Genomic DNA, 54041 nt, shown 5'->3' with positions numbered 1-54041 from the left:
CGCCGATCGGCAAGGTGTGCTCGGCGAGCGGCGACTTCCAGATCAGCGGCGGCGTGGCCGGGCCGGTCGCAATGGGCCTGCGCAAGAAGCTGGTCGACATCCAGTACGGTCGCACCAACGACCCGCATAACTGGATCAGGAACGTGGCGTAAGGTCGGCACCCCCTTTCGCTCCCTCGCCCCGCTCTTGCGGGGAGAGGGGCCGGGCCGCTTGCCGCCCGCGGCGTTGACTGGTAACTCGGCGTCACCTTTGTAAGCTGTCACAGCCTACAAACCTTGCAGCGCATGACATGGCCGAGAAACCCAAAAAACCCCAGAAGCTGAAGGCGCGCCTGCCGCGCGGGCTGGAAGATCGCGGCCCGGCCGCGATCAATGCCACGCGGGCGATGGTCGAGAAGATCCGCGCCGTCTACGAGCTCTACGGCTTCGAGCCGGTGGAGACGCCGGCGATGGAATATACCGACGCGCTCGGCAAATTCCTGCCCGACCAGGACCGTCCCAACGAAGGCGTGTTCTCGTTCCAGGACGATGACGAGCAGTGGATCTCGCTGCGCTACGACCTGACCGCGCCGCTGGCGCGCTATGTCGCGGAAAACTTGGACGCGCTGCCGAAACCCTATCGGTCGTATCGTTTCGGCTACGTCTTCCGCAACGAGAAGCCCGGTCCCGGCCGCTTCCGCCAGTTCATGCAGTTCGATGCCGACACGGTCGGCTCGGCGACGCCGGCGGCCGACGCCGAGATCTGCATGATGGCGGCCGACACGATGGAAGCGCTCGGGATTCCGCGCGGATCCTATGTCGTGAAGGTAAACAACCGCAAGGTGCTCGACGGCGTGCTCGAGGCGATCGGTCTCGGCGGCGATGACAATGCAGGCCGCAGGCTCACGGTGCTGCGCGCGATCGACAAGCTCGACAAGTTTCCCGCCGACGAGGTCCGCAAGCTGCTCGGTCCCGGGCGATGGGATGGCGGCGAGGAAGGCAAGGGCGACTTTACCAAGGGCGCCGAGCTGAGCCCGGCGGATGCCGATATCGTGCTCGCCGTCACGCAGCAGCGCGCGGATTGGCGGGAGGCGATTGCTGCGGCCGAGACCTATCTCGCGAAGAGCGAAGTCGGTCAGGCCGGCGTGAGCGAGCTGGAGGAGATCGCCAAGCTGGTTGCCGCGTCCGGCTACGGCGCGGATCGCATCCGCATCGACCCCACCGTCGTGCGCGGCCTCGAATATTACACCGGCCCGGTCTACGAGGTTGAGTTGCTGCTCGACACCAAGGACGAGAAGGGCCGCCCGGTTCGGTTCGGCTCGGTCGGCGGCGGCGGCCGCTACGACGGCCTCGTCTCGCGCTTCCGCGGTGAGCCGGTGCCGGCGACCGGCTTCTCGATCGGCGTGTCGCGGCTGCAGGCTGCGCTGACGATGCTCGGCCAGCTCGACACGCAGGCCACGTTCGGTCCTGTCGTCGTCACCGTGTTCGACCGCGACCGTGTCGCCGACTACCAGAAGATGGTCGCAGAGCTGCGCCAGGCCGGCATCCGCGCCGAACTCTATCTCGGCAATCCGAAGAACATGGGCAACCAGCTCAAATATGCCGATCGCCGCAGTTCGCCTTGCGTCATCATCCAGGGCTCGGACGAGAAGGCGCGCGGCGAGGTGCAGATCAAGGACCTGATCGAGGGCGCCAAGGCGGCGGCCGCGATCGCCTCCAACCAGGAATGGCGCGAAACGCGCCCCGCCCAGTTCTCCTGCGCGGAAGCCGATCTGGTCGCCAAGGTCCGCGAGGTCCTCGCGCGGCACGACGTGAACTGGGGATAGCTGGTTTGTCGTGCGCGGGCTTGACCCGCGCAGCCATCTTCAAAAAGATGACGCGCCAGCAAGAACCGGCAGACGGCGTGGTTTGCGCTTCAACAACAACCAGGGAGATATTCCGATGCCCGAGATCACCGTGAGCATGGCCGCCGGCCGCACCGACGAGCAGAAGGCCGGCATGATGCGCGACATCACCCAGGCGCTGGTGAAGAACCTCGGCGTCGATGCCGACGCCGTCGTGATCCAGATCAACGAAGCGCCGCTGCATCACAAAATGAAGGGCGGCAAGACCTTCGTCGAGCGTGCCGCCGCGGCTAAGAAATAAACTGCTTTCGTCATTCCGGGATGCGCCTCCTGGCGCAGGCCCGGAATCCATAACCACGAGCGGGAGTATGGATTCCGGGCTCGCGCTACGCGCGCCCCGGAATGACGGCGCTACTAAATGCATTGGCAGATCTCGAGCGCAGTCACATGGACGCACGCGACTTCATCAAGATCGGCATGAGCGCCGAGCGCATGCTGGTGGTGCCGCCGGAGCGCACGGTCGGGCATTTCGTGCCCGGCATGCCGATGGTCTATGCGACGCCGATGATGATCCTCGAGATGGAGATGGCCGCGGGCGATGCCATTCGGGCCGCGCTGCAGCCCGGCTGGGTCACTGTGGGGACCGAGGTCGATATCCGCCATCTCGCCGCCGCGCTCGTCGGCGCCACGGTGCGGACCACCGCAACGGTGATCGCGGTCGAGCGCCGCGTGATCCGCTTCGCGGTCGAGGCGTTTGAGGGCACGCGCAAGCTCGGCGAAGGCCGCCATGCGCGTGGCCTGATCAATGTCGAGAGTTTCAACAAGCGACTTGCCGGGATGTCGGGCCAGGCGCAGTAAACGTGACTACTTCGCCAATTCCTTCGAGCGCCTCGTCGCTGCGGCGATCGCGCGGGTCATCAGCGGCTGCATGCCGTCATTGGCCATCAGCACCTCGAGCGCAGCCGCGGTGGTGCCACCGGGCGAGGTGACGTTCTGCCGCAGCGTCGCCGACGGCAGATCCGAGCGATGCAGCAACTCGCCGGCGCCGGCAACGGTCGCGCGCGCCAGCGTGTTCGCGAGCTGCTCGGGCAGCCCGGCCGCGACGCCGGCGCGGGCGAGTTCCTCGGCGAGCAGGAAGACATAGGCCGGACCGGAGCCGGAGACGGCAGTCACCGCGTCCATCAGGCTCTCATCGTCGACCCATTCGACCAGCCCTGTCGCTTTCAGCAGCGCATCGGTCATGGCGCGCTGCGCGGCGGTGACGCGCGTTGATGGCACCGCGACCGTGATGCCGCGGCCGATCGCCGCCGGCGTGTTCGGCATCGCGCGCACCACCGCGCCGCCGACCACCTCTTCCAGCGCAGCGATAGTGGTCCCGGCCATGATCGAGACCACGAGTGTCGACGGACCGACGAGCGCCTTCAGCGCGGCGCCGGCGTCGCGGAACGATTGCGGCTTCACCGCGACGACCAGCGTATCGACCGTGCCGAGATCCTTCGCCTGCGGATTGAGCCGCACGCCCTTCGGGGCAAGCGCGGAGATTTCTGGCGAGAGATATGGATCGATCACCGCGACCCGCGTCGGCGCGAGGCCTTGTGCGAGCCAGCCGGTCAGCATGGCGCCGCCCATCTTGCCCGCGCCCGCGAGCGCGATCGTGCCGGTGACATCTTTCAAAGGGCTGTTTGTCGTGCTCACAGGTGGCTCCGCAAACTCTGTGTCGTCCCTGCGGAAGCAGGGACCCATAACCACAGGCGGTTCTAGTGGAGCGAGAGGCAGGCCACAAGCAGGTCGGGCAACCACTCCCGTCGCGGAGTATGGGTCCCTGCTTTCGCAGGGACGCACCGATGATGCGACGCGCCTACGCCTCGCCCTCGGTATCGAACATCGCGGCGGCCATCGCCTCGGCGGTTGACTTGCCGGCCCACACCACGAACTGGAACGCCGGATAGTAGCGCTCGCAGGCGTGGATCGCGTTGACCACCATGGCCTCGCATTGCGCGGTGGAGGCGGTGAGGCCGCCGGGTAGCACCAGCGCCTGACGATGCATCACCATGCCGGTGTGGGTCCACAGATCGAAATGGCCGACCCACAACTGCTCGTTGATCGCGGCGACCAGCCGCTGCACCTCGGCGCGACGCGCCTGAGGCATCTTCATGTCGAAGGCGCAGGCGAGATGCAGCGCCTCGATCTCGCCCATCCAGGTGAAGGAGAGCTGATAATCGATCCAGTCTCCCTTGGAGACGATCGTCACCTCGTCTTCGCCGGAACGCTCGAACGCCCAGTTGTTGTCGGTGGCGATATCCTCGACCACCGCAAGCGGGTTGTTCCGGGAATCGATAATGCTTTCGAGGAGGGACATGCCGTCTCGGACCTTGTTCTTATGATCGCTTGATACGCACACGGAAGCCGGCACTTGCGACATACTGCGTCGTGGCCGAGTACAGCTCCTTGACCGGGCTTCCGGATGCCCCTGGACCTGACGCCGATGAAGTGATGTGATTTGCGGAATCCGCGCAACCGCACGCCGAGTCCGTCCACAGCCAAAGCGCGCATCGTCCACAGCTGATCTCCGCCACACTTGTGATTTTGCGAACAAATCGGAATCTCCGCGTTGTCGTAACGATTTGTTAACCATTTGCCGGCGCTTTACCGCTCGCGTGAATCAACTTTTTGGCCCTCGGATCGCCCCCTGCGAGGGCCGCGGCGCGGTCATGGGGACATGCCGTTTGCCCATGCCAAAGGTGCTTGCCCCGCTGTCGCGGTTTGGTCATATTTCGGCTCAGGCACGTCCATCCCGGGCGTGCCGATGTTCTCAGGGCGGGGTGAAAATCCCCACCGGCGGTAAAGGGCGATGAGCCCAAGCCCGCGAGCGCCTTCTTCCGCGAAGCGGGAGAAGGGTCAGCAGATTCGGTGCAATTCCGAAGCCGACGGTTACAGTCCGGATGAAAGAGAACGGTTGCGGCAGCCAACGCGATTTTCGCGTGGGCTTGTGTCGTTGTCCGTGTGCCCTGATTCTGGTCCTGAAAGAGGAAAGCCATGAATCAGATGTTGCAAGACCAAGACGTTCAAGCTTCTCAAGTCCAAACCTCCGAAGCAGCAAGCGCTCCCGATACGCCGGCTAGTCCGCCGACGCCTGAGCATCCGCACTTCGCGAAGCCGCAGCGCGTTGCCTTCGTGCAATCGTCCTGGCATCGCGACGTGGTGGAAGAGTGCCGCATCTCCTTCCTGAAGGAGATCGAGGCGCGCCACATCACCAATGTCGATGTGTTCGAGGTGCCGGGCTCGTTCGAGATCCCGCTTCACGCGCAGTTGCTGGCGAAGACCCGCCGCTACACCGCGATCGTCGCGGCGGGGCTCGTCGTCGATGGCGGCATCTACCGCCATGAATTCGTCGCCGATACCGTGATCAAGGCGCTGATGGATGTGCAATTGCGCACCGAGGTGCCGGTGTTCTCGGCGGTGCTGACACCGCAGCAATTCCACGAGACCGAGGTGCATTACGACTTCTTCCGCAAGCACTTCGTGATCAAGGGGATCGAGGTCGCGGAGGCCTGCGCCAACACGTTGCTCAGCCTGGAGCGGCTGCGCGGTCAGGTCGCGGCGGGGATTCCTGGTTAGCTCAAGGTCCGACGTAAAAGCTGCTCCGGCATGCGTGCCGGGGTCGCTCTCGCAGCCAGCGCGTTCGGTTATGCTTGCCGCATAATCAGAACGCGCGGGAGGCGCCCATGACCGAACAACAATCTTCCGACTGGCTCGGCCTGTCGGGCCGCGTTGCCGTCGTCACCGGCGGAGGCGGCGGCATCGGCCGCGCCACCGCGATCAGCTTCGCGCGTGCCGGCGCAAGGGTCGCCGCGCTCGATCGTGACGAGCACTCCCTGGCGGAGACCGAGGCAAAGCTTCGCGAGTTCGGCGACGGTCATCTCGTTGCGAGCTGCGACACGACCAGCGAGGATGACGTCGCGGCTGCGGCCGATGCCGTCGCGCGCACGCTTGGTTCTTGCGACATCCTCGTCAACACCGCGGCGGTGCTGCGCCCCGGCGGACTCGACACGTTGCCGCTCGCCGAATGGAATGCGGTGCTGGCGGTCAACCTCACCGGCTATTTCATCTGCGCGCAGGCGTTCGGCCGCCAGATGCGCAAGGCCGGGCGCGGCAGCCTCATCCACGTTGCCTCGATTGCCGCCAGCAATGCGCAGGGGCAGAGCGGCGCCTACAGCGTCAGCAAGGCCGCCGTCGTGATGCTTTCGCAGCAACTCGCCGCCGAATGGGGTCCGCACGGCATCCGCAGCAATGTGGTCAGTCCCGGCCTCGTGGTCACGCCGATGAGCCAGGCGTTCTACGATACGCCCGGGGTCACCGAGCGGCGCACCGCCGTGGTGCCGATGCGCCGGATCGGCATGCCGCAGGACATGGCGGATGCGATCCTGTTCCTGGCGAGCGACAGGTCGTCATACGTCAATGGTGAGGAGATCATCGTCGATGGCGGCTATGCGCGGACGCTGATGAGCCACGTGCCGCGGCCGGGGTTTTGAGCAAGCGGCAACCGCATATCCGGTGTCGTCCCGGCTTTCGCCGAGACGACAGTGAGGCTTAATCGAACAGGCTGGAGACCGACTCTTCCGCCGCGGTGCGGCCGATCGCTTCGGCGATCAGGCCGGCGATCGAGATCTGGCGGATGTTCGGCGCCTTGTTGACGGCCTCCGTCGGCAGGATCGAGTCGGTGATGACCAGTTCCTTCAGCCGCGACGAGGCAATCCGCGCGGCGGCGCCGCCGGACAGCACGCCATGGGTGATGTAGGCCGAGACTTCCTTGGCGCCGTGCGCGATCAGTGCGTCGGCCGCGTTCACCAGGGTGCCGCCGGAATCGACGATGTCGTCGACCAGGATGCAGTTGTAGCCGGCGACGTCGCCGATCACGTTCATCACCTCGGACTCGCCGGGACGCTCGCGGCGCTTGTCGACGATCGCAAGCGGGGTGTTGATGCGCTTGGCGAGGCCGCGGGCACGCGCCACACCGCCGACGTCCGGCGACACCACCATCACCTTGGCGAGGTCGAACTTCTCGCGGATATCGCGCACCATCAGCGGCGCCGCGAACAAATTGTCGGTCGGGATGTCGAAGAAGCCCTGGATCTGGCCGGCATGCAGGTCGAGCGTCATGACGCGGTCGACGCCGGCATGGGCGATCAGATTGGCGACGAGCTTGGCCGAGATCGGCGTACGCGAGCCGGATCTGCGATCCTGCCTGGCGTAGCCGAAATAGGGCACCACCGCGGTGATGCGGCGCGCCGAGGAACGGCGCAGCGCGTCGGTGATGATCAACAGCTCCATCAAATTGTCGTTGGCTGGAAACGACGTCGATTGAATGATGAACATGTCCGAGCCGCGGACGTTCTCCTGGATCTCGACGAAGATCTCCATGTCGGCGAAGCGCCGGACCACGGCCTTGGTCAGTTCGATGCCAAGTCCCTTGGCGATGTCCTGCGCCAGCGCAGGATTGGAGTTGCCGGCGACGAGCTTGATTGATCCGTTCTTTGCCGACATCGATGCTTCCCCCCGCGCCTTGCTGGATACGACGTTCAGCATCTCAAGTCCTTACAGAACCGGCGGGTTTTCGGTGCGCGAGGGAATATCAGGCGGGCGGCTCGGATGGCAACCCATTAGGCGCTCCGGCATGCCTTTTCCTGGGCAAAAAACGTCTTTCCCCGGGAGATTCCGGGGGTTAGTTGGCGGAATAGCTGAGGGCCACGGTCTCTGGCGCGGCGGCAGGGGCGTTCACCATCGCCGGCCCACGGAGCTCCGGTGCCGCGGCGGGCGCGGGGCTGTCCGCCGGGCCGCCATTGATCATGCTGGACAGGCCGCTGAGGCCGGCCTGGGCGATCTTGCGCAGCACCAGATCATCGGCGGCGGCCCAGGCGTCGCGGCCGGCCTTGCCGGCGGGCTCTTCGCCGGACAACCGGAGCGCCCGTTGCTGGTTGCTGTCGTAGACGTCCCACACCCACGCGATCATGGTGCGGCCGCGCACCACCTGCGCCGAGAGATAGCTGCGCACGCGATACGCCGCCGTGCCTTGGCGCGACACGATCGCCAGGCTGCGCAGCTTGGATTCGCTGTCGAGCACGCCGACCATGCGGTCGAATACTTGGGGCGGCGGACCATCGATCGATTCGAACGCGATGGTTGTGCCGCCGCTCGCCGGCGTCGCCATTGCGTAGGAGTCGGCCACGTTGCCGCCGGCCGCGCAGCCGCCAAGTGCACACGCAATCGTCAGCCATGTGGCCGCGATCGCCGCACGCACGACTGTCCCAGTTTGAAACTGGTAGTTTGACGCTTCCCTCATTGCGTCCTGCGATATCGTTAAAACGGCTTAACGTCTAGGGCAGGACGGCCACAGCACTTAACCGATACAGCCGGCTGCGCACGGTGCGGGTCAGGATCAAATTCCTTGGCAGCCGCAGGCGTCAGCTTTGCAGCGCGATGGCGTGCACGAGCCGGCCGTAATCGGCTTCCTTGCGATGCACGGAGCGGCGGTAGCTGAAGCAGCGCTCGTCGGAATAGGTATCGATGCCGAGATCGTCGATCATCAGCACGCCGGCATTTTCCAGCCGCATCCGGATGAAGCCGGGCAGATCGAACATCGCGTGGCCGTCGCGTTCGGCGGGCATGAAGAACATGCCGTTCTCGGCATCGGCCTCGATGAAGCGCTCGACGAATTCGCCTCCGACCTCGTAGGATTCCTTGCGGATCAGTGGGCCGATGGCGGCGACGATGCCGCCGCGCTCGGCGCCGAGCTTTTCCATCGCATCGATGGTCGATTCCAGCACGCCGGTCAGCGCGCCCTTCCAGCCGGCATGCGCGGCGCCGATTACACGCGCATTGGGGTCGACGAACAGGATGGGACCGCAGTCGGCGGTCGTGACCGAGATCGCAAGCCCCTCGGTGCGTGTGACCAGCGCATCCGCCTTCGGGCGCGGCGCGCCGTTCCACGGGCCGTCCACGACGACGACGTCGGGCGAGTGCACCTGATGCACGCTGATCAGGTGGTCGGGCGGCACGCCGAGCTGCTCGGCCATCCGCCGCCGGTTCTCCGCGACCTTGGCCGGATCGTCCTTTGAGCCGAGCCCGCCATTGAGGCCGGCATAGACCCCCTCGGAGACGCCGCCCTCGCGCGAGAAGAAGGCATGGCGCAGGCTTGGTATGGCCGACAGCAGCGGTGATCCCAATGTCATTGTTCGGTCTCGTCAGTCTGATCGCTGAGGCCGGCGATCGAGGTGAGGCGCGGGTCGGAGATGGCCATGACCTTGAACATCGAGCCCATCCCGCCGCGTCCGGAATCGGTCAGGCGCTTCAGTGCGCCGGCAATGTCGGCGGAGACCTCGGGCGAGGCTTTCGCCATCAGCCCGGCGGCGCGGGCCTCGACGCCGAGGCGCTTGAGGAAGTCGCCCTGCGTTGCCGGCCCGTGGACGCGCGCGCCGACGTCCTCGGCAGCCCGCGCCAACGCCTGGAAATCGACGTGCGCCGTGATGTCGGCCTGTCCCGGGTTCTTCAGCGGGTCGGCGAAGCTGTGGCGCGCGATCGCCTGGAAGGTGTCGCCGGCGTCGCTGCGCAGATGACCGTAATCGATGATCAAAGCGGCGCCGTCCTGGTCGCGCACCCGGGTTGCGAGCTTCATGATCTCGCTGTCAGGCCGCCATTCGAACACCGCACCTAACGGGGCGGCGCGCACCAGCGGCGGCAGCAGCAGCTCGAAATGTGGCGTCGGCTCGGCGGCGGGCGCGAAATACAGGCTGCCATTGGCATCCATTCCGACCGTGCGCTCGTGCCAGCCAGTCTCGCGGCGGACCATCTGGTGGATCGGCAGCACGTCGAAATATTCGTTGGCGAGGATCACCGCCGGTCCGTCCGGCACGTCGTCGATGCTGTCGTGCCAGGTGATGTTGCGCACGCCGGTCAGCGTGGCGTACTGCTTCTCGCGCAGCACCGGGTTGACCTCGACGAGGTGGATGCTGAGCGACTGGTAGAGCGGCGGCAGCACGCGCAGCGCACGCAATGCATCCGACATCATGGTGCCGCGGCCGGGCCCAAGCTCGATCAGGCGCAGCGTGTCCGGCGAGCCGATCGCACGCCAGATCGATGCGCTCCAAAGCCCGAGCAGTTCGCCGAACATCTGGCTGACCTCGGGCGCCGTCGTGAAGTCGCCCTCGCGGCCGAGCGGGTCGCGCGACAGATAGTAGCCGTAGCGCGGATGCATCAGGCACAATTCCATGTAGCGCCAGACCGGCATCGGCCCGGACAGCTTGATCAGCTTCCTGATCTCATCCAGCAGTGGGGAGGGTTCGCTCACGGCCTTCCTTGGATTGCACTTGCTCTACGTTGAACTCGATGCCGGTCCGTTCGCCCTGCGGCGAACGGCGGCCGTGATGATGATAGCGCCCACAATGATCATTGGCACCGACAGCAGCATCCCCATTGTCAATCCGCCCCACAGGAATCCGAGTTGCGGATCGGGCTCCCTGAAATGCTCGCCGATGATCCGCGCGATGCCGTAGATCGCAATGAAGCTGCCGAGGATCAGGCCGGGCCGTTTGAGCGCGCCCATCCGGATCATGATCGCCAGCGCAGTGAACAGCACGATGCCCTCGAGGCCTGCCTCGTAGAGTTGGCTCGGATGCCGCGGCAGCGGTCCGCCATTGGGGAAGACCATCGCCCAGGGCAGGCTCGGATCGGCGTGCCGGCCCCACAATTCGCTGTTGATGAAATTGGCGAGCCGGCCGAGGAACAGCCCGATCGGCGCGACCGCGGTGGTGATGTCGCCGAGCGACAGGATCGGAATGTCGTTGCGGCGGGCAAACAGCATCACCGCTGCGACGCAGCCGAGGAAGCCGCCGTGGAACGACATGCCGCCCTTCCACAGTTCGAGGATCTCGGACGGATGCGCGATGAAGAAGGGCAGATTGTAGAACAGCACATAACCGGTGCGACCGCCGACGATGATGCCGATGGTGACCCAGAGGATGAAATCGTCGAGCTGCGGCAACGTGATCGGCACCTCGCCGCCCCACAGTCGCTCCTTCTTGATCAGCGAGCGGGCATAGATCCAGCCCAGCACGATGCCGACGATATAGGCCAGCGCGTACCAGCGGATCACGATCGGCCCGAGCGCGAGCGCGACGGGGTTGAATACCGGAAAGTCGATCAGCAGGAACGGCATCGGGATCAGAGCGCTTTCGTGTAGACGGCGTAGGGCACGCCATGAATGGGCGGAGCGTCATGCACCTTGCTGAAGCCCATCTTCAGATACATGGGCAAGGCGACCGTCATGATGGGGCTCGTGTGAAGCGCAATGGTCCGGCATCGGTCGCGCCGCGCCCTGGCGAGGCATTCCGACGTCAACGCATGCCCGAGTCCCTTGCCCCTGTCGACGGGGTCGACGACCAGCATGCGAATGACCGGCCATGCCTGATCGAAGAATGCGGCCTTTTTGACGCCGGGCCCGAAATAGCCAACCGCGCCGGCCAGCCGGTCGCCGAGCTCGGCGACGACGATCTCGCCGCCGGAGCTCAATTCGGAGGTTTTTGACAGACCGGCGCGCATCGCCGGCCAGTCGTTGAAAGCGTCACGGAATTGCTCGAAGGCCGTCACCGCAAGCCGGTTCACCGCGTCGGCGTCGGAACTTCGGTAGTCTCGAATGCGCGCGGCGCCCGCCATCCCCGTGCTTCGGGCCTCAGACCAGGTTGCGGCGGTAGAGCGCGAGCAGCCGCTCCCAGTGGCGTTCGGCGGCGTCGCGGTCGTAGACCGGGCGCTTGGGAAAGGCGAACCCGTGATGCGTACCGGGATAGATCTCGACCTCGTTGTTCGAGCCCTTCATGCCCGCCTTCACCTGTTCGATGATCTCCGCCGGCGCGTAAATGTCGGTCTCGGCGCAGGCGAAATAGAGCTCGGCCTTGGTCTTCTGCGCGGCAAGATGCGGGCTGTCGGGCTGGTCGGTCGCCAGATGCGTGCCGTAGACCGAGGCGGCGGCCTTGACGCGATCGCCGAAATGCGTCGCCGCGTTCACTGCATAGCGGCCGCTCATGCAATAGCCGACCGTGCCGATGATCTTGGTGTTGGCGGCCTTCTGCGTCTCGGCGTAGGTGAGCAGGCCCTTGGTGTCTTCCATGACCAGCGGGATGTTGAGCGAGTGCATCAGCTCGAACATCCGCTTGCGCTCGGGCGATTCCGGGTCGGGATTGATCGGGCCAAGCTCCATCACGCCGGCGCGGTAATACATGTTGGGCAGCATCACATAATAGCCTGAGGTGCCGAGCCGGCGCGCCATGTCGCGCAGCTCCTCGCGGATACCAGGCGCATCCATGTAGAAGATGACGACAGGAAACGGGCCGGCGCGCTCGGGATGGGTGATGAAGGTGGTGGTCCTGCCGTCCTTGGTCGGGATCTCGACGGTCGCTTCGATCATGGCGCTTCTGCTCGCGTTATGTGTGCGATTTCTGTTGTGAGTTCATACGATTGCAAGGAAACCGGAGCATGACAAGGCAAGCTCCCGGGAAGTCTGCCATTCGCGGCGGACTTGAACCCGGTGGCTGACATCGCCATTGTCTTATCGCGATTCAGTGAACGCGGAGAGTTTTGCCAGATGACCCAGACCAGCAACCGGTTTTTCGATGAGATCGGCCGTCTGATGAACGATGCCGCTGGCGCTGCCCAGGGCGTCAAGCGCGAGGTCGACACGGTCATGCGCAACCAGGCCGAACGCATCCTGCGCGACCTCGACGTCGTCAAGCGCGAGGAATTCGACGCGGTCAAGGACATGGCCCGCCTGGCGCGCGAGGAGAACGAGGCGCTGAAGGCGAGGATCGCCGCGCTGGAAGCCAAGCTCGGCGGTTCGGCGGGCTGATCTTTCACCCTCCCCTGGAGGAGGAGGGTGATGGAGGGTGAGAAAAATCCCTTCATTTCCTTGTCATTTCGGCCCTTTGGGGCTAAAAGCCCGCCACGTCCGCGGCCCCCGCACCCCTGGAGGCTTGCTGTGGACCTGAGCATGGGCCGCGCTGCGGCCTTTAACTTTTTAAATACAAGGACTTAACGCTATGGCGACCGTCAAGGAATTGAAGGCGACCGCGCGTCCGAAGAGCGGCAAGGGGGCCGCCCGGGCAGAGCGTCGCGCCGGGAGAGTTCCCGGAGTGATCTACGGAGACAACCAGCCCCCCGTCACCATCTCGGTCGACGATCGCGAACTGCGCCAGCGCATCCTGGCGGGCCGGTTCCTGACCACGATCTATGACATCGACCTCGAGGGGAAGAAGCACCGCGTGATTCCGCGCGACTTCCACCTCGACCCGGTGAAGGACTTCCCGATCCATGTCGACTTCATGCGGCTCGGCGAAGGCGCGACCATCCGCGTCAGCGTGCCGTTGCACGTCGTGAACGCGGAAACCGCCCCCGGCATCAAGCGCGGCGGCACCGTGAATATCGTCACCCACGCGCTCGACCTCGAGTGCGCGGCCGACAACATTCCGCAATACATCGAAGTCGACGTCGGCAGCCTCGAGATCAGCCACTCGCTGCATCTCTCCGAGGTCACGCTGCCCAAGGGCGTGAAGTCGCTGACCCGCGAGGACGCGACGCTGGTCACCATCGTGCCGCCGTCCGGCTACGCCGAAGAGCAGAAGGCCGCGGCTGCTGCGGCTGCTGGTGGCGCGGCTCCGGCCGCGGGTGCTGCAGCTCCGGCCGCAGCGGCGGCTCCGGCTGCGGGTGCTGCGGCTCCGGCCGCGGGTGCGAAGGCTCCCGCCGGCGGTGGCGACAAGAAGAAGTAACCGATCAGGTCGGCGCGCGATCCTCTGATGGCGCGCCGACACGGGATGCCGCGCCATGCGCCTTTTTGTCGGTCTCGGTAATCCCGGCGCGAAATACGCCAGCAACCGGCACAATATCGGTTTCCTGGCGGTCGACGAGATTGCACGGCGTCATGGTTTTGCACCATGGCGCCGTCGCTTTCAGGGCGAGACCTCCGAAGGCGTCGTCGATAGTGAGAAGGTCGTGTTGCTGAAGCCGACCACCTACATGAACGAGTCCGGCCGCGCGGTGCAGGAAGCGGCGAACTTCTTCAAGCTCGCCCCCGCCGACATCACCGTGTTCCAGGACGAGCTCGAACTGCCGCCCGGCAAGGTGCGGGTCAAGATCGGCGGCGGGATCGCCGGCCATAACGGGCTGCGCTCGATCTCCGCACATATCGGCAACGAATATCGGCGGGTGCGGCTCGGGATCGGTCATCCTGGCGTCAAGGAGCTCGTGCACAGCCACGTGCTGTCCGACTTCGCCAAGAGCGACCGGGCGTGGGTGGAGGCCTTGTGCCAGGCCATCGCCGACAATGCCGGCCTGCTGGCTGCGGGCCATGACGCCTCGTTCGCCAACAAGGTGCATCTGACGATGCAGGCCAAGGGATTTTTCGACGAGGGTGAGAACGGCGGCGAGAAGCCCGCCTGATCCCCTTGTGGTCGCGTCCGGCACGAGGCCGGGCAAGCTGGATAGAGGAAGACATGGGATTCAAATGCGGGATCGTCGGGCTGCCTAACGTCGGCAAATCGACGCTGTTCAATGCGCTGACCGAGACGGCAGCCGCCCAGGCGGCGAACTATCCGTTCTGCACCATCGAGCCGAATGTCGGTGAGGTGGCGGTGCCCGATCCGCGGCTGGACAAGCTCGCGGCGGTCGCGAAATCCGCGCAGATCATCCCGACCCGGCTGACCTTCGTCGATATCGCGGGCCTCGTGCGCGGCGCGTCGCAGGGCGAAGGCCTCGGCAACCAGTTCCTCGCCAACATCCGCGAGGTCGACGCCATCGCCCATGTGGTGCGCTGCTTCGAGGATTCCGACATCACCCATGTCGAAGGCAAGATCGCGCCGCTCGCCGACATCGAGACCATCGAGACCGAGCTGATGCTGTCCGATCTCGACAGCCTCGAGAAGCGCGTCGACAATCTGTCTAAGAAGGCCAAGGGCAACGACAAGGAAGCCAAGGAACAGCTCGAGCTCGTCAACCGCGCGCTGGTGCTGCTGCGCGACGGCAAGCCGGCGCGTGCGCTCGAGCGCAAACCTGAGGAGGAGCGCGCGTTCCGCATGCTCGGCCTCTTGACCTCGAAGCCCGTGCTCTATGTCTGCAACGTCGAGGAAGGCTCGGCCAAGGACGGCAACAATTTCTCCAAGGCGGTGTTCGCGCGTGCCAAGGAAGAGGGCGCGGTCGCGGTCGTGATCTCGGCCAAAATCGAATCCGAGATCGCGACGCTGTCGCGCGCCGAGCGCGCCGAGTTCCTGGAGACGCTTGGCCTCGAAGAGGCCGGGCTCGACCGGCTGATCCGCGCCGGCTACCAGCTGCTCGATCTCATCACCTATTTCACCGTCGGCCCGAAGGAAGCCCGCGCCTGGACCATCGATCGCGGCACCAAGGCGCCCGCCGCTGCCGGTGTGATCCATACCGATTTCGAGAAGGGCTTCATCCGCGCCGAGACCATCGCGTATGATGATTATATCGCGGGCAACGGCGAAGCCGGCGCGCGCGATGCCGGCAAGCTGCGGCTCGAAGGCAAGGACTACGTCGTCGCCGACGGCGACGTCATGCATTTCAGGTTCAATACCTGAGAAGCGATCGCCGGCTGCTGCGCGACGGTGGCGGTGAGCTGGGACTCGATTTCTCCCCACGTCGTCCGGGCAAGCGAAGCGCGACCCGGGACCCATAACCACAGGGTCGTGTTGTTGAAGCTAGCTGTGGCCCCAGCTCGCTCCATCCCCACGTCCTGTGGTTATGGGTCCCTGCCTTCGCAGGGACGACATCGAGTATGCGGTGGCGCTCGCTTCACCTATCCGCACGCCCGATCACATCCATCAGCTCGGCGATCTTGCGCCGCTGGTCGGCCTTGTCGCCGGACGAGATCGCATGCTCGACGCAATGCGCGACATGATCGCGCAGGACCTCTTCCTCGACGCGGCGCAGCGCCGCGCGCGCGGCCGCGATCTGCGTCACCACGTCGATGCAATAGCGGTCTTCCTCGACCATGGTGGCCAACCCGCGGATCTGACCCTCGATCCGTTTGAGCCGTTTTAAACAGGATGTCTTGACCTCGTCTCTCATACGTCTCATATACCCCCCTAGGGTATATAAATCAAGAGGCCGGGATAGCGGCCGGGAAGAGACTTCGTGGCACACGCAGAGCACGATCATTCGCACGCGGATCATCACCACCACCACGATCAAGGCGCGGCCATGCATTCCTGCTGCGGCGGCAAGCATGGACACGACACGACGCCGGCCGAGGCGGCGTTCGCGATTGATCCGGTCTGCGGCATGAAGGTCAACCCGGCGACCGCCAAGCACCGCTTCAGCTACAACGGCGAGGAGTACCTGTTCTGCAGCGGTCGCTGCCGCGAGCGTTTCGAGGCCGAGCCCGAGAAGTACCTCAAGCCGCGCGAGGCGGAGCCGCCGATGCCGGTCGGCACGATCTACACCTGCCCGATGCATCCCGAGGTGCGCCAGGTCGGTCCCGGCTCTTGCCCGATCTGCGGCATGGCGCTGGAGCCCGAGCAGATCTCGCTCGACGACGGGCCGGATCCCGAATTGATCGACATGACGCGCCGGTTCTGGATCGGCCTCGTGCTGACGCTGCCGGTGTTCGTACTCGAGATGGGCAGCCATCTCGGGCTGATGGATCTGGTGCCGATGGGATGGTCGAACTGGATCTCGTTCGTGCTGGCGACGCCCGTCGTACTGTGGGCCGGCGCGCCGTTCTTCGTGCGCGGCTGGCAGTCGGTGACGACGCGCAATCTCAACATGTTCACGCTGATCGCGATGGGCACCGGCGTCGCGTATGTTTACAGCGTAGTCGCCACGCTGGCGCCGCAGCTGTTTCCGCCGGCGTTTCGCGACATGCACGGCGCGGTCGCGGTGTATTTCGAAGCGGCTGCCGTGATTACGGTGCTGGTGCTGCTCGGCCAGGTGCTGGAGCTGCGCGCCCGCGCGCAGACCTCGGGCGCGATCCGCGCGCTGCTCGGCCTTGCGCCCAAGACCGCGCGGCGCATCACCGATCACGGCGACGAGGATATCGACATCGACGCGATCAAGGTCGGCGACCGCCTGCGCGTACGCCCCGGCGAGAAGGTGCCGGTCGATGGCGTCGTCATCGAGGGAAGTGCGGTGATCGACGAATCCATGGTCACGGGTGAATCGATGCCGGCCACGAAGGCGGAAGGCGCGAGCGTGATCGGCGGCACGGTCAACCAGAGCGGCGGCCTCGTGATGCGCGCCGAGAAGGTCGGTCGCGACACCATGCTGTCGCGGATCGTCGACATGGTCGCGAAGGCGCAGCGCTCGCGCGCGCCGATCCAGCGGCTTGCCGACCGCGTCGCCGGCTGGTTCGTGCCGGCCGTGATCGCCGCCGCCGTGCTCGCCTTCATCGCCTGGACGGTGTTGGGCCCCGAGCCGCGCCTGACCTTTGCGCTGGTTGCCGCCGTCACGGTGCTGATCATCGCCTGCCCCTGCGCGCTGGGCCTCGCAACGCCGATGTCGATCATGGTCGGCGTCGGCCGCGGCGCACATTCCGGCATCCTGATCCGCGACGCGCAGGCGTTGGAGCGGATGGAGGCAATCGACACGCTTGTCATCGACAAGACCGGCACGCTCACCGAGGGCAAGCCGAAGGTGACCCGTATCATTGCCGCCGAAGGCTTTGACGAGAATGGCGTGCTACGCCTGGCCGCCAGCGTCGAGCAGGGCAGCGAGCATCCGCTGGCGCAGGCGATCATCGCATCCGCCAGGGAACGCAAGCTGGCATCAGTCGCCGTCAACAATTTTGCCTCGCCCTCCGGCAAGGGCGCGACCGGCATGGTCGAGGGCAGGCAGGTTGCGCTCGGCAACGCCGTGCTGATGGGTGAGTTGAAGATTGCAACATCGGCGCTGGACCAGGCCGCCGAGGCCGCGCGGCGCGACGGCGCGACGGCGATCTATGTCGCGGTCGATGGCCGAGCGGCCGGCGTGATCGCGATCGCCGATCCGGTCAAGACGTCGGCGGCCAACGCGCTGCAGGCGCTGCGCACCGAGGGCCTCCGCATCGTGATGTTGACCGGCGACAATGAGACCACCGCGCGCGCGGTGGCGAAGAGGCTCGGCATCGACGAGGTCGAGGCCGGCGTGCTGCCGGAGCGCAAGAGCGAGGTCGTACAGCGGCTGCGCGGCGAAGGCCGCACCGTCGCGATGGCAGGCGACGGCGTCAACGACGCGCCGGCGCTCGCCGCGGCCGATGTCGGCATCGCGATGGGCGGCGGCACCGACGTCGCAATCGAGAGCGCCGGCATCACGCTGCTCACCGGCGACCTGATGGGCCTCGTCCGGGCGCGGCGATTGTCGGTCGCGACCATGCGCAACATCCGCCAGAACCTGACCTTCGCCTTCGTCTACAACGCCGCCGGCGTGCCGATCGCGGCCGGCGTGCTGTATCCGCTGTTCGGCATCCTGCTGTCGCCGATGGTGGGCGCCGCGGCGATGGCGCTGTCCTCGGTCAGCGTGATCGGCAACGCGCTGCGGCTATCCAGGGTGAAGCTGGATTGAGCTCTTGTCTCTCGCCCTGAAAGCTCTGGGCGAGGGACACACGATCCGGGCTGGGAGAGTCACGCCGGCAGCAGAAGCTGGGCGCGGCGCTCCATCTCGGCATCGAGCCAGGTTGCGAGATCCTCGCTTACCTCGACCATCGGTAGCCGCACCTCGGGGCTGTCGATCAGTCCCTGCCGCCACAGCCAGTGCTTGGCCGGTGCGGGGCTCGGTTCGGCGAATAGCAGCCGGGTCAGGCCGACGACGCTCTGCCAGGCCGCCTGCGCCGCGTCGCGCTTGCCTTGCTGCAACAGCGTGCGGATCGAGGCGAACGTGTCCGTCTGCAGATGCGCGGAGAGCAGGATCGCGCCGTCGGCGCCGTCCGAGAGCGCATCGAAGGTCTGCGCGTCCTCGCCGGTCAGCACGCGGAAGCCCGCGGGCCGGCGATTGAGGAAGTCGATCGACTGCGCACGGTCGGCACAGCAATCCTTCATGCCGGCGATGTTGGGATGTTCCGCGAGTGCCAGCAGCGTCTCATTGGTCAGGTTCACCGCCGCGCGATAGGGAATGTTGTAGAGCACGATCGGCCAGGATGCGTGATCGGCCAGCGCATTGAAGTGCCGCACGAGGCCACGCTGCGATGGCCTCGTGTAGTAGGGACTTGCGATCAGATAGCCGTCGATCGGCCAGTCCGCCGTATCGTCCAGCGCATCCTTCATCTTGGCCGTGGAGGCGCCGGAGAGCCCAAGGCAGACCGGCAAATGGCGGGAGTTGGCACTGAGCTCGTCGAGCACGACGCTGACCAGCCCCTCCAGCTCATCGGTACTCAGCGCCATGCCCTCGCCGGAGGTTGCACCGAGGATGAAGCCGTCGACAGGTCCGCCAGCATAGTGCCGCACGAGGCGGCGCAGCGAGGCGGCGTCGAGTTCGCCGTCGCGGAATGGCGTGATCAGGGGCAGCCAGAGGCCCTGCAATTGCTGGTGTAGCTCAGTCATGTTCCATCTCCTAAGGGGCAAAGCCGGAGACGGGACCAACAAAAAACCCCGTCCAGGCGGCGGGGTTTCGGGATCGGTCTGAATGCGAAGGTGATCTTATCGCGCGCGATCTCGTGTCCCCGGGAGGGGAGCTTTTTTCGACGACAGAACGGCGCACGAACTCGTGATCATTGGAGAATGATGCTGCGCTGCGAGGTTGTTGTCAATCCGCATGCTGACCGTGACGTGCGGCACGTTTGCGCGTGACTTCGAGGTGAAAAGACATGGAGATGAAAAAAAGCCGGGCTCAAGTGAGCCCGGCTTAAGGTATTGGCCACGTGAGGCCGACACAATCACCTTCCAAGAGGGATTACTGAACTTCCGCGCCACTGGAGGAGGGGGACATATGCGCGACGCGACCGCTCAGCGTGTCAGCACTATGATCCCCATCGACGCCTTGCAGCAACTATCCAGCTCGCATGTCAGTCATGCGGAGATTCAGGGGCCTGTTGGGGCAGCGCGGAAAGCCTATAACCCAATCCATAAGGCTGGCTTAATCAGGACGGCCAGCGCTGCGCCTTGCTGACCACGAAGTCGCGGAACACCTGCACCCGGGCTACCGTCTTCAGCTCTTCCGGATAGACGAAGTAGGTGTCGAGCGCGATCGAGTCGGACTCGCCGAACAGCTGCACGAGGTTGTTCTGTTCGACCAGATAGTCCGGCAGCGCGGCGATGCCGAGGCCCTGCTGGCAGGCGCGCACCAACCCTAGGATGTTGTTGACCTTGAAGTAGGGTTCGCGCGGACCGGAGCCGTTGCGGCCGGCATCGATCAGCCAGCTGCGGTTCTGCAGATGCGGCGGCACCTGCGAGTCGCCGAGCATGATGATGCGGTGCGAATCGAGATCGTCCAGCGTCCGCGGCGTGCCGAAGCGCTTGATGTATTCCGGCGAGCAATAGGCATGGAAGCCGATCGAGAACAGCTTGCGCTGGATCAGGTCAGGCTGGGTCGGCTTGCGGGTGCGGATCGCGACGTCGGCCTCGCGCATCGACAAATCGAGGTCCTCGTCGGTGACGATCAGCGAGATCCGGATATCCGGATAGAGCGCGGTGAATTCGTCGAGCCGCGGGATCAGCCAGTTGATGCCGAGCGCCGGCGGCGTCGTGATCTTGAGGTCGCCACTCGGCCGCTCGCGGCTGTCGGTGAGCTTCGCGCGCGCCGCCTGCAACTGCATGAACACGTCATGCGCGGTGCGGAACAGCAGGTCGCCCTGTTCGGTGAGGATCAGGCCGCGGGCATGGCGGTGAAACAGCGACACCGAGAGCTCCTGCTCCAGAGCGCTGACCTGGCGGGAAACCGCCGATTGCGACAGGCCAAGCTGCTCGCCGGCATGCGTGAAGCTGCCAGCCTCCGCCGCTGCGTGAAAGACCTTCAGCTTGTCCCAGTCCATGTCCGTAAATCCGTCGCGAGATCGTGCCATGATTATTCCGCCGCTGCGCGATCGCTCGCGCGAAGAGCTATGAAGCGTTCGGCCTCGAGCGCCGCCATGCAGCCGAGACCAGCGGCGGTGACCGCCTGCCGAAAGGTTTCATCCGCCACGTCGCCCGCGGCGAACAGGCCGGGCACCGAGGTCGCCGTGGAGTTCGGCGCCACCTCGACATAGCCCGACGGTTTCAGCTTGATCTGGCCTTTGACGAGTTCTGTCGCCGGCGCATGGCCGATCGCAATGAAGACGCCGTCGGTCTTGAGGTCGGTCAGCGCGCCGGTCTTGACGTTCTTCAGCCGCACATGGGTGACCTTGTTTGGGTTCTCCGTGCCGCAGATCTCGTCGATCGCGGAGTCCCACACCACCTTGATCTTGGGATGCTTGAACAGCCGCTCCTGCAGGATGCGCTCCGCGCGGAAGTGATCGCGGCGATGCACGATGGTGACCTGCGAGGCATGATTGGTCAGATACAGCGCTTCCTCGACCGCGGTATTGCCGCCGCCGACCACCACGACGTCCTTGCCGCGGTAGAAGAAGCCGTCGCAGGTCGCGCAGGCCGACACGCCGCCGCCCTGGAACTTCTCTTCCGAGGGCAGTCCGAGCCAACGCGCCTGGGCGCCGGTGGCCAGGATCACCGTCTCGGCGAGATAGACGTCGCCGGAATCGCAGGTCAGACGAAACGGGCGCTGGCTGAGTTCCAGCTTGTTGACGAGATCGGTGACGATCTTGGTGCCGACATGGGCGGCCTGCTTCTCCATCTGCTCCATCAGCCAGGGGCCCTGGATCACGTCCGCGAATCCCGGATAGTTCTCGACGTCGGTGGTGATGGTGAGCTGCCCGCCCGGCTGAATGCCCTGGATCAGGATCGGTTCGAGCATCGCGCGCGCCGCGTAGATCGCTGCGGTGTAACCGGCGGGGCCGGACCCGATGATGACGACCTTGGCATGGGTAGGCGCGGGCATTTTGAGATCCCTCTGTTTTGGGGATTTTGATCAAGGACTTGTGCGGGAAGCGCCCCGGAAACGCGTCACGGCGGCGCCAAAAGTGTCAAATCCAAGTCTAGGATATCTGGGTAGCTATGCAAGATTTGCAATCCATGGCAGCGATTTTTCCCCGGAACTGAAGTCACATTCGCGAAATCGTGCGCTGCACGCGCAATAAAATTGCGCAATGCCGGCTGGCTGCGCTATGAGAGTTGCCGGCAGGCCTGCCAAGTCATTCCAAACCCTTAGGGAACCCAAGTCGCGTGTCGAAGAACCTTGACGAGATCGACCTCAAAATCCTCGCCGAGATCCAGGCCGATGGCCGAATCACCAATGTGGAACTCGCCAAACGCGTCGGGATCTCCCCACCGCCCTGCCTGCGCAGGGTCCGGGCGCTGGAGGAGGAGGGCTACATCCAAGGCTACCGCGGCCTGCTCGATCCGCGCCGCCTCGGCTACGACGTCACGGTGTTCGCCTCGGTGCATCTGTCGAGCCAGGCCGACGCCGATCTCCGCGCATTCGAGAACTTCGTGCGCGCCGAGCCGCTGGTGCGGGAATGCTGGATGCTGTCGGGCGAGGTCGATTTCATCCTCAAATGCGTCGCCCCCGACATGGCGACGTTCCAGGATTTCGTCACCCACCTGACGGCCGCGCCGCATGTGCGCAACGTCAGGACGTCGCTAGTGCTGCACAATTCGAAATACGAAGCCGCGGTGCCGTTGGGCGTGAAGGCGGCGTCGTAGCGCATCCGATGTTTGAGCTGGAGTGAAGAGGCTCCTCGTCAACTTCGGGCAGTCACCACCGAACCGTTTGCGTCGAATAGTCCAACTGCCCCGGATGGTGAAGTCGCGACATCGAACTCGAGCGGTCCGCAAGTAATCATGCAATAGTCGTAAGCCGAAAGCTGATCGTTTCCCATCAAGAACTGATAGTGGATCTGCATGAAGTCGAACCGATGCCGTCTGAAGCGGATCGGACTTATCATTGAATGTATTTGGACGCGCCGAATCTTGGGGTGCTCTCCTGAATAGTCCCGGCTGGTACGCTTCAGCGTGACGGGGTCGAAGCGATAGAAGCTGATCGCGTCATCTCGTGCCTGGTATTCGACCCAGTCGATGGCAGACGTTCCCGCCACAAGTTGTGCCGCTTCCCGAATTTGGCCGCCCATCGGATGCAATGCGAATTTGGGAATAGTGGCGCCCACCGTGAGAATGCACAGCTTCGGTCCGCGCGTTTCAAGCAGGGGATCCAATTTTAGCGCGCGCGCGACTGCAGCTATTGTGAGTGCGGCGCCAAGGGAATGGCCAACAATGAGAATTTCATCAACTTTTGCAGCCTGAGCTCTCTTTGCGATCAGCTCCGCAAAATCGTCGAGGCGCGCATCAAGTTCGCTTCTGCGCCCGTAAAGGAACTTGTGGGAGAAAATGGCATCATCGAGAATATGGTTTATCCGACGCTTCGGTCCAATCCAGAGCACCGCGCCGACGAAAATGGCAAGCGACAGAAGAATGCCAAGCGGCAGCCCTACCCAAAATGTGGCGTGCAGGGGCCTGATCACCAGATACGATAGCCCAGCGCTGCACAATGCGATCAGCAGCAAGCTGCAATAGGGAAAGACGAAGAAGAGGGCGTACTTCCAGCTCGCGATCGCATATCTAAACAGTGTTCCCGTGATGATGAAGTCGAACAGCGCTCTCACGGACTGCACGAGACGAGGCACGAGCCCCACTTTCGAATCGCAGCGAATGAGATCATCCCAGCGCAGCATCTCGAAGGTGATGCTGGTTTTCCAGTTTGGACCCCACGCCTCCACGTTGCACGAAGCATCGATTGCAGATGTGCTCGAGATTTCCGACAGCCGTGAAGAAGCGCCCCAGATCTTGTCGAAGCTGGAGAGCGAGCGGCGCAGGCGCTCAACCTGCTGTTCCGGAGTGATGGGATCGTAACCGCCAACGTGGAAGACGTGCCGTCGTCGAATCATCTAACAACTCGGAATCTGCATGGACATTGGTTGCCACTCATCCAGCAAAATGAACGCATCGGCAGCTTACTCCGGAACCCATACGGCGTTGATCCGCAATCCCTGCTGAACCTAACATGGACGATGGGACCCGACCCTATCAAATTACCACTCCACCCGCGAGGGCGGCACTGGTTGAGATCGGCCTTGATCGAAAAAGTGCAGGGGACAAGCCGTGATCGGAGCCAATTGACCCGGACGGTCGTGAAGCGGCGCGGCCTGATGGCTCTTTTCGGTGTGGCAAATCCGCGACAGCAAACCAATTGCGTGCCTCAACACGTGTTTCAAAATCGTTCTTGATTGTCACGATTCCCAAGTTTGCTTTAATGCGGCCAGATTTGAAGTCGGCGAGGGATCCTGAAATGGAAAGACTACGTTACAGCGCGGCGCTGGTATGCGCCGTCCTGACGGTCCTTTTTGCAAGCAGCTTGTATTCGAACACCAGGGCTCAGGCGCGTCCCGGAATTGCGATTGCACTCAGATCGACAGGTCCGCAGGCTCGATTGCATTCCTCGGCAACGCACGTCTACCTGTTCCGCGGATTGCTGAACGTCTTTTCCTTGGGCATGGACGACCTCGCCGCCCAGCTGCGCGCGACCGGCATCGCCGCGGACGTCGCCAATCACGCCCAGTGGAGAGGCGTTGCCGACGAAATTATCGCGAATTACAGGACTGGCCAGCGCGGGCCCATTGTACTCGTGGGCCACTCTCTTGGTGCGGATGCCGTGATGTCGATGGCAGAGTACCTCGGCCAAATGGGCGTGCCGGTCGCTTTGGTTGTCCCGTTCGACGGCACATCGCCTCATGCGGCGACGGCGAATGTCGCAAGGGTTTTGAATCTGTACAAGCATGCAAGCGATCGAATAAGTCCCGGCCCCGGCTTCCGCGGCGAGCTTACAAACTTCCAGGTTCGCGATGTCAACGTCGACCACTTCAACATCGATAAGAGCGCGGCGTTGCATAGCCTGGTGATACGGAAGATCAGGGCAATCGGCCCCGCTGTCGCGCGCCCACGACAACGCCAGAATCCTTCGAACTCGGATTTGCCTGCGGCCGGAGCTTCAACCAATTCCTAGCGTGACGCCCGGAAGACACAGCTGAAGTGTGGGGTTTGACACTGCATGTAAGGCTTTGGGTCCGTCTCTGTCGGGGACCGGTGTTCGTATTGTTCTCTCTAGCACTTCAGGCCGGAGGCAGTCGGTGACGCCGTTCAGAAAATTCTCGGTCGCCATGGCCCTGTGTATCGTGGCGACCGTGTGCGCGGGCTTCACAAGGCCGATTCATATGGTGGCGGTTGGCGCAAGCAATACGCAAGGCTGGTACGTCGGGAAGCAGGGCGCCTACCCTGCCAAGCTGGAAGCCCTGCTGAGGGAGAAGGGCATCAGCGCGAGCGTCGTCAATGCCGGCATTCCCTTCGATACCACGGCCGGCATGCTCAAACGCCTTGATAGCGATGTGCCAAAGGGAACCGACATCGTCATTTTGCAGCCTGGAGGCAATGACAGGCGTTTCCTCGTCACGAAGGAGCAGCGGGCGGCCAACATCGCGGCAATGGAGCGGCGGCTACGCGAGCGCGGCATCAAGACCATCTTGTACGACGAAGAGATTCCCCGCCAGTATTACGCTTTTGACTTAATCCATCTGACGGCTGACGGTCATGCCTTCATAGCGTCGCAGTTGCTCCCGCGCGTGTTGGCGATGATAGGCCGGAAAGCCATCGCGACGCTGCCGCGGGCGAGATAGAAAAGGCTTTGCCGTCGCAAGCTGCCAACTTGTCGGTGCAATCGACCCGCAAGCCTTGTATGATTGCTAGATGTTGGTCCGCAGACCTGTTTCGGTAAAATCTCAGCCGCTCGCTCAAGACGGCGCCCGTTCAATGGTCGGCAAAGATGACGCGCCAGCGAAACTAGCGTTTGGCCCACGATGACACTTGACATTGCCAAGTTCGTGTTTGTCATGATGGCGGTCGGTTGGTACCTCATCCGCTACCGATACGCACGTCGTGCTCGCCGTGAAAAGGTCTTGAGGAGCGCGCGAGGTCTTCGCGAAAACACCCTGCTGCTAATATCGCTCACGGGTCTCGGTGTTGTGCCATTCATCTACATTGTAACGACCCTGCCTCATTTCGCATCTTACGTGTTCCGGCCGGCTCAAGCCTGGCTGGGCGTTTTCGTGGCGGTCGCGGCGCTGGTCATGTTCCGGCTAACCCATCGGGCCCTTGGTCGGAATTGGTCGTTAAGTCTCGACGTGCGGGAAAATCACCGCCTGATCACGGATGGAATCTATCGAAAAATTCGGCACCCCATGTATTCCGCGTTCTGGCTTTGGGCTGTCGCTCAAGCATTGCTTTTGCCGAATTTGGTAGCCGGTTTGGCTGGACTGATCGGATTTGGGACGTTGTTTTTCGGCCGGGTTGCCAGAGAAGAACAGATGATGCTGGAAACGTTCGGCGACGAGTATCGCGAATATATGGCGCGGACCGGACGCATTATTCCGGGGCTGTTCTGAGCCGGCTTTACGAGATCGGTCTCGCCCATCCATAATCCAACACCAACAAGGCAATCATTCCGTGTCGTTTTTGTCACATCCGGCAAAGAAACGACCGCAGGAGCACCAGGTTCGATACAGCGTTAATTGCGTTGCAGCCGTTAGAGGGTAAGTTGTTCATGCTCAGCTACCCATATCGGAGATCACTATGTTGAAGTTTCTGGTTGTTGGAGTTGCGACTTTCGGGTTCATGGCTGCTGCCACCGCCGCCGACCTTCCTCATCCGCAGCCGGTCGCTGAAACTGCTCCGATTGGCAAGATGCCAATCGGCAAGTACCCGGTCGGCAAGTACCCGGTCGGCAAGTATCCGGTTGGAAAAGCGCCTGCTCCGATCGTAACGAAGGGTTAGCTCGAGGATTGCCTGGAGCGCGCCCCTTTAGCATCCGCTGAAGGCGCTGCTTGGGGCTGTCGTCGTGCCCTAGTGAGGGTTTGAAGGTGCTAGAAGTGAAGCGGAAACGGAGCGGCCTGGGGCTGCTTGCCGGAGTCGGTGTCATGGTGGCTTCCTTTGCTCTGGAAGCCGGCACCAGTCATGCGCAGCAATTGGCTGCGCAAACGGATCAAGCCCCGTTGCAGCAGGATAAGTCGCGTAAACCGTCGTCAAGGTCGGTTGTGGCGGCGGCCGTTGCTGCACCGAGTGCTTCCGTCTCTGGAGCAGACGTGAAACCGGTTCGAAGGTCCACGGCCAAAGGGCCGTATTACGTGGACTTTCGTGCCCGCACGGCAGCTTCCTATGGGCATGCCTTTATCTGGTACGGCAAGACGAGCGAGAAGCAGGTTGAAGTTGCGGGGCTGCACCCGGCGGGCGACGTCCTGCCTTACGTGCTCGGACATCTTATGTGGGTGCCCTCCGAGACGGGAGCAAGCTACGGCGACCTTGACGTCCAGTATTTGACGGCCAGCTATCGCGTGTACCTGACTGAGGCGGACGCGAAGAAGGTCTTTGCCTACATCAAGGAGCTTCAGGCGAGTTCGCCTGTTTGGAACGCGGAAACGACCAATTGTACGGCTTTTATCGGTCGCATTGCCAGCTTCATGGGCTTGAAGGCTCCGTTCCATTTGCTGAAGCCTGAGGAATACGTGAACCAGTTGAGAGACCTGAACGGCGGGCGCCAAACGGTGCAACTCGCTTCGGATCATTAGTTTTCCCGCCCAAGACCCCCTTGCGGCTGCACTTGGGCAAGCCGTTATCGGGAACGCTTCTGAGCCTACTTCAGACGAAGGGGCAGATGATTGCATTGGCATCCAATGCGAGCCGATGCGGGATACAAGCTCGAGCCCACCAAAACGCCATTTAAACTGGCGCTTATATTCGGCTTTCTCGCAAGGCAGCCAGAAACTGTGAGCAGCAACTGGCCTTTTCAGTATGTAGCGGCTTTAGGCGCCGTTTTTGACCGCTAGGAAGATCGTCCGCCAGACCGCGGCTCTTCCATCTTTGCAACGCTCTTCGGGTTTGTCCATCGCGCTCGGACAGCGCCCTTAGGCTCTCTGACTATCCTTGCATTGCTCGACAGATATCGTCGCTGTCCGTTGCGGAGCAACCGCGACGGACCCGTCCCGGTTGAACGGGACGGGCTCAGCGCTGTTACCTCTTACCGATTGCAGCGTCGACGCTGATCGGGCCTGGGCCCGAGGTCGCGAGATACAGGCAGGCGAAGCAGAACGCGATCGCCAGGCTGCCGTTGTTGAGCAGCGGATAGAAGCCTTTCGGGAAGTGCCCCATGAAGTAGGCGAAAGCCATTTCACCCGACAGGATGAAGGCCACGATCCGTGAAAACAGGCCGATCATCAGCAGTCCGCCCAGGACCAGCTCGAGCGTGCCGGCAGCTCCGATCAACGAGAACAGTTCGACCTTCTCGAACATCGTCCCGGGCGGGAACTTGAAAAGCTTGGCGACGCCGAACTGAAACAGCAGCAGGCCGGTGATGAACCGGAACAGGCTGAGTGCCACCGGTTGAAACTTGGATAACATCTGGTCCATTGTCATTTACCCCCTGTTTGACAAACTGGAACGTTGCACGAAGCAGAAGCACACGGTGTCCGCCACCGGAGTGTGATGTCAACACCTCGCGCCTGGAATCATTCCTCGTGCAACGGCAGGTGTGAGACAACGCGGCAGTGACACGGTGATGCGCAGTGATGCGTGTTGCGACGCAATCGTCAGCCCGAACTCAGTCCCCCGACATGATTATACTGCATAAACATGTCACGGCCTGCCTAGTCCGGACCGCGGCGCCTCTCCACTCACATTGCCGTCAGAGTGCGGGCATAAAAAAAGCCGCGTGCAGCACGCGGCTTTTCTGCACCAGTCACGTCAGGTAACTATCGCCACTCGACCTTGGTGATCTCGTAGGCCTTGGCGCCGCCCGGGGCCATCACTTCGACGGTGGCGCCCTTCTTCTTGCCGATCAGCGCGCGCGCCAGCGGCGAGGTGATGGAGATGCGGCCCTTCTTGGCGTCGGCCTCGACCTCGCCGACGATCTGCCACACCGCCTTCTTCTCGGTGTCCTCGTCGATCAGCGTCACGGTCGCGCCGAACTTGATGGTGTCGCCGGACAATTTCGAAATGTCGATGATGTCGGCGCGCGCCAGCTTGTCCTCGAGCTCGGCGATGCGGCCCTCGTTGTGCGACTGCTCTTCCTTCGCGGCGTGATACTCGGCGTTCTCCGAGAGGTCGCCGTGCGAGCGCGCTTCCGCAATATGTTCGATGATGCGCGGACGATCCTCCGACTGTCGCTTCTTGAGCTCGTCCGTCAGCGCGGCGTAACCGCCCGCGGTCATCGGAACCTTATCCATCATCTTCGTCCTTCATCGTGCGCGCCCGGCGGCCGTGCACGAATATCCAGTTCAGCCAACGCAGGAATCAGGACGCGAACGCGCCCGGAAGCCCAGTGATTTTCAGCCCCGCTAAGGGCCGTGACAACATCCAATCGCGCGGTGAGTTCCAGCCATTCGGCTAATTGACCGCGTCGGGCCTTCAGCCCAGGCGGCGGTCAGCTTTCGGAAAAGTAACTCTGAAGCGTGCGGACCTCAAGGTCCCCGTCCCGATAGGCCCGGATCCCCCGTGCGGCCGCCACCGCGCCTGAAAGAGTGGTGTAATATGGCACTTTATGCAAGAGGGCAGCCCGCCGCAGCGAGCGGCTGTCGGCCAGGGCCTGCGGGCCTTCGGTGGTATTGAACACCAGCTGGACGTCGCCATTGGTGATGGCGTCGACGATGTGCGGACGGCCTTCCAGCACCTTGTTCACCTTTTCCGTCGGCACGCCGTTGTCGCTGAGATACCGTTGCGTGCCCGAGGTTGCCATCACCTTGAAGCCGAGCGAGTGCAACAGCCGCACCGCATCTGCGATGCGCATCTTGTCGTCGCCACGCACCGAGACGAACACCGTGCCTTGCCGCGGCACGCGGGTGCCGCCGCCGAGCTGGCTCTTCGCGAACGCGACCTCGAAGGAGCGGTCGAGGCCCATCACTTCGCCGGTCGAACGCATCTCCGGTCCGAGCACGGTGTCGACGCCGGGGAAGCGCGCGAACGGGAATACCGATTCCTTCACGCCGACATGGTCGAGCTTCTTCTTCTTCAGCTTGAAGTCGGCGAGCTTTTCGCCGGCCATGATCCGCGCCGCGATCTTGGCGACCGGGGTGCCGATCACCTTGGCGACGAACGGCACGGTGCGGGATGCGCGCGGGTTGACCTCGAGCACGTAGATTTCGCCGTCCTTGATGGCGTATTGCACGTTCATCAGGCCGACCACGTCGAGACCGAGCGCGAGCTCGCGGGTCTGCCGCTCCAGTTCGTCGATGGTCCGGGCGTCGAGCGAATGCGGCGGCAGCGAGCAGGCCGAGTCGCCGGAATGGATGCCGGCTTCCTCGATGTGCTCCATGATGCCGACGATGAAGGTGTCCTTGCCGTCGCAGAGGCAGTCGACGTCGACTTCGGTCGCATCAGACAGATAGCGGTCGAACAGCAGCGGGTTCTTGCCGAGCACGGTGTTGATCTGCCCGGTCTTGTCGTTCGGATAGCGCGCCTTGATGTCGGCGGGGACGAGCTCGGGCAGGGTGCCGAGCAGGTAATCGTTGAGCTGGGTCTCCTCGCGGATGATCTGCATCGCGCGGCCGCCGAGCACGTAGGACGGGCGCACTACCAGCGGCAAATCGAGATCGGCGGCCACCAGGCGCGCCTGCTCGACCGAATAGGCGATGCCGTTCTTCGGCTGCTTGAGGCGGAGCTTGTCGAGCACACGCTTGAAACGGTCGCGGTCCTCGGCGAGGTCGATCGCGTCCGGCGAGGTACCGAGGATCGGCACTTCGGCGGCTTCCAGCGCGCGGGCGAGCTTCAGCGGGGTCTGGCCGCCGAACTGCACGATCACGCCGTGCAGCGTTCCTTTCTTGCGCTCGGTCGCGACGATCTCCAGCACGTCCTCGGCGGTGAGCGGCTCGAAATACAGCCGGTTCGCAGTGTCGTAGTCGGTCGACACCGTTTCCGGATTGCAGTTGACCATGATGGTCTCGTAGCCGGCGTCCTCGAGCGCGAAGCAGGCGTGGCAGCAGCAATAGTCGAACTCGATGCCCTGGCCGATGCGGTTCGGCCCGCCGCCGAGAATGATCACCTTCTTACGGTCGGACGGCGCGCTCTCGTCGGCAAGCTCGCCGGCGAACGGCCGCTCATAGGTCGAATACATATAGGCGGTGGGCGAAGCGAACTCAGCCGCGCAGGTGTCGATGCGCTTGAACACCGGGCGCACCCCGAGGGCATGGCGCTTGGCGGTCACGTCGGCTTCGGTGGTGTCGGTCAGCACGGCGAGCCGCGCATCCGAAAAGCCCATCGCCTTCAGGGTTCGCATGCCGAACGCGTTCGGCGGCAGGCCGTTGCTGCGGACCTTGCCCTCCATCTCGACGATGGCGCGCATCTCCGCGAGGAACCACGGGTCGATCTTGCACGAGTTGAAGATCTCCTCGTCGGTCCAGCCAAGCCGCATCGCCTGCGCGACCTGCAGGATGCGGTTCGGCGTCGGCGTGCCGAGCGCCGCGCGGATCGCGTTCTTGTCGTCGCCGCGGCCGAGCCCCTCGATCTCGATTTCATCGAGGCCGGTCAGGCCGGTCTCGAGCCCGCGCAGGGCCTTCTGCAGGCTTTCCTGGAAGGTGCGGCCGATCGCCATCACTTCGCCGACCGACTTCATCGACGTGGTCAGCGTGGAGGAGGCGCCGGGGAATTTCTCGAACGCAAAGCGCGGAATTTTCGTGACGACGTAGTCGATGGTCGGTTCGAACGAGGCGGGGGTGGCGCCGCCGGTGATGTCGTTGGCGATCTCGTCGAGCGTGTAGCCGACGGCGAGCTTGGCCGCGACCTTGGCGATCGGGAAGCCGGTGGCTTTCGACGCCAGCGCCGACGAGCGCGACACGCGCGGATTCATCTCGATCACGACCATGCGGCCGTCGACCGGGTTGATGCCGAACTGGACGTTGGAGCCGCCGGTCTCGACGCCGATCTCGCGAAGCACCGCCAGCGAGGCGTCGCGCATGACCTGATATTCCTTGTCGGTCAACGTCAGCGCCGGCGCGATGGTGATGGAATCGCCGGTATGCACGCCCATCGGATCGAGGTTCTCGATCGAGCAGATGATGATGCAATTGTCCTTTTTATCGCGCACCACCTCCATCTCGTACTCTTTCCAGCCGAGCACGCTTTCCTCGATCAGCACCTCGTTGGTCGGAGAGGCGTCCAGCCCGCGCTCGATGATGTCGAGGAACTCCTCCTTGTTGTAGGCGATGCCGCCGCCGGTGCCGCCCATGGTGAAGGAGGGCCGGATGATCGCGGGCAAGCCGATTTCCGACAGCGCCATCAGTGCCTCACCGAAGGCGTGCTCCTGATAGCGCTTGCGGCGGTCGTTCTCGCCGAGCGTCCACTGCCGTTCGAGTTCTTCCAGCGCCTCGCCGGACAGCTTCTCCCGCTCGGCCAGGTATTTATCGCGGTAGGTCTTCTTCAGCGCCGAGGCATTGGCGAGCCGCGATTTCGGCGTCTCCAGCCCGATCTTGGTCATGGCCTCGCGGAACAGCTGGCGGTCCTCGGCCTTGTCGATGGCGTCAGCGGTGGCGCCGATCATCTCGACGTCGAATTTGTCGAGCGTGCCCTGACGGCGCAGCGACAGCGCGCAGTTCAGCGCGGTCTGGCCGCCCATGGTCGGCAACAGCGCGAAGCCGCCCGGGATGACGTGGCGCTCCTTCTCGATGATCTTGCCGACGATCTCGGGGGTGATCGGTTCGATATAGGTGGCGTCCGCCAGTTCCGGATCGGTCATGATGGTGGCCGGATTGGAATTGACGAGGACGACGCGGTAGCCCTCCTCCTTCAGAGCCTTCACCGCCTGCGTGCCGGAATAGTCGAACTCGCAGGCTTGGCCGATCACGATGGGACCGGCGCCGATGATCAGGATGGTGGAGATGTCGGTTCTTTTGGGCATCAGCTCTCGCGGACTGGAATTTGGGCACAAAAAAAGGGCGCGCTTTCCGCGCGTCCCTCGGGCCATGCGCTACATTTTGTAGCGCCGGAAGCGCGATCCCTCGCGCGCGGGTGGTCTTTAGACCAGTTTCCGCACCCGCGAAACCCCCAAAAACGCCCAATCAACTGCGATTCGGGGGGAAATTCCTCATCTGACGTATGCCCGGTTGGGGGTACTCGGGATGTGGGGTGGGTTGCCCGGGAGGCACGGCTTCGTCCCTGTGGGCTACGCCGCCGCAGCCTTCGCTACAACAAGGCTTGCCGAGCCGAAGCTGCGTCAGCAGCGAAGGCTGGAGGCCCGGCCTGGATTTGAACCAGGATAAACAGTGTTGCACCACTGCCGCGTCGACGCTTCCGCCACCGGGCCGAGTGGATCATTACTGATTATTTCAGCGCCGGCTACGTTTACTTTAGGGTAACGTTAATGCCTGGCGCAACCTTGGGTCAGTGGCGCGCCACGAATGTCATCCGCCACGGATTGTGCCCGATGTTGCGCGGCGCGCGCGTGGCGTCAAAGCCTGCGGCGGCGAGCTTTGCGATCATCTCGTCCTCGCGGTAGCGCTGCAGCCCGATCCTGGTGCGCAGCTGCCGGTAATCGGACAGCGCCGTCGAGGCGAGCCCGATCAACGCATCGCGCAGGAAGCCGTGGGTCGCGGCAAAGCGCAGCAGCGCTATGACGTCCCTCGCCATGCCGACTTCGGGCCGCAGGATATCGCCGAGCACGAAGCGGCCCGAGGGTTTCAGCAGGCGATGGATCACGTCGAACGCGGCGTCGAGCTCCTGCGGCGTCATGTATTGTGCCACCGAGTTCATCACCACGAGGTCGATCGAATCCGCCGCCATGTTCTTCAATTCATCGAGCGAGCGGATGCGGATCCTGGTGTCGGACGCAAAACGCGCGACCAGGCGGCCGCGCACGCCGGGCGCAGGCTCCGCCAGATAGAGCTGGGCGCAGGCATTGGCGACCTTCGCCGCCGACAGCGCCTCACCGCAGGCGTAGTCCAGCACCACGGCGCCGGGCGAGGTGATGTAGCCGATGATGTCGTTGGCGATGACCTGGAAATGCAGGTCGCGGTGCAGTCGGCTCGCATAAATCGTATGTGTGGAATCGTAATAGTCGATCCATTCATCCATCGCGTTTGGTATCCGGCAGAACGGGTTCCTGACTTTCAGGAACAGGTGGGCTGATGATGCGTTAGCGGTCCGGCGGCCAATGTTCAATGCGCCGAAATACGGGGTTCCTAACAGGAAGGTCCAACGTGAGCAAAGCCAACAGTAACGCCAAGTCTGACAAGATATCAGCCGATCTCGGTACGCCGAGTGATTTGCCGCAAGCCGCAGTGGACGCGATCTCGGCCTCGCTCAACACGCTACTGGCCGACGCCTTCGCGCTCTACCTGAAGACCAAGAATTTTCACTGGCACGTCAGCGGCCGGCATTTCCATGACTACCATTTGTTGCTGGACGAGCAGTCGGACGCGATCTTCGCGACCACCGACCAGCTCGCCGAGCGGGTGCGCAAGCTCGGCGGCGCGACCCTGCGGTCGATCGGCGACATCGCCAAGCACCAGACCATCAAGGACAATGACGAGGCTTATGTCCCACCGCGCGAAATGCTGCGCGAGCTGATGGAGGACAACAAGCACGTCGCGGCGGCGATGCGCAGGGCGCACAAGCTCGCCGACGACCACGAGGATTCCGGCACCGCCGGTTTGCTCGAAACCTTCATCGACGAAACCGAGCGCCGCACCTGGTTCCTGTTTGAGGCAAGCCGCCAGGAAGGCAGCAACGCGGCCTGAGTCTCACCCTCTCCCCTTGTGGGAGAGGGTGGCGCACGAGCGGAGCGAGATGAAACCGGGTGAGGGGTCTCTATCGCGGATGCGGACCCCTCATCCGTCGCGGATTTCATCCGCGCCACCTTCTCCCACAAGGGAGAAGGGACGGGGAGCAGCGCGTTGGCGCATCAACGCTTCCACAACCGCACCAGCGGCCCGTCCTTGCCCATCACCGGATCGGTTGCGGGGATGGCCACCAGCGGGATCGTCTTCAGTGCCTTGGCGTGGTTCTCCGGCGTCGGCCGCTGCAGGTCCATCGGCGGGCCAGGCGGATAGGCGCCGACTACGTTGAAATCGCCGCTCGCCGACAGGCATTGATGCCCGGTGCCTGCGGGGAGGATCGCGATGTCGCCGGCGGCAATCTCGAGCGCACGGCCGCGCGCGCCGCCGAACTGCACGCGCGCGCTGCCGCAAGCGACGCCCAGCACCTCGTGCACGGTGGCGTGGTAATGCGCGAAGTCGTAGACGCCGTTGCGCCACATCGCGCCCCAGCCATTGTCGCCGAACAGTCGCTCGATCATGGCTTCCGGATCTTTGCCGAGGTTGACGGCGCCCTTGTAGACCAGGAACGGCATCGGATTGTTCGGCACCAAGCCGTCGTCCTGGAAGACAAAAGTCAGGGGCTCGGCATCGCTGCTGACGACCGACATGGTGGTTTCTCCAGCGTCTCGCGGGGCCATGATATCAGGACAAACCAAACCGTCGGCCCCAAAACCGTTCCTGCTAGATCTTGAACTTCAGGACGTCGTCCTTGAACCTGAGCCCGTGCCCCGGCCGCTCCGGCGCCGTAATCATGCCGTCGGCGATCTGCGGCGGCTCGACCCAGAGGTCGTCGATCAACGCCATGTTCTCGCACCAGATGCCGTTCGGAATCGAAGCCAGCAGGTGCACATTGAGTTCGGGAAACAGATGCGGCGCGATGGTGATGCCGAACGTGTCTGCGAGCGCCGCGATCTTGCGCAGGTCGGTCATGCCGCCGCGCATCGGGTCGGGTTGCAGGATCGGCAGGCAGGGATTGAGGAAGAACGGTCGCAGATCGTAGCGCGTGAAATGGGACTCGCCACCGACGACGCGCATGTCGAGCGCCGCCGCGATGCGCTGGTAGCCGGCGAAATCATCGGCCGGCACCGGCTCCTCCAGCCAGTAGATATCGTACTTCTCGAACTTGCGTCCCATTTCGATGGCGACATCGGCGCTCCAGCCCATATTGACGTCGATCATGATGTCGATATCCGGCCCGAGCGCCTCGCGCATGCGGCGCACGTTGTCGAGGTCCTGCGCGGGCGTGTGGACATGCGCGACCTGCATCTTGATCGCCTTGTAGCCCTGCTTCACGAAATGCAGCGCCTTCTCGATCATCCCGTCGCCGCCGGCGCCACGGAAGCAGCCGGAACCATAGACCGGGATCTCCGAGCGATAGTGTCCCCACAGCCGGTGCAGCGGCAGGCCGGCGCGTTTCCCCACCGCGTCCCACAGCGCGATGTCGAGCGCCGACATGGCCATCGCGGCGATGCCGCCGCGGCCATAGGTCATCGTCGCTGTCCACAGATCGCGCCAGATCGCCTCGATCGCGGTGGCGTCCTTGCCGATCACGCGCGGGATGATGCACTCGTCGAGACAGGCCGCGATCGCCTTCATCGCCGGGCGGAACACGAACAGGTAGCCCATGCCGGTGATGCCGCCGGACGTCTCGACGTCGCAGATCAGGATGTCGCGCGTCTCGCCGAGCGCTGCGCCCTTCAGCCAGTGGTCGTCGGCCCAGGGCAGCCGCAGCATCGTGATGCGGATGTCGCGGATGATCATGTCCGGGTTGGCTGGGGTCATCGGGCGTTTCCTTTATTTCTACCGGATCATGTCGCCTGATCTCGGACGCGAAACTCAATCACAGGACGCCCGCGCCAATCCAGCGCGCTTCGTCATGGCTCCAATGCGCCAGGACGCGGTTGCCTTCAGGCGTTTTTGGGGAGCTCGAACACCATGCAGGTCGTGGTCGCGTGCGCGATCAGCTTGCCGTTTTGATCGGTGATGCGGCCTTCGGCGGTCGCGGCGCGACGGCCGGCGTTGAGTACCCGGCCCTCGGTGCGGATCTTGCCGGTGTCCTGGCTCATGCCGCGGACGAAGGAGATCTTGAACTCCAGCGTGGTGTAGCCCGAACCTTTCGGCAGTGTGGTCTGCACCGCGAGCGCCATCGCGGAATCGAGCAGGATCGCGACATAGCCGCCATGCACCGAGCCGATCGGATTGTAGTGGCGCAGGCCGGGGACGCTGTGGATCACCACATGGCCCGGCTCGGCGGTGCAGTCGAACGGTTCGACATTCTCCATGATCGGCGGCTCCGGCAAGGTGCGGGCGAAGATGCCCCGCACGAAGTCGAGCCCCGGCATCGACGCCATCACCGCAAGCGAGGAGACGCCATAGACGGGCTTCGGGGTGGTGTTGTCGGTCATGTCGGAAGTTCCGTGGTGTGATGCGAAGGCGCATTGTCGCTGTCGGTGCCAGCCGCGCACAACAGCTGTCATGCCCGGACTTGATCCGGGCATCCATCTTTCTTCAAGGGATGGATTGCCGGGTCAGGCCCGGCAATGACGATCGGGAGCTAAGCCGCCTGCTTCTTCTTCCGCATCAGATCGGCGAAGCGCTGGAACAGATAGTGCGAGTCGCGCGGGCCGGGCGAGGCCTCCGGATGGTACTGCACCGAGAACACCGGCTTGCCCTCGAGCGCGATGCCGCAATTGGAGCCGTCGAACAGCGAGATATGGGTCTGGGTCGCACCTTTGGGCAGCGTGGCCTGGTCGACCGCGAAGCCGTGGTTCATCGAGGTGATCTCGACCTTGCCGGTGGTCTCGTCCTTGACCGGGTGGTTGGCGCCGTGATGGCCCTGATGCATCTTCATGGTCCTGGCGCCGACGGCGAGGCCGAGCATCTGGTGGCCGAGGCAGATGCCGAAGGTCGGCGTCCCCGACGCGATCACCTTCTGGATCACGGGCACGGCATATTTGCCGGTCGCGGCGGGATCGCCGGGGCCGTTCGACAGGAACACGCCGTCCGGCTTCATCGCCAGGATGTCTTCGGCGGCGGTCGTTGCCGGCACCACGGTCACCTTGGCGCCGACGCCGGCAAGCAGGCGCAGGATGTTGCGCTTGATGCCGTAGTCGATCGCGACCACGTTGAATTCCGGCGCGCTCTGCTGGCCAAAGCCCTTGCCCCAAACCCAGGGCGTCTCATCCCAGGTGAAGCGCTGGCCGGAGGTGACCATCGGCACCAGGTCCATGCCCTCGAGGCCGGGCCATTCGCGGGCCTCTTCCTTCAATCCGTGCAGGTCGAACTCGCTGGTCTTCGAATGCGCGATCACGGCATTGGGCATGCCCTTGGAGCGGATCAGCGAGGTCAGCGCGCGGGTGTCGATGCCGGAGAGGCCGATGATGCCGCGCGCCTTCAACCACTGGTCGAGGTGGCGAGTGGCGCGGTAATTCGAGGGATCCGTGATCGCCGAGCGCAGGATCACGCCGCGCGCGCCCGGCGTCGCGGCCATGTTCACCGTCTCGATGTCTTCCTCGTTGGTACCGACATTGCCGATATGCGGGAAGGTGAAGGTGATGATCTGGCCGGCGTAGGACGGATCGGTGAGGATCTCCTCATAGCCGGTCATCGCGGTGTTGAAGCAGACCTCGCCGACGGCGTGGCCTTCCGCACCGAGACCGAAGCCTTCCAGCACGGTACCATCGGCGAGCACAAGGAGCGCGGTCGGTTTGTGGTCCGGCCAGGCGGGAGCGTTTTCAGGGGTTGTCATGAGCCCTTTAAATAGTCGCCGCACCCTGCGGCGTCAAAGCGAAAGGGCATGGATTCACACGGCAATGCCCGCCGATTTGACAGGCCGGAACGGCCTTTTAATCTAAAGTTCCTTGAAGCGGCCGTTTGCTTGCCGAAAATGACCCGGTCCGGAGCTCCCGCATGGACAACACGATGCCGATCCTGCTCGTCCCGGGCGTCATCTGCTCACCGCGGATCTTTGCCCCGGTCATCCCGGCGCTGTGGCGGTTTGGGCCGGTCACGGTCGCCAACCATGTCAGGGACGACAATATGGGGGCGATCGCCCGCCGGATCCTCGCCGAGGCGCCGCCGCGTTTTGCGCTCGCCGGGCACTCGATGGGCGGCTACATCGCCTTCGAGATCATGCGGCAGGCGCCCGAGAGGGTCGCGAAACTGGCGCTGATGAGCACCCAGGCGAGGCCTGATACGCCGGAAGCAACCGCACGCCGCCGCGGCATGATCGAGCGTGCCAAAACCGGCGAGTATCGGAGCGTGGTCGACGAGCTGTTTCCGGGCTTCGTGCATCCGTCGCGGCAGGGCGATGCAGGCCTGCGTCAGGTCGTCTATGACATGAGCCAGGACGTCGGCGCCGAGGCCTTCATCCGCCAGCAGAACGCTGTGCTCAGCCGGCCGGATTCGCGGCCGAGCATGGCCTGGATCAAATGCCCGACCCTGGTGCTGACGTCGGATACCGACAACACCGTGCCGAACGCGTTGTCGGACGAGATGGCCAATGGCATTCCCGGAGCCAAGCTCGTGGTGATCCCCGATTGCGGTCACCTGCCGCAACTGGAGCAGCCGCGGGCCTGCGCCGACGCGCTGGTTGAGTGGTTGAGGAACTAGGTTGTCCCGCCGCCGCAAACTGCCTACATGAGAGGATTGCCAGTTTAAGGACACCAGGATGCTGCGCGACGATATCAATACCGCGGTCAAGGAAGCGATGAAGGCGAAGGACGAGCGAAAGCTCTCCACGCTGCGCATGGTCAATTCGACCATCAAGAACGCCGACATCGACGCGCGCGGGCAGGGCAAGCCGCCACTCTCCGATGCCGATCTGCTCGGCCTACTGCAGAAGATGATCAAGCAGCGCCAGGAATCGGTCGAGCTCTACGACAAGGGTGGCCGCGCCGAGCTCGCCGCCCAGGAGCGCGAGGAGATCGCCGTGATCTCCGCCTATCTGCCGAAGCAGATGTCCGACGACGACGTGAAGGCCGCGATCGCGGCCGTCATCGCCGAGATGGGTGCGGCCGGCATCAAGGACATGGGCAAGGTGATCGGTGCTTTGAAGGCGAAATACGCCGGCCAGATGGATTTCGGCAAGGCCAGCGGCCTGGTGAAGGCGGCGCTGTCGTCCTGATTTCGTAGCCCGGATGAAGCGAAGCGCAATTCCGGTCAATCTATCCGTTCGGTGAGAACCCCGGATTACGCTTCGCTGCATCCGGGCTACGCATGACCTGCCCTGTGCGGGCCGGATGGCGGAGGCCTCCGATGTTTCGTGTCGCGGCGGACAGTCTGGAAGCTTACCTCGCCTTCGATCCCGGCCGGACCGCGGATCTCGAACAAGTCCATGCGGTGATGCGAAAGGCCGCGCCTTCGCTCAAACGGCATTTTCATGCCGGCACGCCGGCCGGCGAAGCCGGCATGCGCATGAACATGATCGGCTACGGTCGGTTTTGCTACGCGATCAAGTCCGGCAAGACGGCGGTCTGGCCGGTGATCGGGGTCGCGCTGCAGAAGAACTACATCAGCATCTATGTCGCGGTCACCCGTAACGGGAAGCCGCTGGTGTCCTGCTACGCCGGCCGGCTCGGCGAATTGCGGGCCGGCAGCAACAATTTCAGCTTCGAGGCGTTTGCTGATCTGAAGGCGGCTGCCGTTGCGGCGCTGTTCGCCGAGGCCGCCGAGATCTTCAAGGCGGACAAGGAGAACCCGGTCCGCTACATGCAGGGAAGCTGAGATCGGCTGCCGAAAACGGGCCTGGCCTCGCGAAAGCGTCGCCTTCGGGGCGAAGTTCTGGATAAACTGGAGACAGGCCATGGCCGATCAGCAAGCTCCTTCCGGTCCGGATCTGACACAAGGCGTGTCACTTTCCGACTTCGTGGGCGCGATGTTGCTCGGCCATGTCGGCGACGAGGCCGTGCTGCTGGTGCGCTCGGGAGCGGACATCTTCGCCATCGATGCGCATTGCAGCCATTATCACGGCCCGCTCGCCGACGGCCTGGTGGAGGGCGAGACCGTCCATTGCCCCTGGCATCACGCCTGCTTTGATATTCGCACCGGTGAAGCGACCGAAGCGCCCGCTTTCAACGCGCTCGCCGTCTGGAAGGTCGAGCGCGACGGCGACCGCATCGTCGTGCGCGAGAAGCGCGAGCAGCCGAAATCTCGGATCAAGGGCCCGGTCGATGCGCCCGGCAGGATCGTGATCGTCGGCGGCGGCGCGGCGGGGTTTGCCGCCGCCGAGATGCTGCGACGGCAGGATTATCGCGGCAGCATCGTCATGCTGAGCGGCGAGACCGCGCCGCCGGTGGATCGGCCAAACCTGTCGAAGGATTTCCTCGCCGGCAGCGCGCCTGAAGACTGGCTCCCGCTCAAGCCGGACAATTTCTATGTTGATGCGGCGATCGATCTCAGACTGGGGAGCGAGGTCAAGTCGATCGACACCGGAGGCCGCAATGTCGTGCTCGCCGGCGGCGAAGCACTTCCCTATGACCGGCTGTTGCTGGCGACCGGTGCGGAGCCGGTACGGTTGCCGATCCCGGGCGCGGACCAGCCCCACGTTCACGTGTTGCGCACGCTGGACGACTGCCGGGCGATCATTGCCTCGGCCGCTGGAGCGCGCCGCGCGGTCGTGATCGGTGCGAGCTTCATCGGGCTCGAGGTTGCGGCCTCGTTGCGCGCGAGGGAGATCGAGGTTCACGTGGTCGGGCTGGAGCAGCGGCCGCTGGAGCGCGTGCTCGGACCTGAGATGGGCGATTTCGTCCGCGCGCTGCACGAAGAGCATGGTGTCGTCTTCCACCTCGGCGACACGGTGACCGCGATCGAGGGCAAGCGCGCGCACCTGAAGAGCGGGCCCGTGCTCGATGCCGATCTTGTCGTGGTCGGCGTCGGCGTGAAGCCGCGGCTGGCGCTAGCGGAAGCCGCCGGGCTCGCCATCGATCGCGGCGTTACAGTGGACGCATATCTGGAGACCAGTGTCTCCGGCATCTACGCGGCCGGCGACATCGCCCGCTGGCCCGATCCGCACAGCGGCGAGAACATCCGGGTCGAGCACTGGGTGGTGGCCGAGCGCCAGGGCCAGACCGCGGCGCGGAATATGCTCGGGCAGCGCGAGGTCTTCAACGCGGTGCCGTTCTTCTGGAGCCAGCACTACGACGTGCCGATCAACTATGTCGGCCACGCCGAACGGTGGGACGAGATCGCGGTGGAGGGCAGCCTTGCGGGTAAGGATTGCGTGCTTCGCTACAAGCGCGGCGGCCGCGTACTGGCGGTCGCGTCGATCTATCGCGACCTCGACAGCCTCCAGGCGGAGGTCGCAATGCAGCAGCAGCGGGCGACAGCCTGACCGCTTTCCCCTCATGCAGGGGTTTGTGGTCTGGCTGCAATGCTCTAATCTGCAGCTATGCTTCAGGAAGCCAGAACCTACGACGAGCTCTATCGCAACTTCCGCTGGGACATTCCCGCGCGGTTCAACGTGGCGACCGCCTGCTGCGACCGCCATGCCGATGGCACCGGCCGGCTCGCGCTCCTCTATGTCGATGAGGACGGCGGCACCACGCGCACCTCGTTCGACGCGGTTGCGGACGCCTCGCGCCGCTTTGCCAATGTCTTGACCGCCGATGGCCTGGTGCGCGGCGACCGCGTCGCGGTCTTCCTGTCGCAATCGCTCGAACTGCCGGTCGCGCACCTCGCGGCATTCCGCGCGGGCATGATCTCGATCCCGCTGTTCGCGCTGTTCGGCGAGGATGCGCTCGAATTCCGCCTGTCGAACTCGGCGGCCAAAGCCGTCGTTACCGATGCGGCCGGCTGGGAGAAGATCGCAAAAATCCGCGACCGCCTGCCCGAGCTGAAGAGCGTCTACCTCGTCGGCGACAAGACGCCGGCGGCGACAAAGCCGTTCTGGAGCGCAATCAAGTCGGCGTCGCCGGAATTCGCCACCGTCGACACCTCGGCCGACGATCCTGCGCTGATCATCTACACCTCGGGCACCACCGGCAATCCGAAGGGCGCATTGCATGCGCATCGCGTCGTGCTCGGCCACCTGCCCAATGTCGAGATGTGCCACAACTTCCTGCCCAGGCCCGGTGATCTGATGTGGACGCCGGCCGACTGGGCCTGGATCGGCGGCCTGATCAATGGCCTGCTCGCGTTCTGGTACCACGGCATCCCGATGGTCGGCCATCGCGCCCGCAAGTTCGAGCCGCAGGCGGCGATGCAGATGATGGCCGAGCTCGGCATCCGCAACGTGTTCCTGCCGCCGACCGCGCTGAAGCTGATGCGGCAGGCCGATGTGAAGAATTCCGGCGTCAGGCTGCGCAGCATCTTCACCGGCGGCGAGTCGCTTGGCGGCGAATTGCTCGGCTGGGTGCGCGATACTTTCGGGATCGACGCCCATGAGGTGTTCGGGCAGACCGAGTGCAATCTCGTGATCGGCAGCAATTCCAACCTGTTTCCGATTCGGCCGGGCTCGATGGGCCGCGCCACGCCGGGCTTCGACGTCCGCATCGTCAACGACAAGGGCGAGGAATTGCCGCGCGGCGAGCGCGGCATCGTCGGCGTGCGCCAGCCGTGCCCCTGCACCATGCTCGAGTACTGGCGCAACCCGGAGGCGACCGCCAAGAAATATGCCGGCGAATTCCTGCTGACCGGCGATCTCGGCGTGCAGGATGAGGACGGCTATTTCTGGTACGTCAGCCGCGAGGATGACGTCATCACCACGGCCGGCTATCGCGTCGGCCCGTCCGAGATCGAGCACACGCTGATGAAACATCCGGCGGTCGCGATGTCGGCGGTGGTCGGCATCCCCGATCCGATCCGCACCGAATCGATCAAGGCCTGGATCGTGCTGCGTCCGGGCTTCGCGCCGAACGATGCGTTGGCCCGCGAGATCCAGGAGTTCGTCAAGATCCAGCTCGCCGCCCACGAATATCCGCGCTTCGTGCAGTTTGCCGACAGCCTGCCGATGACCGCGACGGGCAAGGTGCTGCGGCGCGAGCTAAGGGCGCTGGGCTAGGGCTACGCCGCCGGTATTGATCCGCATCAATGCGGCTCGCGCAATCGCTTGCATCGATGCGCGTTCAATCATTCGCGGCAGGGCTGATGTCGGTCTCTGGCAAGTTCGATCTAGTGGTGCGCAGGATCCGCGTGGCTGACATCGCGGAGGCGCTGGGGCAGGGGCTGCGCGATTTCCAGGCGGTGCCGCTCTATGGATTGATGTTCGGCGCGATCTACATGCTCGGCGGCAACGCCATCCTGCTTTGCCTGACCGCGCTCGGCATGGTCTATCTGGCCTATCCGCTCGCGGCGGGGTTTGCCTTGATCGGCCCGTTCGTTGCGATCGGTCTCTACGAGATCAGCAGGCGCCGCGAAGCGGGCGAACCGATCTCGCTCGGCGCGATCTGGTCGAAGCTGCGCTCGCGGGGCGAAATCGGCTGGATGGCGTTCGTCACGTTGTTCGTGTTCGTGATCTGGATGTACCAGGTGCGGCTGCTGCTCGCGCTCCTGCTCGGGCTCAACGTGTCCTTTTCCAGCCTTCGTGAGTTCATCACTGTGGTGCTGACCACCGATGAGGGCCTGCTGTTCCTCGCCATCGGCAATGCCGACGGGGCGGCGTTGTCTCTGATCCTGTTCTCGCTGACGGTGATATCGTTCCCGCTGCTGCTGGATCGCGAGGTCGATTTCGTCACCGCGATGATAACGAGCGTGCGTGCAGTCGTCACGAGCCCGCTGCCCATGATCGGGTGGGCGGCGGTGATCGTCGTGCTGCTAATCGTTTCGGCGATCCCGTACTTCCTGGGGTTGCTCGTGACGATTCCGGTGCTCGGCCACACTACCTGGCATCTCTACCGCCGCGTCGTGGTCCCGGTCGGCTCTTTTGCCGACCCGATCCTGCGCCGGGAGTAAGTCACGTCGGCATCGGAATTCCCAATTCCTTCAGCGCGGCCATCATGCGCGCCGGCGGCTGCATCGGGATCACCATGGCCCTGCCGGTCTCCATGAGGCTCTTCAGGCTGGAGAGGATCGCCGGCCAGCCGGTGCGGCCGCCGGACAGGATGTCGTCGCTGATCGGGCGGTCATGCGATTGCAGCAAAGTCAGCTTTACGCCGTCGCCGGCTTGTTCGATCTCCCAGGTGACGAGCGTCGGCCCGAGCTTCTCGACGAGCTGCGGCCAGTTGACGTTGAAGGTAACCGTCAGCCGCCTCAGGGGATCGCACTCGATCACCTCGCCGGAGATATGCATCGCGCCGTCGGGCGTGCGCACGATGTAGGCGCCACCGACCCGAAGATCGACCTCGACCGCGTTGCCGGAAAAATACTGCCGGCTGAGTTCGGCGGTCGTCAGTGCCTGCCACACCTTCTCCGGGGTGGCGGCGATGTAGATCGCATAGACGATGGCCGGCTTGAATTTATCGACGTTCATGTCCGCACGTATCCTTCGATAGATTTTCATTGTCATTCGAAGCCTTCGATCCCGAGCGCGACAGGCGGGATCGTGACCGCCTTGCCGGTCTCGAGCAGGCTCTTGAGGCTGGACAGGATCGCGGGCCAGCCCTTGGAAATGCCGTCGAGCAGCTTGCTGCCGACGCCGAAGCCCTCATGGGTCACGGTCAGCTTCACGATCCGGCCGAACGGCTCAAGCGTGAATACGACTTTCGTTGCCGGCTCCTTGCGCATTCCGGGATCGGCTTCGTGCTTGAACGTAGAGGCGGCGCGGGCGGTCGATCTCGAGTATCTCGCCGGTGTCGGTGACCTTGCCGTTCGTCACCAGCGCGAGCGGCGCACCGATCTTCCAGTTCGACCTCACCTCGGTATCGAACCAGTACTGCTGCGTGAATGCGCTGGATGTCAGTGCATCCCACAGCTTCTCTGGCGTAGTCTCGATGTAGGTGACATAGGCGAATTCGGGCTTAGGCATGGTAGGCCTCCCTCGCGCCGCTCGTGAGCAGGTCGGCCGGCAATTCGCGTCCGGTCTCCAGGAAGCTCTTCAGGCTTGCAATCACCATCGGCCAGCCGCCGGAGATGTCGCGCAGCGTTTTCGGACCGAGGTTGTCGTGCGTCACGGTCAGCTTGACGACCCCGCCGTGCGGTTCGATGTCGAAGGTCACGCGCGAGACCTGTTCGCGCGCATGACCTTCCTTCACCACGTCCCAGCTGTAGGCGAGTTTGCTCGGTGGATCGGCGATCAGCACTTCGCCCTGCACGGCGCGGCTGCTGTCCTTGGACAGGTGGTAGGGCGAGCCGACCTTCCAGTCCGAGCTGATCCGATAGCCGAACCAGAACCGTTCGGTGAAGTCGCTCGATGTCAGCGCGTGCCACAGCTTGTCGGCCGTGGTCTCGATATAGGTGACGTAGACATAGTCCGGCTTACTCATCACGCTTCTCCAATTGTCTTTTCAATTCGCTGAGCGCGGCGAGCTTGCCGCGCTCGAACTTCCTGATCCAGCGCTCGCCGATCTGATGGATCGGAACCGGGTTGAGGTAATGCAGTTTCTCGCGACCATGCTTGATCGTGGTGACGAGGTTGGCCTCCTCGAGAATCCCAAGGTGCTTGGTGACGGCCTGACGCGTCATGTCGAGACCGTCGCAGAGCTCACCGAGCGTCTGCCCGTTTTGATCGTGAAGCCGGTCAAGCAGCGTCCGCCGTGAGGCATCCGCGAGGGCTTTGAAGACTTCATCCATGGGTCGGATAATAGGCAACCAAATGGTTGCATGTCAAGAGCGTGTGTTTGGGCGCCGGTATCGCCGTGCTAGCGTTCCGCGCAGCCAACGCAGATTGGCCTGGGAATTCGGGGTGGTGCGCATGGGTGGTCGCGTTACGGCAGTTTGCTGCGTGTTCTTTTTCGTCCTGCTCGCGAATGCTGCGGGCGCCCGGCAGCAGAAGATCGGCGACCCGCCTGAAGCCTCCAACATGCGGCTGGTTGGAACCAGCGACCTGCAGGCGCGCAGCGCCTATCAGCCGACCATCCATCACCAGGGCGACAGATGGATCGCCTATATCGGCCATCACGGCGGCACCGACGACAATCCCGATCCGGTCAATCCGATGACCGGCAAGCCTGAACCAAACGGCACCTCGATCGTCGACGTCACCGATCCCGCGCATCCGAAATATCTGCGGCACATTCCAGGCCAGGAAGGCAAATACGAATCCGGCGGCGCGCAGATGGTGCGGATCTGCGACGGCAAGGATCTGCCGAAGGGCGATCGCAACGCGGTCTACATGCTGCGCACCTTCGGCAGCGAGGCGCATGATATCTGGAACGTCGCCGATCCCGCCAATCCCGTGTTGATCACCCGGATCGGCGGGTTGAAGGACACGCATAAGAACTTTTGGGAATGCGACACCGGCATCGCCTATCTTGTGTCGGGGGCGCCGGACTGGCGCACGCGGCGCATGACGCAAATCTATGATCTCTCCGATCCTGCGCAGCCAAGGAAGATCAGGGATTTCGGCCTGCCCGGGCAGGAGCCGGGCGCGACCGGCGCGGTGCCGACCGAGCTGCACGGGCCGATCCCGACCGGGCCGCAGGGCAACCGCGTCTATTTCGGCTACGGCACTAACAAGGGCGGCTTCCTGCAGATCGTCGATCGCGACAAGCTTTTGAATGGGCCCAAGGAGCCGACACCGGACAATCTGAAATTCCCGGAGATCGCGCGGATGCCGCTGTCAGCGATGAACGGCGCGCACACGGTGTTTCCGATGCCCGGCATGCCAATCGCCGAATTCGCCCATGACAAGGACGGCAAGACGCGCGACATCGTGATGATCGTCGACGAGGCGATCCAGAACGAGTGCGGCGAGGCGCGGCAGATGGTATGGTTCGCCGACGTCACCACCGAGGCACGGCCGATGCTGATCTCTAGCTACACCGTGCCCGAGGCCTCCGGCGCCTTCTGCGAGCGCGGCGGCCGCTTCGGTTCACATTCGTCGAACGAGAGCATGGCGCCGGTCTACTACAAGAAGCTGGCGTTCATCGCTTTCTTCAATGCCGGCGTCCGCGCGCTCGATATCCGCGATCCCTATCATCCCAGGGAAGTCGGGTACTTCATTCCCTCCATCACCGCGGCGACCGACAAGCGCTGCGTCACGATCGGCGACAAGGAGCGCTGCAAGGTCGCGATCCAGACCAACAATGTGGAGACCGACGAGCGCGGTTTTATTTACGCGGTCGACCGCGCCAACACCGGCCTGCATATTCTCGAACTGACCGGCGCGGCGCGGGCCGTCGCCGGGCTGCCGTGAGCGGGCGATGATGCGCTCGTGGCAGCTTATGGTTGCGACGTTCCTGGCGCTCGGCGGCCTGTCGGCCGTGGCCGGCTACGAGATGGCGCCGCCGCGCCTCCCGCAATGGCGCGAGATCGCCTGGCCGTTCCCGCGCGACGGCTGGCCCGCCGGTCGTGCCTTCCGCTGCGGTGTGGCCGAGTGCGGCACTGAGGTCGAGGTTTACTTCCGGCCGAAGCTCGGCTTCTGCAACTGCGAGAGCGGCGTCGCCGATGACGACGAGGTCGACCGCGTGTCCGACGTCGACATGATCAGCCCGCGCTTTGTGCCGCTGAAGGCGCGTGATGTCCTGCGGGTGGCAGACATGCCGGGACGGGTGAGGGCTTATGATGTCGACGGCAATCGAGCTGCGATCGGTATTGCTGAGTCGCATCGCTGCGACCTCATGGCCGTGGCGGCGCAGGGCAGCGGCGATGCCGCACAGGTGCAACGGGCGACGTTGAAGTTTCTGGAGTCACGAGAGATCAGAACATGGATGATCGCGGCCATGGAGGGGCGCTGAGGGGGCCTTCTCTCGCATGCGAAATGGTGTCGTCACCCGCGCAAGCGAAAGCGGGTCACCCAGGTATGACGGGGATCAGCAGGAACTGCTTCCTCTCCGCCCGTCCCACGTGCATAATTCAGCCTCATCTTCAGTGAGATCTCCATGTCCCTGCAAGCCTATTTCGCCTTCGTCGCCGCCTGCATCGCGCTGGCGCTGCTGCCCGGTCCGATCGTCACGATGGTGATCGCCAACGGGCTGCGCTACGGCACGCGCGCCGCGCTCACCAACGTGCTGGGCGCGCAGGTCGGGCTCGCGATCGTGATCGGCATCGTCGCGGTTGGGTTGACCTCGCTGATGGCGACGATGGGCTACTGGTTCAACTGGGTGCGCTTTGCCGGCGCCGCCTATCTGGTCTGGCTCGGCATCAAGCTGATCCGTTCGCCGGTCGAGGGCGTCGGCACCGACGACCGGCCGCCGCCGCCGCGCGGCGGGTTCTTCCTGCAGGGCTTTCTGGTGCTGCTGTCGAATCCGAAGGTGCTGGTGTTCTTCGGCGCCTTCATCCCGCAGTTCATGGACATGGACAAGCCGCATTTGCCGCAGGTGGCGCTGCTCGGCGTCACCTTCATGGCAACCGCGGTGCTGACCGACGCCGCCTACGCGCTGGCGGCCGGCCGCGCCCGCAAATTCTTTTCCAAGGAGCGGACGCGGCTGATGTCGCGCATCTCAGGCGGCTTCATGATCGGCGGCGGCATCTGGCTGGCGCTGACCCGGGCACGCTAAGCTGCAGGTTACGCAGCAATCCGCTCGACAAGGTCGCGCACCAGCCCCCTCAGCAGGTCGAGCTTGTATCCGGTCATCGTCAGTGGCTTGGCCCCCGATGTTGCGAGCTCGGCGGCTTGCGCGATGGTCGCCGCGTCGGCCGGCTTTCCCTGCAGCGCGGCAGCGCTCGCGGCAAGCCGCAGCGGGACCGGGGCGATGCCGCCGGCGGTGATATGGACCTCACGGAAGACTCCGCCCTCTATCACCGCCCGCACGCAAATCTCGACCAGCGGCCATTCGGCATGCGTCCGGCTGATCGCGCGTTTGTAGAGCGCGCGTTCGCTGGCCAGCAGGGCAGGGAGCTCGATCCGTTCGATCCGTTCGCCCGGTGCGAGCAGATTGTCGGCGGTGCCGTTGCTGCCGTCGCCGAGCACCTCGGCGATCGACAGCCCGCTGCGCCGGTCGGTGACGATCTTCGCATCATAGGCCAAGAGCGCCATCGCCATGGTCGACGGATGCGGCGCCACGCAAGGGCCGAGATCGAACGCGACGTGATAGAGATGATTGCCTGATCGTGCCGGACAGTCGGAGCCGCCCTTCTTGAGACAGCCGATCTGCGGATTGCGGAAATACCAGCAGCGCGAGCGCTGCGCGAGGTTGCCGCCGAGCGTCGCCATGTGCCGGATCTGCGGCGTGGCAAGACCCTGCGCGGCGGCAGTGATGCCGGGATAGGCTTGCGCCAGCCGCGCGTCGGACGCGATCGCCGCGATTGCGGTCAGGGCGCCGATCCGCGCCGCGCCGTCCGCATTCCACGCAATCCCGATCGTATCGGGACTGGCGGTGAGATCGATGACCGATCCGCACGACAGGCCGCTGCGGCGGCGCTCCGACAGGTCGGTGCCGGCGGCACGGAATTCAGGCGCGGTGATGACGTCTGCGGTTGCGACGCTCATGCGGCATCCCTCCCTTTCAGCGCGGCGACGATGCGGTCGGGGCGGATCGGAATTTCGGTGAGGCGGACACCGATTGCGTCGTGGATCGCGTTGGCGACCGCGGCCGAGGTCGGCACCGTCGAGGCCTCGCCGATGCCGACGCTGTTGCCGAGCACATGATCGAACCCGGCTTCGTCGAAATGCACATCGATCTCGGGCGTGTCGGCGATGCCGGGGATGCGATAATCCTCCATTCCCGCGGTCAGGACGTCGCCGCTGTTAGGATCGAGCTCGCGCGCCTCATAGAGCGCGTAGCCGAGGCCCTGGATCACCGCGCCGCAGGCCTGGCTGTGCGCCAGCGCGGGAGCCGCGATCTTGCCGACCGCAATCCCGGTATGCACGTTGAGCACGCGGACATGGCCGAGCCAGGTGTCGACCTCGACCTCTATCACCTGCACCGAGCTCGGCACGCCGGCGCCGACCGCGATGTTCGAGAAGCGGCGCATCATCCAGCCGAACACCATGCCCATCAGGCCGACTTCGCGCAGCGGCGAGCGGATGCCGGGCGCGGTGTTCTTGCCGTCCTCGCCGCGCGTCTCCACGACCGCGATGTCGGGCGAGCGTGCGATCAGCTCGCGCCACGGTGCGTTCGAGCCGGGCGCGGGCTTTCGTGCGGCCTGTTCGAGGATCGCAGCCTTCAGCTTCCGCACCGCCAGCAAGGTCGGCGGCATCACCGAGGCGGTGACGCGGCTGCCGCCGGAACCAGGCCCTTCGGGCAGCGATGAATCGCCGATCCGCACGTCGATGTCGGCAGGCTCGAGATCGAACTCGCGTGCGATGGTGTCAGCAAGCACGCTGCGGGTGCCGGTGCCGATGTCCTGCGTCGCGGTGCTGGCGACGATGCGTCCGCTCTTGACCGCGACCTCGACCTTCACATTGGGCTGCCAGAGATAGAGCCAGTAGCCGGTCGCCACACCGATGCCGCGGCGATAGCGCCCGCTCTGCTGCGGTTTGCGATTGCGCCAGAGCTCAAGCCCGGATGCCCAGTCGTAGAGCCGCTGACGGTTGGGATCGGGATCCCAGCGCTTGCGCAGGGCGATCGGATCGACCTTGAGCCGCAGCGCGGCCTCGTCGATCGCCTGCTCCACCGCAAATGCCATCGGCGGACCGCCGGGGCCGCGGAAGGCGGCGCCGGGCGGCAGATTGCTGATGACGTCGAAATCCGACAGGTCCTTCGCCTCGGCCGGATAGATCAGCCGCGCCAGGCCCGCGATCGTCGAGTTGGTCGCAGCGCCCGTGTCGGCATGCGCGGTGACCGAGAGCGCTTTCAGCTTGCCATCATCAGAAGGGAGCAGCGCGACCTTCAGTTCGGCGGCCGGCCGATAGCCGGCGACCGAGAGCTCCTCCTGCCGATCGTAGGCGACCCGCACCGGCGCCTTGGCCTCGCGCGCCAGCTCGATCGCGGCGATGGTCTCGGTGCCGAGGCTTGCCTTCGATCCGAAGCCGCCGCCGACGTGATCGGCGATCACGCGGACCTTGTCGTGGTCGAGCTTGTAGCGCTTGGCGATCTGCTCCTTGAGATGAAACACCTGCTGCGTCGAGGCGTGCAGGGTCAGCCGGTCGCCGTCGAAGCGCGCCACCGCGGCGTGCGGCTCCAGACATGCATGCTGTTGCGTCGCGGTGCGGAAGGTGCCTTCGACGAGCAGCTTGTTGCCCGCCTGGCGCGCCTCCTCGACCCAGTTGCGGGCTTTCTTGGCGCGGGTCGAGAACACCGCGGTCGGCCCGCGGATGTTCTGCTTCCATGGTGCCGGTCCGCCGGCCGCCTCGGAGACGTTGCCGGCCCGCTTGCGGTTCGCTCTGTCGAACACGACAGGCGCGCCATCCTTGCGTCCGGCGTCGAGACCTACCACCGCGGGCAGCTTTTCGCTGGTCAACTTGATCGCCGCGAGCGCGGCCAGTGCGGTCTTGCGGTCCTTGGCCGCGACCGCCGCGATCGGCTCACCGACATAGCGCACGATCTTGTCGTCGCCGAGCAGCGACACCGCCGTGACGCCGGCGAGCGCGCGCGCTGGCGCGAGATCGAGCGCGGTGATGCGCGCATGCGCCACGCGCGAGCGCAGGATCAGGCCTTCAAGCTGGCCGTCATGCTTGATGTCGACGGTGTATTTCGCAGCTCCCGTCACCTTGTCGCGCGCCTCGATGCGGGGCGCTGCGACATTGTCGCCGTCGAAACGGCCGGCGCAGGCGTCCGCCACCGCGCGGAATATCCCGTCATAGGCGCCGCAGCGGCAGAGATGGCCCGACAGCGCCGCGCCGATCTCCTCGCGCGAGGGCGCGGCCGTTCCCCTGGTCGCGCGCCATTGATCGCAGAACGCGACAGATTCCACGATGAATCCTGGCGTGCAGAAGCCGCATTGCAGCGCGTCATGCGCCATGAACGCCTTCTGCACCGGATGCAGCCTCGTGGCGCCGATGCCTTCCACCGTCGTCACCGCCTTGCCGGCGGCAGCCCGCGCCGGCATCAAGCAGCTTGTGACCGGCGCGCCGTCGACCAGCACGGTGCAGGCGCCGCACACGCCGGCGCCGCACACCAGCTTGGTGCCAGTGAGCCCGAGCTGGTCGCGCACGATGTCGATCAGGAGCGCGTCGGGATCGTCGGGCAGGGGTTCGGCGCGGCCGTTGACGGTCGTCGTGGTCATGACTGTCCTCCAGTTGTCCTGCGTGTCGACTTGTTGCGGATTGCCGCCTTCCTGGCGGGCGGCTGTCGCGAGTTCGGCAACGATCTGGGCACAGCGCCGGCGCAGAGCGTCCGCACCATGGTCGCCATGTCCTTCAGGAACGCATCGGCCGGCTGCATCGCCGGATATTGCGACTTCGCGGCGTACATCGACATTTCGACCAGCCGCGCGAATTCCTCCGGCGACAGCCTCTGCGGCAGCACAAGCTGCTGCTTGCGCACGATACGCGCGATGGTGGCGGCCACGCGCTCCGTATGGCGCGCGGCATAGGTCTGGTAGAGGTCGCGCGCGTGCACGAGGTGCTCGGAATACAATTCCTCGATATGCGGCGAGCTGTCCAGCGAGGCGATCATGGTCGATATCCGCGCGGTCATGCCCGCGGCGAGGATGTCGCCGAGATTGCCGCCCGCTGCCTCTGCCGCGGCGACGGCGCTGTCCTCGGCCGCGATGGCGCTCTCATGCACGCGCTTGATCACGGCGCGGAACAGCGCCTCCTTGGATTCGAAATGGTGGTAGAGCGCCTGCCGCGTCAGGCCTGCCGCTTCCGCGACCTGCTCGATCGAGGAGCGGCGAAAGCCGTGCCGGCGGAATACCAGCATGGTGGCATCGAGAATGCGGGTTTTCGGTCCCATTTGACGAATTTGACAAAGATAGGAGATTTGTCAAATCGCGATTTGGTGAGGCAGGGAGCTGTGTGCCCGCGCCTGTGTGTGAGCAGCGTCACGGGTGGGTGTGCCCGATCTCCGTAAAGCTTCGTCATGCAAGGGCGAGCCCGATCGCCCGGCGCTTGCGAGGATAGCGACATGACACAGGTCTATTTCCATTGCTCGAACACGCGCGGCGTGCTGATGGACCGCCGCGGCACCTCGGTGACGAGCCTCGCCGAGGCCTGCGAGGCGGCGACCTGCATGATGCGCTCGCTGGTCGCAACGGTCAGTCTGGAAGATTGGCGCGACTGGGCCGTGCATGTCAGCGACGAAGACGGCGAGGAGATCGTCATCCTGCCCTTCGCATTCGTTCTCGGCAAACCGCACTGAGAGTAAGCCATGCTGTCGCTGCAGTCCTTGCTGCCTCTTCGTTGCCTGAACGCGA

At 64.3% G+C, this 54041-nt stretch carries 57 protein-coding genes, 1 tRNA gene, 1 pseudogene and 1 riboswitch (2 of these 60 running past the window's edge); of the genes and pseudogenes, 29 read left to right on the top strand and 30 right to left on the bottom strand.

Annotated features, from left to right (window positions below; all coding sequences use genetic code 11):
- From ACVISU_RS14395 to ACVISU_RS14380, 4 genes are all read left to right on the top strand, one after another.
- Window positions 1-152, top strand: the 3' portion of a protein-coding gene (locus tag ACVISU_RS14395; protein WP_456707369.1) for a branched-chain amino acid aminotransferase. The gene continues 928 nt to the left of window position 1, outside the view; the window shows 152 of its 1080 coding nt (coding positions 929-1080); its start codon lies beyond the left edge, outside the window; it ends in the stop codon at window positions 150-152.
- A gap of 137 nt (window positions 153-289) precedes the next feature.
- Window positions 290-1804, top strand: coding sequence for a histidine--tRNA ligase (gene hisS / locus ACVISU_RS14390; RefSeq protein ID WP_456707368.1), 1515 nt, complete (start codon window positions 290-292; stop codon window positions 1802-1804).
- A 115-nt stretch (window positions 1805-1919) separates the two neighbouring features.
- Entirely contained in the window at window positions 1920-2123 is a 204-nt protein-coding gene (locus tag ACVISU_RS14385; protein WP_044538952.1) for a tautomerase family protein, read from the top strand.
- Between the two features lie 146 nt (window positions 2124-2269).
- Entirely contained in the window at window positions 2270-2680 is a 411-nt protein-coding gene (locus ACVISU_RS14380) for a thioesterase family protein (protein ID WP_050402741.1), read from the top strand.
- A 6-nt stretch (window positions 2681-2686) separates the two neighbouring features.
- Here the strand turns inward: ACVISU_RS14380 and proC are convergent, their stop codons facing one another.
- Together proC and ACVISU_RS14370 are read right to left on the bottom strand one after the other, a co-directional pair.
- Complete coding sequence (gene proC, locus ACVISU_RS14375) at window positions 2687-3565, bottom strand: pyrroline-5-carboxylate reductase (RefSeq protein WP_456710822.1); 879 nt, start codon at window positions 3563-3565, stop codon at window positions 2687-2689.
- 115 nt (window positions 3566-3680) lie between these two features.
- Complete coding sequence (locus ACVISU_RS14370) at window positions 3681-4181, bottom strand: type III secretion system chaperone family protein (RefSeq protein WP_016844492.1); 501 nt, start codon at window positions 4179-4181, stop codon at window positions 3681-3683.
- A gap of 445 nt (window positions 4182-4626) precedes the next feature.
- Window positions 4627-4780: riboswitch (FMN riboswitch) on the top strand.
- A gap of 78 nt (window positions 4781-4858) precedes the next feature.
- Here ACVISU_RS14370 and ACVISU_RS14365 point away from each other — a divergent pair.
- The gene (locus ACVISU_RS14365) at window positions 4859-5440 is read left to right on the top strand and encodes a 6,7-dimethyl-8-ribityllumazine synthase (protein ID WP_050402739.1); all 582 of its coding nucleotides are present in this window, start codon (window positions 4859-4861) and stop codon (window positions 5438-5440) included.
- Between the two features lie 107 nt (window positions 5441-5547).
- A complete protein-coding gene (locus tag ACVISU_RS14360) occupies window positions 5548-6354 on the top strand; it encodes an SDR family NAD(P)-dependent oxidoreductase (RefSeq protein ID WP_456707367.1) in 807 nt (268 codons plus the stop codon).
- Between the two features lie 58 nt (window positions 6355-6412).
- Here the strand turns inward: ACVISU_RS14360 and ACVISU_RS14355 are convergent, their stop codons facing one another.
- The 7 genes from ACVISU_RS14355 to ACVISU_RS14325 all read right to left on the bottom strand — a co-directional run bounded on the left by ACVISU_RS14355 (window position 6413) and on the right by ACVISU_RS14325 (window position 12278).
- Window positions 6413-7366, bottom strand: coding sequence for a ribose-phosphate pyrophosphokinase (locus ACVISU_RS14355; RefSeq protein ID WP_456707366.1), 954 nt, complete (start codon window positions 7364-7366; stop codon window positions 6413-6415).
- A gap of 178 nt (window positions 7367-7544) precedes the next feature.
- On the bottom strand, window positions 7545-8162 hold the full coding sequence (locus ACVISU_RS14350; RefSeq protein WP_456707365.1) for a hypothetical protein: 618 nt from the start codon (window positions 8160-8162) through the stop codon (window positions 7545-7547).
- A 121-nt stretch (window positions 8163-8283) separates the two neighbouring features.
- Window positions 8284-9051, bottom strand: a complete 768-nt coding sequence (gene pgeF, locus ACVISU_RS14345) for a peptidoglycan editing factor PgeF (protein WP_456707364.1) — start codon at window positions 9049-9051, stop codon at window positions 8284-8286.
- Window positions 9048-10106 carry a class I SAM-dependent methyltransferase gene (locus ACVISU_RS14340; protein ID WP_050402796.1) on the bottom strand — a complete coding sequence of 353 codons (1059 nt, stop codon included), beginning with the start codon at window positions 10104-10106 and terminating at the stop codon, window positions 9048-9050. Before ACVISU_RS14340 ends, pgeF begins: the two co-directional genes overlap by 4 nt.
- 84 nt (window positions 10107-10190) lie before the next feature.
- Entirely contained in the window at window positions 10191-11033 is an 843-nt protein-coding gene (gene lgt / locus ACVISU_RS14335) for a prolipoprotein diacylglyceryl transferase (protein ID WP_050402735.1), read from the bottom strand.
- A gap of 5 nt (window positions 11034-11038) precedes the next feature.
- Window positions 11039-11530, bottom strand: coding sequence for a GNAT family N-acetyltransferase (locus ACVISU_RS14330; protein WP_456707363.1), 492 nt, complete (start codon window positions 11528-11530; stop codon window positions 11039-11041).
- A gap of 16 nt (window positions 11531-11546) precedes the next feature.
- A complete protein-coding gene (locus ACVISU_RS14325) occupies window positions 11547-12278 on the bottom strand; it encodes a dienelactone hydrolase family protein (RefSeq protein ID WP_456707362.1) in 732 nt (243 codons plus the stop codon).
- A gap of 177 nt (window positions 12279-12455) precedes the next feature.
- Between ACVISU_RS14325 and ACVISU_RS14320 the strand changes: the two genes are divergently transcribed.
- The 4 genes from ACVISU_RS14320 (at window position 12456) to ychF (ending at window position 15453) form a co-directional block, all read left to right on the top strand.
- Window positions 12456-12716 (top strand): accessory factor UbiK family protein, encoded by a 261-nt coding sequence (locus ACVISU_RS14320; RefSeq protein ID WP_038388183.1) that lies wholly within the window; start codon window positions 12456-12458, stop codon window positions 12714-12716.
- A gap of 190 nt (window positions 12717-12906) precedes the next feature.
- Window positions 12907-13632 (top strand): 50S ribosomal protein L25/general stress protein Ctc, encoded by a 726-nt coding sequence (locus tag ACVISU_RS14315; protein WP_050402732.1) that lies wholly within the window; start codon window positions 12907-12909, stop codon window positions 13630-13632.
- Window positions 13633-13687: 55 nt separating this feature from the next.
- On the top strand, window positions 13688-14302 hold the full coding sequence (pth, locus tag ACVISU_RS14310) for an aminoacyl-tRNA hydrolase (protein ID WP_456707361.1): 615 nt from the start codon (window positions 13688-13690) through the stop codon (window positions 14300-14302).
- Between the two features lie 53 nt (window positions 14303-14355).
- Window positions 14356-15453 (top strand): redox-regulated ATPase YchF, encoded by a 1098-nt coding sequence (gene ychF / locus ACVISU_RS14305; RefSeq protein ID WP_050402730.1) that lies wholly within the window; start codon window positions 14356-14358, stop codon window positions 15451-15453.
- Window positions 15454-15667: 214 nt separating this feature from the next.
- Here ychF and ACVISU_RS14300 read toward each other — a convergent pair whose 3' ends face one another.
- Entirely contained in the window at window positions 15668-15943 is a 276-nt protein-coding gene (locus ACVISU_RS14300) for a metal-sensitive transcriptional regulator (RefSeq protein WP_050402729.1), read from the bottom strand.
- Between the two features lie 132 nt (window positions 15944-16075).
- Between ACVISU_RS14300 and ACVISU_RS14295 the strand changes: the two genes are divergently transcribed.
- Window positions 16076-18412, top strand: a complete 2337-nt coding sequence (locus ACVISU_RS14295; protein WP_283807364.1) for a heavy metal translocating P-type ATPase — start codon at window positions 16076-16078, stop codon at window positions 18410-18412.
- A 59-nt stretch (window positions 18413-18471) separates the two neighbouring features.
- Here ACVISU_RS14295 and ACVISU_RS14290 read toward each other — a convergent pair whose 3' ends face one another.
- From ACVISU_RS14290 to trxB, 3 genes are all read right to left on the bottom strand, one after another.
- A complete protein-coding gene (locus ACVISU_RS14290) occupies window positions 18472-19386 on the bottom strand; it encodes a 4-hydroxy-tetrahydrodipicolinate synthase family protein (RefSeq protein ID WP_050402727.1) in 915 nt (304 codons plus the stop codon).
- 536 nt (window positions 19387-19922) lie between these two features.
- Complete coding sequence (locus ACVISU_RS14285; RefSeq protein ID WP_028344089.1) at window positions 19923-20843, bottom strand: LysR family transcriptional regulator; 921 nt, start codon at window positions 20841-20843, stop codon at window positions 19923-19925.
- Between the two features lie 2 nt (window positions 20844-20845).
- Window positions 20846-21811 carry a thioredoxin-disulfide reductase gene (trxB, locus tag ACVISU_RS14280; protein ID WP_050402726.1) on the bottom strand — a complete coding sequence of 322 codons (966 nt, stop codon included), beginning with the start codon at window positions 21809-21811 and terminating at the stop codon, window positions 20846-20848.
- A gap of 284 nt (window positions 21812-22095) precedes the next feature.
- Here trxB and ACVISU_RS14275 point away from each other — a divergent pair, with 284 nt between their 5' ends.
- Window positions 22096-22575, top strand: a complete 480-nt coding sequence (locus tag ACVISU_RS14275; protein WP_050402725.1) for an Lrp/AsnC family transcriptional regulator — start codon at window positions 22096-22098, stop codon at window positions 22573-22575.
- A 38-nt stretch (window positions 22576-22613) separates the two neighbouring features.
- Here ACVISU_RS14275 and ACVISU_RS14270 read toward each other — a convergent pair whose 3' ends face one another.
- Window positions 22614-23813: a hypothetical protein gene (locus tag ACVISU_RS14270; protein WP_456707360.1), complete on the bottom strand. Its 1200-nt coding sequence runs from the start codon at window positions 23811-23813 to the stop codon at window positions 22614-22616.
- A gap of 401 nt (window positions 23814-24214) precedes the next feature.
- Here ACVISU_RS14270 and ACVISU_RS14265 point away from each other — a divergent pair, with 401 nt between their 5' ends.
- The 5 genes from ACVISU_RS14265 to ACVISU_RS14245 all read left to right on the top strand — a co-directional run bounded on the left by ACVISU_RS14265 (window position 24215) and on the right by ACVISU_RS14245 (window position 27539).
- Window positions 24215-24928: a thioesterase domain-containing protein gene (locus ACVISU_RS14265; RefSeq protein ID WP_456707359.1), complete on the top strand. Its 714-nt coding sequence runs from the start codon at window positions 24215-24217 to the stop codon at window positions 24926-24928.
- A 124-nt stretch (window positions 24929-25052) separates the two neighbouring features.
- Window positions 25053-25595 (top strand): GDSL-type esterase/lipase family protein, encoded by a 543-nt coding sequence (locus ACVISU_RS14260; RefSeq protein WP_456707358.1) that lies wholly within the window; start codon window positions 25053-25055, stop codon window positions 25593-25595.
- Window positions 25596-25775: 180 nt separating this feature from the next.
- Window positions 25776-26360: a protein-S-isoprenylcysteine O-methyltransferase gene (locus ACVISU_RS14255; RefSeq protein ID WP_456707357.1), complete on the top strand. Its 585-nt coding sequence runs from the start codon at window positions 25776-25778 to the stop codon at window positions 26358-26360.
- 187 nt (window positions 26361-26547) lie between these two features.
- Window positions 26548-26748: a hypothetical protein gene (locus tag ACVISU_RS14250; protein WP_050402720.1), complete on the top strand. Its 201-nt coding sequence runs from the start codon at window positions 26548-26550 to the stop codon at window positions 26746-26748.
- A gap of 143 nt (window positions 26749-26891) precedes the next feature.
- Window positions 26892-27539, top strand: coding sequence for a hypothetical protein (locus ACVISU_RS14245; protein ID WP_157113322.1), 648 nt, complete (start codon window positions 26892-26894; stop codon window positions 27537-27539).
- Window positions 27540-27981: 442 nt separating this feature from the next.
- Here ACVISU_RS14245 and ACVISU_RS14240 read toward each other — a convergent pair whose 3' ends face one another.
- From ACVISU_RS14240 to ACVISU_RS14220, 5 genes are all read right to left on the bottom strand, one after another.
- Window positions 27982-28377 carry a DoxX family protein gene (locus ACVISU_RS14240; protein ID WP_050402719.1) on the bottom strand — a complete coding sequence of 132 codons (396 nt, stop codon included), beginning with the start codon at window positions 28375-28377 and terminating at the stop codon, window positions 27982-27984.
- Between the two features lie 341 nt (window positions 28378-28718).
- Window positions 28719-29192: a transcription elongation factor GreA gene (gene greA / locus ACVISU_RS14235; RefSeq protein WP_456707356.1), complete on the bottom strand. Its 474-nt coding sequence runs from the start codon at window positions 29190-29192 to the stop codon at window positions 28719-28721.
- Between the two features lie 197 nt (window positions 29193-29389).
- Window positions 29390-32854, bottom strand: coding sequence for a carbamoyl-phosphate synthase large subunit (carB, locus tag ACVISU_RS14230; protein ID WP_456707355.1), 3465 nt, complete (start codon window positions 32852-32854; stop codon window positions 29390-29392).
- Between the two features lie 329 nt (window positions 32855-33183).
- Window positions 33184-33259 (bottom strand) — tRNA-OTHER (locus tag ACVISU_RS14225).
- Between the two features lie 77 nt (window positions 33260-33336).
- Window positions 33337-34026, bottom strand: coding sequence for a class I SAM-dependent methyltransferase (locus ACVISU_RS14220; RefSeq protein ID WP_456707354.1), 690 nt, complete (start codon window positions 34024-34026; stop codon window positions 33337-33339).
- Between the two features lie 86 nt (window positions 34027-34112).
- On the opposite strand from ACVISU_RS14220, the gene ACVISU_RS14215 reads away from it, so the two are divergent.
- Entirely contained in the window at window positions 34113-34691 is a 579-nt protein-coding gene (locus tag ACVISU_RS14215) for a Dps family protein (protein ID WP_430641522.1), read from the top strand.
- Window positions 34692-34855: 164 nt separating this feature from the next.
- Here the strand turns inward: ACVISU_RS14215 and ACVISU_RS14210 are convergent, their stop codons facing one another.
- The 4 genes from ACVISU_RS14210 to carA all read right to left on the bottom strand — a co-directional run bounded on the left by ACVISU_RS14210 (window position 34856) and on the right by carA (window position 38517).
- Window positions 34856-35377 carry a hypothetical protein gene (locus tag ACVISU_RS14210; RefSeq protein WP_456707353.1) on the bottom strand — a complete coding sequence of 174 codons (522 nt, stop codon included), beginning with the start codon at window positions 35375-35377 and terminating at the stop codon, window positions 34856-34858.
- A gap of 73 nt (window positions 35378-35450) precedes the next feature.
- A complete protein-coding gene (locus tag ACVISU_RS14205; protein ID WP_456707352.1) occupies window positions 35451-36551 on the bottom strand; it encodes a mandelate racemase/muconate lactonizing enzyme family protein in 1101 nt (366 codons plus the stop codon).
- 125 nt (window positions 36552-36676) lie between these two features.
- Window positions 36677-37174 carry a PaaI family thioesterase gene (locus ACVISU_RS14200; RefSeq protein ID WP_456707351.1) on the bottom strand — a complete coding sequence of 166 codons (498 nt, stop codon included), beginning with the start codon at window positions 37172-37174 and terminating at the stop codon, window positions 36677-36679.
- 149 nt (window positions 37175-37323) lie between these two features.
- Entirely contained in the window at window positions 37324-38517 is a 1194-nt protein-coding gene (gene carA, locus ACVISU_RS14195; protein ID WP_456707350.1) for a glutamine-hydrolyzing carbamoyl-phosphate synthase small subunit, read from the bottom strand.
- 161 nt (window positions 38518-38678) lie between these two features.
- Here carA and ACVISU_RS14190 point away from each other — a divergent pair, with 161 nt between their 5' ends.
- The 6 genes from ACVISU_RS14190 to ACVISU_RS14165 all read left to right on the top strand — a co-directional run bounded on the left by ACVISU_RS14190 (window position 38679) and on the right by ACVISU_RS14165 (window position 44657).
- On the top strand, window positions 38679-39380 hold the full coding sequence (locus tag ACVISU_RS14190) for an alpha/beta fold hydrolase (protein WP_456707349.1): 702 nt from the start codon (window positions 38679-38681) through the stop codon (window positions 39378-39380).
- A gap of 58 nt (window positions 39381-39438) precedes the next feature.
- Window positions 39439-39894, top strand: coding sequence for a GatB/YqeY domain-containing protein (locus ACVISU_RS14185; protein WP_050402709.1), 456 nt, complete (start codon window positions 39439-39441; stop codon window positions 39892-39894).
- 131 nt (window positions 39895-40025) lie between these two features.
- Window positions 40026-40493, top strand: a complete 468-nt coding sequence (locus ACVISU_RS14180) for a hypothetical protein (protein ID WP_456707348.1) — start codon at window positions 40026-40028, stop codon at window positions 40491-40493.
- Window positions 40494-40572: 79 nt separating this feature from the next.
- Entirely contained in the window at window positions 40573-42099 is a 1527-nt protein-coding gene (locus tag ACVISU_RS14175; protein ID WP_456707347.1) for an FAD-dependent oxidoreductase, read from the top strand.
- Between the two features lie 57 nt (window positions 42100-42156).
- Window positions 42157-43767 carry an acyl-CoA synthetase gene (locus tag ACVISU_RS14170; RefSeq protein ID WP_456707346.1) on the top strand — a complete coding sequence of 537 codons (1611 nt, stop codon included), beginning with the start codon at window positions 42157-42159 and terminating at the stop codon, window positions 43765-43767.
- A gap of 86 nt (window positions 43768-43853) precedes the next feature.
- Window positions 43854-44657: a DUF2189 domain-containing protein gene (locus tag ACVISU_RS14165; RefSeq protein ID WP_456707345.1), complete on the top strand. Its 804-nt coding sequence runs from the start codon at window positions 43854-43856 to the stop codon at window positions 44655-44657.
- Between the two features lies 1 nt (window position 44658).
- On the opposite strand, the gene ACVISU_RS14160 is transcribed toward ACVISU_RS14165, so the two are convergent.
- From ACVISU_RS14160 to ACVISU_RS14145, 4 genes and pseudogenes are all read right to left on the bottom strand, one after another.
- Entirely contained in the window at window positions 44659-45174 is a 516-nt protein-coding gene (locus ACVISU_RS14160) for an SRPBCC family protein (RefSeq protein WP_456707344.1), read from the bottom strand.
- 32 nt (window positions 45175-45206) lie between these two features.
- Window positions 45207-45669: pseudogene (locus ACVISU_RS14155) on the bottom strand (SRPBCC family protein).
- Window positions 45662-46126, bottom strand: a complete 465-nt coding sequence (locus tag ACVISU_RS14150) for an SRPBCC family protein (protein ID WP_050402703.1) — start codon at window positions 46124-46126, stop codon at window positions 45662-45664. Before ACVISU_RS14150 ends, ACVISU_RS14155 begins: the two are co-directional and overlap by 8 nt.
- A complete protein-coding gene (locus ACVISU_RS14145) occupies window positions 46119-46433 on the bottom strand; it encodes an ArsR/SmtB family transcription factor (RefSeq protein ID WP_024581051.1) in 315 nt (104 codons plus the stop codon). The genes ACVISU_RS14150 and ACVISU_RS14145 overlap by 8 nt, the downstream gene beginning before the upstream one ends.
- Before the next feature lie 121 nt (window positions 46434-46554).
- Here ACVISU_RS14145 and ACVISU_RS14140 point away from each other — a divergent pair, with 121 nt between their 5' ends.
- The 3 genes from ACVISU_RS14140 (at window position 46555) to ACVISU_RS14130 (ending at window position 49300) form a co-directional block, all read left to right on the top strand.
- The gene (locus ACVISU_RS14140; RefSeq protein ID WP_456707343.1) at window positions 46555-47997 is read left to right on the top strand and encodes an LVIVD repeat-containing protein; all 1443 of its coding nucleotides are present in this window, start codon (window positions 46555-46557) and stop codon (window positions 47995-47997) included.
- 10 nt (window positions 47998-48007) lie between these two features.
- Entirely contained in the window at window positions 48008-48538 is a 531-nt protein-coding gene (locus tag ACVISU_RS14135) for a hypothetical protein (RefSeq protein WP_456707342.1), read from the top strand.
- Between the two features lie 144 nt (window positions 48539-48682).
- Window positions 48683-49300 carry a LysE family translocator gene (locus ACVISU_RS14130; protein ID WP_050402699.1) on the top strand — a complete coding sequence of 206 codons (618 nt, stop codon included), beginning with the start codon at window positions 48683-48685 and terminating at the stop codon, window positions 49298-49300.
- An 8-nt stretch (window positions 49301-49308) separates the two neighbouring features.
- On the opposite strand, the gene ACVISU_RS14125 is transcribed toward ACVISU_RS14130, so the two are convergent.
- Genes ACVISU_RS14125 through ACVISU_RS14115 form a run of 3 tightly spaced genes read right to left on the bottom strand, consistent with a single transcriptional unit; the run spans window position 49309 to window position 53581 of the window.
- Window positions 49309-50232 (bottom strand): FAD binding domain-containing protein, encoded by a 924-nt coding sequence (locus ACVISU_RS14125; protein WP_456707341.1) that lies wholly within the window; start codon window positions 50230-50232, stop codon window positions 49309-49311.
- Window positions 50229-52910 carry a molybdopterin-dependent oxidoreductase gene (locus ACVISU_RS14120; protein ID WP_456707340.1) on the bottom strand — a complete coding sequence of 894 codons (2682 nt, stop codon included), beginning with the start codon at window positions 52908-52910 and terminating at the stop codon, window positions 50229-50231. Before ACVISU_RS14120 ends, ACVISU_RS14125 begins: the two co-directional genes overlap by 4 nt.
- A complete protein-coding gene (locus ACVISU_RS14115) occupies window positions 52907-53581 on the bottom strand; it encodes a TetR/AcrR family transcriptional regulator (protein ID WP_456707339.1) in 675 nt (224 codons plus the stop codon). Before ACVISU_RS14115 ends, ACVISU_RS14120 begins: the two co-directional genes overlap by 4 nt.
- A 171-nt stretch (window positions 53582-53752) precedes the next feature.
- Here ACVISU_RS14115 and ACVISU_RS14110 point away from each other — a divergent pair, with 171 nt between their 5' ends.
- Together ACVISU_RS14110 and ACVISU_RS14105 are read left to right on the top strand one after the other, a co-directional pair.
- Entirely contained in the window at window positions 53753-53986 is a 234-nt protein-coding gene (locus tag ACVISU_RS14110) for a DUF6894 family protein (RefSeq protein WP_050402695.1), read from the top strand.
- A gap of 9 nt (window positions 53987-53995) precedes the next feature.
- On the top strand, window positions 53996-54041 hold the 5' portion of the coding sequence (locus tag ACVISU_RS14105) for a hypothetical protein (RefSeq protein ID WP_172803527.1). The gene runs 128 nt beyond the window's last position; the window shows 46 of its 174 coding nt (coding positions 1-46); the start codon lies at window positions 53996-53998; the stop codon falls past the right edge of the window.

The organism is Bradyrhizobium sp. USDA 4452, assembly GCF_054063575.1.
Note: the sequence above shows the minus strand (reverse complement) of the source record. Positions and strands in the feature narration are given on the sequence as shown.

What these genes read in the sequence shown, in the direction of transcription:
- ACVISU_RS14325 (WP_456707362.1), bottom strand. Translation starts at nt 12,278, where the DNA reads ATGATCGAAGCGACCGTCGAGATCCCGACCAAGGACGGCAGGACCACC.
- ACVISU_RS14120 (WP_456707340.1), bottom strand. Translation starts at nt 52,910, where the DNA reads ATGACCACGACGACCGTCAACGGCCGCGCCGAACCCCTGCCCGACGAT.
- ACVISU_RS14250 (WP_050402720.1), top strand. Translation starts at nt 26,548, where the DNA reads ATGTTGAAGTTTCTGGTTGTTGGAGTTGCGACTTTCGGGTTCATGGCT.
- lgt (WP_050402735.1), bottom strand. Translation starts at nt 11,033, where the DNA reads ATGCCGTTCCTGCTGATCGACTTTCCGGTATTCAACCCCGTCGCGCTC.
- ychF (WP_050402730.1), top strand. Translation starts at nt 14,356, where the DNA reads ATGGGATTCAAATGCGGGATCGTCGGGCTGCCTAACGTCGGCAAATCG.
- trxB (WP_050402726.1), bottom strand. Translation starts at nt 21,811, where the DNA reads ATGCCCGCGCCTACCCATGCCAAGGTCGTCATCATCGGGTCCGGCCCC.
- ACVISU_RS14385 (WP_044538952.1), top strand. Translation starts at nt 1,920, where the DNA reads ATGCCCGAGATCACCGTGAGCATGGCCGCCGGCCGCACCGACGAGCAG.
- carA (WP_456707350.1), bottom strand. Translation starts at nt 38,517, where the DNA reads ATGACAACCCCTGAAAACGCTCCCGCCTGGCCGGACCACAAACCGACC.
- ACVISU_RS14220 (WP_456707354.1), bottom strand. Translation starts at nt 34,026, where the DNA reads ATGGATGAATGGATCGACTATTACGATTCCACACATACGATTTATGCG.
- ACVISU_RS14370 (WP_016844492.1), bottom strand. Translation starts at nt 4,181, where the DNA reads ATGTCCCTCCTCGAAAGCATTATCGATTCCCGGAACAACCCGCTTGCG.
- pth (WP_456707361.1), top strand. Translation starts at nt 13,688, where the DNA reads ATGCGCCTTTTTGTCGGTCTCGGTAATCCCGGCGCGAAATACGCCAGC.
- ACVISU_RS14265 (WP_456707359.1), top strand. Translation starts at nt 24,215, where the DNA reads ATGGAAAGACTACGTTACAGCGCGGCGCTGGTATGCGCCGTCCTGACG.
- ACVISU_RS14130 (WP_050402699.1), top strand. Translation starts at nt 48,683, where the DNA reads ATGTCCCTGCAAGCCTATTTCGCCTTCGTCGCCGCCTGCATCGCGCTG.
- hisS (WP_456707368.1), top strand. Translation starts at nt 290, where the DNA reads ATGGCCGAGAAACCCAAAAAACCCCAGAAGCTGAAGGCGCGCCTGCCG.
- ACVISU_RS14200 (WP_456707351.1), bottom strand. Translation starts at nt 37,174, where the DNA reads ATGACCGACAACACCACCCCGAAGCCCGTCTATGGCGTCTCCTCGCTT.
- ACVISU_RS14315 (WP_050402732.1), top strand. Translation starts at nt 12,907, where the DNA reads ATGGCGACCGTCAAGGAATTGAAGGCGACCGCGCGTCCGAAGAGCGGC.
- carB (WP_456707355.1), bottom strand. Translation starts at nt 32,854, where the DNA reads ATGCCCAAAAGAACCGACATCTCCACCATCCTGATCATCGGCGCCGGT.
- ACVISU_RS14160 (WP_456707344.1), bottom strand. Translation starts at nt 45,174, where the DNA reads ATGAACGTCGATAAATTCAAGCCGGCCATCGTCTATGCGATCTACATC.
- ACVISU_RS14210 (WP_456707353.1), bottom strand. Translation starts at nt 35,377, where the DNA reads ATGTCGGTCGTCAGCAGCGATGCCGAGCCCCTGACTTTTGTCTTCCAG.
- proC (WP_456710822.1), bottom strand. Translation starts at nt 3,565, where the DNA reads ATGGGTCCCTGCTTCCGCAGGGACGACACAGAGTTTGCGGAGCCACCT.
- ACVISU_RS14215 (WP_430641522.1), top strand. Translation starts at nt 34,113, where the DNA reads ATGCGCCGAAATACGGGGTTCCTAACAGGAAGGTCCAACGTGAGCAAA.
- ACVISU_RS14205 (WP_456707352.1), bottom strand. Translation starts at nt 36,551, where the DNA reads ATGACCCCAGCCAACCCGGACATGATCATCCGCGACATCCGCATCACG.
- ACVISU_RS14140 (WP_456707343.1), top strand. Translation starts at nt 46,555, where the DNA reads ATGGGTGGTCGCGTTACGGCAGTTTGCTGCGTGTTCTTTTTCGTCCTG.
- greA (WP_456707356.1), bottom strand. Translation starts at nt 29,192, where the DNA reads ATGGATAAGGTTCCGATGACCGCGGGCGGTTACGCCGCGCTGACGGAC.
- ACVISU_RS14320 (WP_038388183.1), top strand. Translation starts at nt 12,456, where the DNA reads ATGACCCAGACCAGCAACCGGTTTTTCGATGAGATCGGCCGTCTGATG.
- pgeF (WP_456707364.1), bottom strand. Translation starts at nt 9,051, where the DNA reads ATGACATTGGGATCACCGCTGCTGTCGGCCATACCAAGCCTGCGCCAT.
- ACVISU_RS14190 (WP_456707349.1), top strand. Translation starts at nt 38,679, where the DNA reads ATGGACAACACGATGCCGATCCTGCTCGTCCCGGGCGTCATCTGCTCA.
- ACVISU_RS14330 (WP_456707363.1), bottom strand. Translation starts at nt 11,530, where the DNA reads ATGGCGGGCGCCGCGCGCATTCGAGACTACCGAAGTTCCGACGCCGAC.
- ACVISU_RS14300 (WP_050402729.1), bottom strand. Translation starts at nt 15,943, where the DNA reads ATGAGAGACGAGGTCAAGACATCCTGTTTAAAACGGCTCAAACGGATC.
- ACVISU_RS14360 (WP_456707367.1), top strand. Translation starts at nt 5,548, where the DNA reads ATGACCGAACAACAATCTTCCGACTGGCTCGGCCTGTCGGGCCGCGTT.
- ACVISU_RS14125 (WP_456707341.1), bottom strand. Translation starts at nt 50,232, where the DNA reads ATGAGCGTCGCAACCGCAGACGTCATCACCGCGCCTGAATTCCGTGCC.
- ACVISU_RS14185 (WP_050402709.1), top strand. Translation starts at nt 39,439, where the DNA reads ATGCTGCGCGACGATATCAATACCGCGGTCAAGGAAGCGATGAAGGCG.
- ACVISU_RS14245 (WP_157113322.1), top strand. Translation starts at nt 26,892, where the DNA reads ATGGTGGCTTCCTTTGCTCTGGAAGCCGGCACCAGTCATGCGCAGCAA.
- ACVISU_RS14115 (WP_456707339.1), bottom strand. Translation starts at nt 53,581, where the DNA reads ATGGGACCGAAAACCCGCATTCTCGATGCCACCATGCTGGTATTCCGC.
- ACVISU_RS14380 (WP_050402741.1), top strand. Translation starts at nt 2,270, where the DNA reads ATGGACGCACGCGACTTCATCAAGATCGGCATGAGCGCCGAGCGCATG.
- ACVISU_RS14240 (WP_050402719.1), bottom strand. Translation starts at nt 28,377, where the DNA reads ATGGACCAGATGTTATCCAAGTTTCAACCGGTGGCACTCAGCCTGTTC.
- ACVISU_RS14175 (WP_456707347.1), top strand. Translation starts at nt 40,573, where the DNA reads ATGGCCGATCAGCAAGCTCCTTCCGGTCCGGATCTGACACAAGGCGTG.
- ACVISU_RS14365 (WP_050402739.1), top strand. Translation starts at nt 4,859, where the DNA reads ATGAATCAGATGTTGCAAGACCAAGACGTTCAAGCTTCTCAAGTCCAA.
- ACVISU_RS14165 (WP_456707345.1), top strand. Translation starts at nt 43,854, where the DNA reads ATGTCGGTCTCTGGCAAGTTCGATCTAGTGGTGCGCAGGATCCGCGTG.
- ACVISU_RS14150 (WP_050402703.1), bottom strand. Translation starts at nt 46,126, where the DNA reads ATGAGTAAGCCGGACTATGTCTACGTCACCTATATCGAGACCACGGCC.
- ACVISU_RS14255 (WP_456707357.1), top strand. Translation starts at nt 25,776, where the DNA reads ATGACACTTGACATTGCCAAGTTCGTGTTTGTCATGATGGCGGTCGGT.
- ACVISU_RS14285 (WP_028344089.1), bottom strand. Translation starts at nt 20,843, where the DNA reads ATGGCACGATCTCGCGACGGATTTACGGACATGGACTGGGACAAGCTG.
- ACVISU_RS14340 (WP_050402796.1), bottom strand. Translation starts at nt 10,106, where the DNA reads ATGCCGGTCTGGCGCTACATGGAATTGTGCCTGATGCATCCGCGCTAC.
- ACVISU_RS14135 (WP_456707342.1), top strand. Translation starts at nt 48,008, where the DNA reads ATGCGCTCGTGGCAGCTTATGGTTGCGACGTTCCTGGCGCTCGGCGGC.
- ACVISU_RS14350 (WP_456707365.1), bottom strand. Translation starts at nt 8,162, where the DNA reads ATGAGGGAAGCGTCAAACTACCAGTTTCAAACTGGGACAGTCGTGCGT.
- ACVISU_RS14270 (WP_456707360.1), bottom strand. Translation starts at nt 23,813, where the DNA reads ATGATTCGACGACGGCACGTCTTCCACGTTGGCGGTTACGATCCCATC.
- ACVISU_RS14290 (WP_050402727.1), bottom strand. Translation starts at nt 19,386, where the DNA reads ATGACTGAGCTACACCAGCAATTGCAGGGCCTCTGGCTGCCCCTGATC.
- ACVISU_RS14170 (WP_456707346.1), top strand. Translation starts at nt 42,157, where the DNA reads ATGCTTCAGGAAGCCAGAACCTACGACGAGCTCTATCGCAACTTCCGC.
- ACVISU_RS14295 (WP_283807364.1), top strand. Translation starts at nt 16,076, where the DNA reads ATGCATTCCTGCTGCGGCGGCAAGCATGGACACGACACGACGCCGGCC.
- ACVISU_RS14145 (WP_024581051.1), bottom strand. Translation starts at nt 46,433, where the DNA reads ATGGATGAAGTCTTCAAAGCCCTCGCGGATGCCTCACGGCGGACGCTG.
- ACVISU_RS14355 (WP_456707366.1), bottom strand. Translation starts at nt 7,366, where the DNA reads ATGTCGGCAAAGAACGGATCAATCAAGCTCGTCGCCGGCAACTCCAAT.
- ACVISU_RS14180 (WP_456707348.1), top strand. Translation starts at nt 40,026, where the DNA reads ATGTTTCGTGTCGCGGCGGACAGTCTGGAAGCTTACCTCGCCTTCGAT.
- ACVISU_RS14110 (WP_050402695.1), top strand. Translation starts at nt 53,753, where the DNA reads ATGACACAGGTCTATTTCCATTGCTCGAACACGCGCGGCGTGCTGATG.